At 62.3% G+C, this 55,039-nt stretch carries 56 protein-coding genes (2 of these 56 only partly in view); 30 read left to right on the top strand and 26 right to left on the bottom strand.

All coding sequences use genetic code 11. The annotated features are described in order from the left end of the window. The 3 genes in view from edd to ACXAG8_RS12140 are tightly spaced (at most 54 nt apart) and all read left to right on the top strand, a layout consistent with a single transcriptional unit that may run on beyond the window. A protein-coding gene (gene edd / locus ACXAG8_RS12130; RefSeq protein WP_475225027.1) for a phosphogluconate dehydratase crosses the window boundary here: on the top strand, positions 1 to 1,271 show its 3' portion. It extends 535 nt beyond the left edge of the window; only the last 1,271 of its 1,806 coding nucleotides appear in the window; its start codon lies beyond the left edge, outside the window; its stop codon occupies positions 1,269 to 1,271. A gap of 3 nt (positions 1,272 to 1,274) precedes the next feature. Beyond that, entirely contained in the window at positions 1,275 to 1,910 is a 636-nt protein-coding gene (gene eda / locus ACXAG8_RS12135) for a bifunctional 4-hydroxy-2-oxoglutarate aldolase/2-dehydro-3-deoxy-phosphogluconate aldolase (RefSeq protein WP_475225036.1), read from the top strand. A 54-nt stretch (positions 1,911 to 1,964) separates the two neighbouring features. Then, positions 1,965 to 3,161 carry a pyridoxal-phosphate-dependent aminotransferase family protein gene (locus ACXAG8_RS12140; protein ID WP_475225043.1) on the top strand — a complete coding sequence of 399 codons (1,197 nt, stop codon included), beginning with the start codon at positions 1,965 to 1,967 and terminating at the stop codon, positions 3,159 to 3,161. A gap of 99 nt (positions 3,162 to 3,260) precedes the next feature. Here the strand turns inward: ACXAG8_RS12140 and ACXAG8_RS12145 are convergent, their stop codons facing one another. Further along, complete coding sequence (locus ACXAG8_RS12145) at positions 3,261 to 4,367, bottom strand: pyridoxal phosphate-dependent aminotransferase (RefSeq protein ID WP_475225049.1); 1,107 nt, start codon at positions 4,365 to 4,367, stop codon at positions 3,261 to 3,263. A gap of 96 nt (positions 4,368 to 4,463) precedes the next feature. On the opposite strand from ACXAG8_RS12145, the gene ACXAG8_RS12150 reads away from it, so the two are divergent. Both ACXAG8_RS12150 and ACXAG8_RS12155 read left to right on the top strand, forming a co-directional pair. Further along, entirely contained in the window at positions 4,464 to 5,534 is a 1,071-nt protein-coding gene (locus ACXAG8_RS12150) for an SMP-30/gluconolactonase/LRE family protein (RefSeq protein WP_475225052.1), read from the top strand. Between the two features lie 65 nt (positions 5,535 to 5,599). After that, positions 5,600 to 6,382 (top strand): crotonase/enoyl-CoA hydratase family protein, encoded by a 783-nt coding sequence (locus tag ACXAG8_RS12155; RefSeq protein ID WP_475225055.1) that lies wholly within the window; start codon positions 5,600 to 5,602, stop codon positions 6,380 to 6,382. 27 nt (positions 6,383 to 6,409) lie between these two features. Here ACXAG8_RS12155 and ACXAG8_RS12160 read toward each other — a convergent pair whose 3' ends face one another. From ACXAG8_RS12160 to ACXAG8_RS12175, 4 genes are all read right to left on the bottom strand, one after another. Next, positions 6,410 to 7,804 carry an alpha/beta fold hydrolase gene (locus tag ACXAG8_RS12160; RefSeq protein ID WP_475225392.1) on the bottom strand — a complete coding sequence of 465 codons (1,395 nt, stop codon included), beginning with the start codon at positions 7,802 to 7,804 and terminating at the stop codon, positions 6,410 to 6,412. A gap of 87 nt (positions 7,805 to 7,891) precedes the next feature. Continuing rightward, positions 7,892 to 8,224, bottom strand: a complete 333-nt coding sequence (locus tag ACXAG8_RS12165) for a DnaJ family domain-containing protein (protein ID WP_475225059.1) — start codon at positions 8,222 to 8,224, stop codon at positions 7,892 to 7,894. A 40-nt stretch (positions 8,225 to 8,264) separates the two neighbouring features. Continuing rightward, the gene (locus ACXAG8_RS12170) at positions 8,265 to 9,431 is read right to left on the bottom strand and encodes a benzoate/H(+) symporter BenE family transporter (RefSeq protein ID WP_475225067.1); all 1,167 of its coding nucleotides are present in this window, start codon (positions 9,429 to 9,431) and stop codon (positions 8,265 to 8,267) included. Positions 9,432 to 9,572: 141 nt separating this feature from the next. Continuing rightward, positions 9,573 to 12,650, bottom strand: a complete 3,078-nt coding sequence (locus tag ACXAG8_RS12175) for a valine--tRNA ligase (RefSeq protein ID WP_475225074.1) — start codon at positions 12,648 to 12,650, stop codon at positions 9,573 to 9,575. 684 nt (positions 12,651 to 13,334) lie between these two features. Between ACXAG8_RS12175 and ACXAG8_RS12180 the strand changes: the two genes are divergently transcribed. After that, entirely contained in the window at positions 13,335 to 14,411 is a 1,077-nt protein-coding gene (locus tag ACXAG8_RS12180; protein ID WP_475225080.1) for a DUF2235 domain-containing protein, read from the top strand. Positions 14,412 to 14,688: 277 nt separating this feature from the next. Here the strand turns inward: ACXAG8_RS12180 and ACXAG8_RS12185 are convergent, their stop codons facing one another. Then, complete coding sequence (locus ACXAG8_RS12185) at positions 14,689 to 15,258, bottom strand: GcrA family cell cycle regulator (protein WP_475225083.1); 570 nt, start codon at positions 15,256 to 15,258, stop codon at positions 14,689 to 14,691. 127 nt (positions 15,259 to 15,385) lie between these two features. Between ACXAG8_RS12185 and ACXAG8_RS12190 the strand changes: the two genes are divergently transcribed. After that, positions 15,386 to 16,189 carry an ABC transporter permease gene (locus ACXAG8_RS12190; RefSeq protein WP_475225086.1) on the top strand — a complete coding sequence of 268 codons (804 nt, stop codon included), beginning with the start codon at positions 15,386 to 15,388 and terminating at the stop codon, positions 16,187 to 16,189. Here ACXAG8_RS12190 and ACXAG8_RS12195 read toward each other — a convergent pair. Next, positions 16,186 to 17,070 (bottom strand): DMT family transporter, encoded by an 885-nt coding sequence (locus ACXAG8_RS12195; protein WP_475225089.1) that lies wholly within the window; start codon positions 17,068 to 17,070, stop codon positions 16,186 to 16,188. The genes ACXAG8_RS12190 and ACXAG8_RS12195 overlap by 4 nt on opposite strands. A gap of 305 nt (positions 17,071 to 17,375) precedes the next feature. Here ACXAG8_RS12195 and ACXAG8_RS12200 point away from each other — a divergent pair, with 305 nt between their 5' ends. Both ACXAG8_RS12200 and argF read left to right on the top strand, forming a co-directional pair. After that, positions 17,376 to 18,563 (top strand): acetylornithine transaminase, encoded by a 1,188-nt coding sequence (locus ACXAG8_RS12200; RefSeq protein WP_475225097.1) that lies wholly within the window; start codon positions 17,376 to 17,378, stop codon positions 18,561 to 18,563. A gap of 75 nt (positions 18,564 to 18,638) precedes the next feature. Beyond that, entirely contained in the window at positions 18,639 to 19,565 is a 927-nt protein-coding gene (gene argF / locus ACXAG8_RS12205; protein WP_475225104.1) for an ornithine carbamoyltransferase, read from the top strand. Here the strand turns inward: argF and ACXAG8_RS12210 are convergent. Both ACXAG8_RS12210 and ACXAG8_RS12215 read right to left on the bottom strand, forming a co-directional pair. Next, on the bottom strand, positions 19,562 to 20,167 hold the full coding sequence (locus ACXAG8_RS12210; RefSeq protein WP_475225111.1) for a ferric reductase-like transmembrane domain-containing protein: 606 nt from the start codon (positions 20,165 to 20,167) through the stop codon (positions 19,562 to 19,564). The genes argF and ACXAG8_RS12210 overlap by 4 nt on opposite strands. Positions 20,168 to 20,186: 19 nt before the next feature. Then, the gene (locus tag ACXAG8_RS12215) at positions 20,187 to 20,675 is read right to left on the bottom strand and encodes a twin-arginine translocation pathway signal (protein WP_475225116.1); all 489 of its coding nucleotides are present in this window, start codon (positions 20,673 to 20,675) and stop codon (positions 20,187 to 20,189) included. A gap of 276 nt (positions 20,676 to 20,951) precedes the next feature. On the opposite strand from ACXAG8_RS12215, the gene ACXAG8_RS12220 reads away from it, so the two are divergent. Together ACXAG8_RS12220 and ACXAG8_RS12225 are read left to right on the top strand one after the other, a co-directional pair. Beyond that, positions 20,952 to 21,914, top strand: a complete 963-nt coding sequence (locus ACXAG8_RS12220) for a pirin family protein (protein ID WP_475225121.1) — start codon at positions 20,952 to 20,954, stop codon at positions 21,912 to 21,914. 79 nt (positions 21,915 to 21,993) lie between these two features. Beyond that, positions 21,994 to 22,968: a 2-dehydropantoate 2-reductase gene (locus ACXAG8_RS12225; RefSeq protein ID WP_475225129.1), complete on the top strand. Its 975-nt coding sequence runs from the start codon at positions 21,994 to 21,996 to the stop codon at positions 22,966 to 22,968. A gap of 15 nt (positions 22,969 to 22,983) precedes the next feature. On the opposite strand, the gene ACXAG8_RS12230 is transcribed toward ACXAG8_RS12225, so the two are convergent. From ACXAG8_RS12230 to hrpB, 3 genes are all read right to left on the bottom strand, one after another. Beyond that, entirely contained in the window at positions 22,984 to 24,462 is a 1,479-nt protein-coding gene (locus ACXAG8_RS12230) for an inorganic phosphate transporter (RefSeq protein WP_475225132.1), read from the bottom strand. Between the two features lie 88 nt (positions 24,463 to 24,550). Next, positions 24,551 to 25,009, bottom strand: a complete 459-nt coding sequence (locus ACXAG8_RS12235; RefSeq protein WP_475225135.1) for an NUDIX hydrolase — start codon at positions 25,007 to 25,009, stop codon at positions 24,551 to 24,553. Positions 25,010 to 25,198: 189 nt separating this feature from the next. Then, positions 25,199 to 27,637: an ATP-dependent helicase HrpB gene (gene hrpB, locus ACXAG8_RS12240; RefSeq protein ID WP_475225395.1), complete on the bottom strand. Its 2,439-nt coding sequence runs from the start codon at positions 27,635 to 27,637 to the stop codon at positions 25,199 to 25,201. 119 nt (positions 27,638 to 27,756) lie between these two features. Between hrpB and meaB the strand changes: the two genes are divergently transcribed. The 5 genes from meaB to ACXAG8_RS12265 all read left to right on the top strand — a co-directional run bounded on the left by meaB (position 27,757) and on the right by ACXAG8_RS12265 (position 31,875). Then, positions 27,757 to 28,734 carry a methylmalonyl Co-A mutase-associated GTPase MeaB gene (gene meaB, locus ACXAG8_RS12245; protein ID WP_475225138.1) on the top strand — a complete coding sequence of 326 codons (978 nt, stop codon included), beginning with the start codon at positions 27,757 to 27,759 and terminating at the stop codon, positions 28,732 to 28,734. A gap of 165 nt (positions 28,735 to 28,899) precedes the next feature. After that, positions 28,900 to 30,036, top strand: a complete 1,137-nt coding sequence (locus ACXAG8_RS12250) for a Hint domain-containing protein (protein WP_475225141.1) — start codon at positions 28,900 to 28,902, stop codon at positions 30,034 to 30,036. A gap of 199 nt (positions 30,037 to 30,235) precedes the next feature. Continuing rightward, positions 30,236 to 30,523: a 50S ribosomal protein L28 gene (gene rpmB / locus ACXAG8_RS12255; protein WP_008756960.1), complete on the top strand. Its 288-nt coding sequence runs from the start codon at positions 30,236 to 30,238 to the stop codon at positions 30,521 to 30,523. Between the two features lie 480 nt (positions 30,524 to 31,003). Next, positions 31,004 to 31,354, top strand: coding sequence for a hypothetical protein (locus ACXAG8_RS12260; protein ID WP_475225148.1), 351 nt, complete (start codon positions 31,004 to 31,006; stop codon positions 31,352 to 31,354). Between the two features lie 44 nt (positions 31,355 to 31,398). Then, on the top strand, positions 31,399 to 31,875 hold the full coding sequence (locus tag ACXAG8_RS12265) for a copper chaperone PCu(A)C (protein WP_475225153.1): 477 nt from the start codon (positions 31,399 to 31,401) through the stop codon (positions 31,873 to 31,875). 119 nt (positions 31,876 to 31,994) lie between these two features. Here the strand turns inward: ACXAG8_RS12265 and ACXAG8_RS12270 are convergent, their stop codons facing one another. Beyond that, entirely contained in the window at positions 31,995 to 32,603 is a 609-nt protein-coding gene (locus ACXAG8_RS12270; RefSeq protein ID WP_475225156.1) for an HdeD family acid-resistance protein, read from the bottom strand. 78 nt (positions 32,604 to 32,681) lie between these two features. Continuing rightward, positions 32,682 to 33,383 carry an NAD-dependent deacylase gene (locus tag ACXAG8_RS12275; RefSeq protein WP_475225159.1) on the bottom strand — a complete coding sequence of 234 codons (702 nt, stop codon included), beginning with the start codon at positions 33,381 to 33,383 and terminating at the stop codon, positions 32,682 to 32,684. A gap of 27 nt (positions 33,384 to 33,410) precedes the next feature. Between ACXAG8_RS12275 and ACXAG8_RS12280 the strand changes: the two genes are divergently transcribed. Further along, on the top strand, positions 33,411 to 33,854 hold the full coding sequence (locus ACXAG8_RS12280) for a low molecular weight protein-tyrosine-phosphatase (RefSeq protein WP_475225166.1): 444 nt from the start codon (positions 33,411 to 33,413) through the stop codon (positions 33,852 to 33,854). Here ACXAG8_RS12280 and ACXAG8_RS12285 read toward each other — a convergent pair. The 3 genes from ACXAG8_RS12285 to ACXAG8_RS12295 form a co-directional block, all read right to left on the bottom strand. Beyond that, complete coding sequence (locus ACXAG8_RS12285) at positions 33,851 to 34,816, bottom strand: LysR family transcriptional regulator (protein ID WP_475225398.1); 966 nt, start codon at positions 34,814 to 34,816, stop codon at positions 33,851 to 33,853. The genes ACXAG8_RS12280 and ACXAG8_RS12285 overlap by 4 nt on opposite strands. A gap of 66 nt (positions 34,817 to 34,882) precedes the next feature. After that, positions 34,883 to 35,197 (bottom strand): hypothetical protein, encoded by a 315-nt coding sequence (locus ACXAG8_RS12290; RefSeq protein ID WP_475225171.1) that lies wholly within the window; start codon positions 35,195 to 35,197, stop codon positions 34,883 to 34,885. A gap of 84 nt (positions 35,198 to 35,281) precedes the next feature. Beyond that, on the bottom strand, positions 35,282 to 35,560 hold the full coding sequence (locus ACXAG8_RS12295) for a hypothetical protein (protein ID WP_475225178.1): 279 nt from the start codon (positions 35,558 to 35,560) through the stop codon (positions 35,282 to 35,284). A gap of 50 nt (positions 35,561 to 35,610) precedes the next feature. Between ACXAG8_RS12295 and lepA the strand changes: the two genes are divergently transcribed. After that, on the top strand, positions 35,611 to 37,410 hold the full coding sequence (lepA, locus tag ACXAG8_RS12300) for a translation elongation factor 4 (RefSeq protein ID WP_475225181.1): 1,800 nt from the start codon (positions 35,611 to 35,613) through the stop codon (positions 37,408 to 37,410). 648 nt (positions 37,411 to 38,058) lie between these two features. Beyond that, entirely contained in the window at positions 38,059 to 38,562 is a 504-nt protein-coding gene (locus tag ACXAG8_RS12305) for a hypothetical protein (protein ID WP_475225186.1), read from the top strand. Positions 38,563 to 38,861: 299 nt separating this feature from the next. Here the strand turns inward: ACXAG8_RS12305 and ACXAG8_RS12310 are convergent, their stop codons facing one another. From ACXAG8_RS12310 to ACXAG8_RS12320, 3 genes are all read right to left on the bottom strand, one after another. Further along, on the bottom strand, positions 38,862 to 39,233 hold the full coding sequence (locus ACXAG8_RS12310; protein WP_475225189.1) for a hypothetical protein: 372 nt from the start codon (positions 39,231 to 39,233) through the stop codon (positions 38,862 to 38,864). Positions 39,234 to 39,666: 433 nt separating this feature from the next. Further along, a complete protein-coding gene (locus ACXAG8_RS12315; RefSeq protein WP_475225195.1) occupies positions 39,667 to 40,104 on the bottom strand; it encodes a hypothetical protein in 438 nt (145 codons plus the stop codon). 840 nt (positions 40,105 to 40,944) lie between these two features. Continuing rightward, positions 40,945 to 41,082, bottom strand: a complete 138-nt coding sequence (locus ACXAG8_RS12320) for an entericidin A/B family lipoprotein (protein WP_475225203.1) — start codon at positions 41,080 to 41,082, stop codon at positions 40,945 to 40,947. Between the two features lie 250 nt (positions 41,083 to 41,332). On the opposite strand from ACXAG8_RS12320, the gene ACXAG8_RS12325 reads away from it, so the two are divergent. The 6 genes from ACXAG8_RS12325 (at position 41,333) to ACXAG8_RS12350 (ending at position 45,192) form a co-directional block, all read left to right on the top strand. Continuing rightward, positions 41,333 to 41,965: an ATP-dependent Clp protease proteolytic subunit gene (locus ACXAG8_RS12325; protein ID WP_475225210.1), complete on the top strand. Its 633-nt coding sequence runs from the start codon at positions 41,333 to 41,335 to the stop codon at positions 41,963 to 41,965. Between the two features lie 133 nt (positions 41,966 to 42,098). Further along, positions 42,099 to 43,367 (top strand): ATP-dependent Clp protease ATP-binding subunit ClpX, encoded by a 1,269-nt coding sequence (gene clpX / locus ACXAG8_RS12330; RefSeq protein ID WP_475225213.1) that lies wholly within the window; start codon positions 42,099 to 42,101, stop codon positions 43,365 to 43,367. Between the two features lie 177 nt (positions 43,368 to 43,544). Further along, positions 43,545 to 43,907: a RidA family protein gene (locus ACXAG8_RS12335; protein ID WP_475225216.1), complete on the top strand. Its 363-nt coding sequence runs from the start codon at positions 43,545 to 43,547 to the stop codon at positions 43,905 to 43,907. An 80-nt stretch (positions 43,908 to 43,987) separates the two neighbouring features. Then, complete coding sequence (locus ACXAG8_RS12340) at positions 43,988 to 44,371, top strand: NADH:ubiquinone oxidoreductase subunit NDUFA12 (protein WP_475225219.1); 384 nt, start codon at positions 43,988 to 43,990, stop codon at positions 44,369 to 44,371. Between the two features lie 12 nt (positions 44,372 to 44,383). After that, positions 44,384 to 44,836 carry an outer membrane lipid asymmetry maintenance protein MlaD gene (gene mlaD, locus ACXAG8_RS12345; protein WP_475225222.1) on the top strand — a complete coding sequence of 151 codons (453 nt, stop codon included), beginning with the start codon at positions 44,384 to 44,386 and terminating at the stop codon, positions 44,834 to 44,836. After that, positions 44,833 to 45,192, top strand: a complete 360-nt coding sequence (locus tag ACXAG8_RS12350; RefSeq protein WP_475225226.1) for a DUF2155 domain-containing protein — start codon at positions 44,833 to 44,835, stop codon at positions 45,190 to 45,192. Before mlaD ends, ACXAG8_RS12350 begins: the two co-directional genes overlap by 4 nt. On the opposite strand, the gene aat is transcribed toward ACXAG8_RS12350, so the two are convergent. The 4 genes from aat to ACXAG8_RS12370 all read right to left on the bottom strand — a co-directional run bounded on the left by aat (position 45,156) and on the right by ACXAG8_RS12370 (position 48,382). Beyond that, complete coding sequence (gene aat, locus ACXAG8_RS12355) at positions 45,156 to 45,788, bottom strand: leucyl/phenylalanyl-tRNA--protein transferase (RefSeq protein WP_475225231.1); 633 nt, start codon at positions 45,786 to 45,788, stop codon at positions 45,156 to 45,158. The genes ACXAG8_RS12350 and aat overlap by 37 nt on opposite strands. 48 nt (positions 45,789 to 45,836) lie before the next feature. Further along, entirely contained in the window at positions 45,837 to 47,186 is a 1,350-nt protein-coding gene (gene accC, locus ACXAG8_RS12360) for an acetyl-CoA carboxylase biotin carboxylase subunit (protein WP_475225234.1), read from the bottom strand. A 9-nt stretch (positions 47,187 to 47,195) separates the two neighbouring features. Further along, complete coding sequence (accB, locus tag ACXAG8_RS12365; protein ID WP_475225239.1) at positions 47,196 to 47,693, bottom strand: acetyl-CoA carboxylase biotin carboxyl carrier protein; 498 nt, start codon at positions 47,691 to 47,693, stop codon at positions 47,196 to 47,198. 152 nt (positions 47,694 to 47,845) lie between these two features. After that, positions 47,846 to 48,382, bottom strand: coding sequence for a LuxR C-terminal-related transcriptional regulator (locus tag ACXAG8_RS12370; RefSeq protein WP_475225243.1), 537 nt, complete (start codon positions 48,380 to 48,382; stop codon positions 47,846 to 47,848). A gap of 253 nt (positions 48,383 to 48,635) precedes the next feature. On the opposite strand from ACXAG8_RS12370, the gene ACXAG8_RS12375 reads away from it, so the two are divergent. The 5 genes from ACXAG8_RS12375 (at position 48,636) to ACXAG8_RS12395 (ending at position 54,571) form a co-directional block, all read left to right on the top strand. Beyond that, complete coding sequence (locus ACXAG8_RS12375) at positions 48,636 to 49,931, top strand: helix-turn-helix domain-containing protein (RefSeq protein ID WP_475225246.1); 1,296 nt, start codon at positions 48,636 to 48,638, stop codon at positions 49,929 to 49,931. A gap of 77 nt (positions 49,932 to 50,008) precedes the next feature. Beyond that, entirely contained in the window at positions 50,009 to 50,389 is a 381-nt protein-coding gene (locus ACXAG8_RS12380; protein WP_475225249.1) for a response regulator transcription factor, read from the top strand. After that, positions 50,386 to 50,706, top strand: coding sequence for a hypothetical protein (locus tag ACXAG8_RS12385; protein WP_475225252.1), 321 nt, complete (start codon positions 50,386 to 50,388; stop codon positions 50,704 to 50,706). Before ACXAG8_RS12380 ends, ACXAG8_RS12385 begins: the two co-directional genes overlap by 4 nt. Then, complete coding sequence (locus tag ACXAG8_RS12390; protein ID WP_475225257.1) at positions 50,694 to 53,372, top strand: ATP-binding protein; 2,679 nt, start codon at positions 50,694 to 50,696, stop codon at positions 53,370 to 53,372. Before ACXAG8_RS12385 ends, ACXAG8_RS12390 begins: the two co-directional genes overlap by 13 nt. 80 nt (positions 53,373 to 53,452) lie before the next feature. Next, complete coding sequence (locus tag ACXAG8_RS12395) at positions 53,453 to 54,571, top strand: FliM/FliN family flagellar motor C-terminal domain-containing protein (RefSeq protein WP_475225264.1); 1,119 nt, start codon at positions 53,453 to 53,455, stop codon at positions 54,569 to 54,571. A 5-nt stretch (positions 54,572 to 54,576) separates the two neighbouring features. Here ACXAG8_RS12395 and ACXAG8_RS12400 read toward each other — a convergent pair whose 3' ends face one another. Together ACXAG8_RS12400 and ACXAG8_RS12405 are read right to left on the bottom strand one after the other, a co-directional pair. Next, positions 54,577 to 55,008, bottom strand: coding sequence for a protein tyrosine phosphatase family protein (locus ACXAG8_RS12400; protein ID WP_475225270.1), 432 nt, complete (start codon positions 55,006 to 55,008; stop codon positions 54,577 to 54,579). 9 nt (positions 55,009 to 55,017) lie between these two features. Then, positions 55,018 to 55,039, bottom strand: partial view of a DUF6691 family protein gene (locus tag ACXAG8_RS12405; protein ID WP_475225275.1) — the final stretch only. Its footprint extends 410 nt past the window's final position; only the last 22 of its 432 coding nucleotides appear in the window; its start codon lies beyond the right edge, outside the window; its stop codon occupies positions 55,018 to 55,020.

Below are 55,039 nucleotides of genomic sequence, written 5' to 3' on the forward strand. Positions count from 1 at the left end.
GTCCCATGACCAGCGGCCTGCCCAACGACGAAAAAGCCAAGGTCCGCCAGCAATTCGCCGCCGGAGAGGTGGGCCGCGACGCCCTGATGAAGGCCGAAATGGCCGCCTATCACGGCCCCGGCACCTGCACGTTCTATGGCACCGCCAATACCAACCAGATGCTGATGGAATTCATGGGCCTGCACCTGCCGGGGTCCAGCTTCGTCAACCCGAACACGCCCCTGCGGGATGCCCTGACCGAGGAAGGCGCCCGCCGCGCCCTGTCGCTCAGTGCGCTGGGCAACCATTACACGCCGGTCTGTCAGATCCTCGATGAACGTGCCTTCGTCAACGGGATTGTCGGCCTGATGGCCACCGGCGGATCGACAAACCTGCTGATCCACCTGATCGCGATGGCCCGCGCAGGCGGTATCGTGCTGGACTGGCAGGATTTTTCCGACATTTCGGGCGTCGTGCCTCTGGTCGCGCGGGTCTATCCAAACGGCCTGGCGGATGTGAACCATTTCCACGCCGCCGGGGGGCTGGGCTTTGCCATCGGCACCCTGCTGGACAACGGCCTGCTGCATCCCGACACGCTGACCGTCGCGGGGCAGGGGCTGCACAACTATACCAAGGAACCCAAGCTCAAAAACGGTGAACTGATCTGGGAGGACGGCGCAGGCCACAGCCTGAACGAAAAGATCGTCCGCCCCGCCAATGACCCGTTCCAACCTACCGGCGGCCTGTCGCGCCTGACCGGCAACCTGGGCACGGGCGTTATGAAGGTCTCAGCCGTCGCGCCCGAACACCAGGTGGTCGAAGCGCCGGTCCGTGTGTTCCACGACCAAGACGACGTCAAAGCCGCCTTCAAGGCCGGAGAGTTCACGGATGACGTCATCGTCGTTGTCCGCTTTCAGGGACCCAAGGCCAACGGCATGCCCGAATTGCACTCTTTGACGCCGATGCTTTCGATACTGCAGGGGCGGGGGCAAAAAGTGGCGCTGGTCACCGATGGCCGGATGTCGGGTGCGTCCGGCAAGGTCCCCGCCGCCATCCATGTCTGCCCCGAGGCGCTGGACGGCGGCCCGATCGCCTATTTGCAGGACGGTGACCTGTTGCGGGTCGATGCGGTGACGGGCGTTCTTGAAATCCTGACCCCAGGCGTATTGGACCGCAACCCGGCAACCGCCGATCTTTCATCCAACCAACATGGCGTCGGGCGTGACCTGTTCGGCGCCTTCCGCAACGCGGTCGGCTCGGCCGACGCCGGTGCAAGTATTTTCGGAGCCTGATACATGTCTGCAAAAACCCAACGTACCCGCGAAATCTGCGCCCTCGCACCCATCGTTCCGGTCCTGGTCGTTGATGACGCCGCACATGCGCGCCCGCTGGCCGAGGCGCTGGTCGCAGGCGGGCTGCCCGCGCTCGAGGTCACCTTGCGGACCCCGGCAGCGCTGGATGTCATTCGCGCGATGGCCGACGTTCCCGGCGGCGTTGTCGGCGCAGGCACTCTGGTTACCCCCGAAGATGTCCGCGCCGCCAAAGAGGCAGGCGCCCAGTTCGGCGTTTCCCCCGGCGCCACCGAAACCCTGATTGCCGCATGCGAGGCCGAAGGCCTGCCGCTTCTGCCCGGCGCGGCCTCGGCCAGCGAAGCGATGCGCCTGCTCGAACTTGGCTATGACATGCTCAAATTCTTCCCCGCCGAGGCCGCAGGCGGCGCTCCGGCGCTCAAGGCGATCGGGGCCCCTCTGGCGCAGATCACGTTCTGCCCGACGGGAGGTGTTTCCCCCGCCAATGCCAAGGATTACCTGTCCTTGCCCAACGTCGTCTGTGCCGGCGGCAGCTGGGTCGCGCCCAAGCCGATGGTCCAGGCTGGCGACTGGGCCGGGATCGAAACCCTGGCACGCGAGGCCGCCAAGCTCATGGATTGACCTCCTGTTTGCTGGCGCTAGTGTGGGCGTCAATTCAGACAGGTTGCCCCCTTCATGACAAACCGCATTTCGCTCGCGCACGGGCGCGAATACCTTGCCATTCCCGGCCCTTCGGTCATCCCCGACGCCGTGTTGCAAGCCATGCACCGCCCGTCGCCCAATATCTATGCGGGCGCATTGGTCGATATGATGCCCGCCCTGACCGATGACCTGCGCCGCGTGGCTGGAACCCGGCACAACCTGGCCATCTACATCGCCAATGGCCACGGCGCATGGGAAGCGGCGCTGTCCAATGTCATTGCGCCGGGTGAAACCGTCCTCGCCCCGGCTTCGGGCCGGTTTACCCACGGGTGGGCGGAAATGGCCCAGGGCATCGGCGCGCAGGTTGATCTGATCGATTTCGGAACCGCCGCGCCCTGGGACATGGACCGCATCGCCCAGGCCCTGCGCCAGGACACAGACCATCGCATCAAGGCGGTTCTCGCGGTTCATGTCGATACGTCCAGCTCGATCCGCAACAATATTCCCGCCTTGCGCGGCCTGCTTGACGACCTGGGCCATCCGGCCCTGTTGATGGCCGACTGCATCGCCTCGCTGGGCTGCGACCGCTTTGAAATGGACAATTGGGGCGTCGATGTCATGGTCGCGGCCTGCCAAAAAGGCCTGATGACCCCGGCCGGTATCTCGTTCGTTTTCTTCAACGAAAAGGCCCAGGCCAAACGCTCGGCAATGCCGCGGGTCTCCTCCTACTGGGACTGGACCCCGCGGGCCGAACCGGACTGGTTCTACCAGTTTTTCGGCGGCACTGCTCCGACGCACCACCTATATGGGCTGCGCGCGGCCCTGGACCTGATCAACCGCGAAGGGCTCGAACATGTCTGGGCCCGCCACGCACATCTGGCCCGCGCCGTCTGGGCCGCCTGCGAGGTTTGGGCCCAGAAGGGCGCGCTCCACCTGAACGTCGCCGACAAAACCCTGCGCAGCCACGCCGTCACGGCGCTTCGCCTGACGGAAGGGCGCGGAACAGCCTTGCGGGATTACACCGAAAGCCAACTTGGGCTGACATTGGGTATCGGCCTGGGTATGGCGGATGAAGATGGCTGTTTCCGCCTGGGGCATATGGGCCACCTCAACGCCCAGATGGTCATGGCCATGCTCGGGGGCGTGGAAACCGCAATGGCGGCGTTGGACATCCCCCGCGGGGCCGGGGCGCTCGAAGCCGCCGCCGCAACACTGGCAAGCCAGTCCTAGACGCATTGGCCAGGGTGATCCCCTTCATCTGGCTGAAAATATCCTCGGGGGTGAATTGGCCAACCGGCCAAGAGGGGGCAGACAGCCCCCTTTTTCCATTCAGCCCCGCGCCTTGGCAAGGGCATGGGGCAGGGCGGATGCGAATGCCTCCAGATCGGCCTCGGTCCCGCAACTGACGCGGATACAGCGGTCTTGCGGGGCCGCAAAAGGCATGCGCACAAAAATACCCTGATCCACCAGCGCCTCCAGAACGGCCTTGGCGAACGATCCGTCCCGCCCGCAATCAATGGCAACGAAATTGGTGGCCGATGGTAACGGCTCCAACCCGTTCGCGCGCGCAATCTGACCGATGCGCTCGCGGGCCCGGGATATCTGCCCGCGGACCGTTTCCAGCCAGTCGCTATCGTCAAGCGCCGCCAGCGCACCGGCCTGCGCCACCCGGTTGACACCAAAATGGTTGCGCACCTTGTTGAAACTCGTGATCAGGCCCGGCGCACCGATGCCAAAGCCTATCCGGGCGCCCGCCATGCCATAGACCTTGGAAAAGGTGCGCATCCGGATCACCCGCGGATCATCCGCATCCACCGGCGCCGCCGTGCCCGCGGGCGCGCATTCCACATAGGCCTCATCCAGAATCAGCACGCATCCGTCCGGCAGATCGGCCAAGGCGGCTGCGATATCGGCGCCGCGATGCCAGCTGCCCATCGGGTTGTCCGGGTTGGCCAGGTAAACCAGCTTGGCGCCCACCTCCGCCGCCTTGGCGAACAGGGCAGTCAGGTCCTCGTGGTCTTGCCGGTATGCAACCTTGTGCAACACGCCCCCAAATCCGGCGACATGGTAATTGAACGTGGGATATGCCCCGTCCGAGGTCACAACCGCATCCCCCGGCCCGACCAGCAGCCGCACCAGATAGCCCAGCAACCCGTCAATCCCTTCGCCGACCACGATGTTTTCGGGGCGCACATTGTGGTGGTCCGCCAAAGCGTGGCGCAGATCATGGTTTTCCGGGTCGCCATACATCCAGCTTGCGCCAGCCGCGCGGGCCATGGCCTCGACCGCGCGGGGCGAGGGGCCAAACACGCTTTCATTCGCGCCCAGCCGGGCCGCAAACGGCGCCCCGCGCTGGCGCTCCTGCGTTTCGGGGCCGACAAAGGGCACGGTTGCAGGCAGCGACAGGGCAAGCGGAGTGTAGCGTGGATCAGTCATGCGCGCAGATAAACGCAAGGTCACGGTCTCGGCAAGCTTGCAGCGCCCGCCATTGCGCCGCACTCTGCATCCGAGCAATGAAAGGAAACCTGCCCCATGCGCATCGCACTCGGTCTTGGCCTTGTCGGGCTGGCCTATCTGCTGTTCAGGCCGGTGCCGGTCGACCCCGTCGCCTATGACCCGCCCGAACCGCCCGGCTTTACCGGCGATTTCGCTGAAAACCGGGCCTTGGACAGCCTCGACCTGATCGCCTTGCCCGACGGCCAGATCGGGCCCGAGGATATTGCGGTTCTGCCCGATGGTTCCGTGCTGACCACCAGCCTGTCCGGATGGCTCTATCGCATAGACGGGGACGAACCGGTCGAAATCGACCGTTTGGGCGGGCGGCCACTGGGGTTGCACGCGGGCCCGGACGGGGCGCTTTATATCGCCGACAGCTTTCGCGGCCTCATGCGCTGGTCGGGTCCCGGAACCCTTGAAACACTGGTGTCAGAGGTCGAAGGTACCCCTTTGGTCTATGCCAACCAACTGGATGTCGGCCAGGACGGAACCGTCTATTTCTCCAATTCCTCGGACCGTTTCGACCCCGAAACAATGGGCGGCACCAAGCCGACCTCGGTTCTGACGATCTGGGAACAATCCGACACCGGCTATGTCGCCCGGCGCACACCGGACGGAATGACCGAGAAAATCGCCGAAGGGTTCGTCTATACAAACGGCGTGGCGCTGTCGCCGGACGAAGATTTCCTGCTGATTGCCGAAACCGGCCGCGCGCGCGTGCACAGGCTGTGGTTGACGGGGCCGCGCGCGGGGCAAACCGAAATCCTGCTGGACAACCTGCCCGGATATCCCGACAACCTCGAGGCGCAGGGCGATGGAACCTATTGGATGGCCTTCGCCAGCCCGCGCGTGCCGTCCGAGGCGCTGATGCCCTATCCGTTCCTGCGAAAGCTGATCTGGCGGTTGGGCCCCATGGTGCGGCCAGCCCCCATTCATCGTGGCATGCTGGTGCAATTTGACGGCGAGGGAACGATCCTGCGAACCCTGCAAGACCCCGATGGGCGGCTGGGCATAACCACTGGCGGCAAACGGGTGGGGGATCAGTTCTATGTCACGACACTGGATTCCGGCTGGTTTGGCCGCATGCCCCTGTCCCGAATGCCCTGACGTCGTTGTGGCCTTGACCGCCCTTTTCCGGGCATAACGGAGCAAATCGATAAGCGGAGGGTCGCATGGCGCGCGTGTCAGTCGAATACAAGGATCACATTGCCCACGTCACGTTGACGCGCGGCGACAAGATGAACGCGCTGGACGACGCCATGGTCAAGGCGATCCTGTCCGCAGGGCAAGAGGTTGCGGCCTCGGATGCGCGGGCCGTCGTCCTGTCGGGCGAAGGCAAGAGCTTTTGCGCCGGGCTGGACATGGCCAGCTTTGCCGGCATGGCCCAGACCGACCCGACTGAATGGCTGATGACCCGCAGCCACGAAGACGCCAACGAGATGCAAGAGCTTGCCCTGATCTGGCGCCGCGTCCCGGTTCCGGTCATCTGCGCCATTCAGGGCGCGGCCTATGGCGGGGGTCTTCAGATCGCGCTGGGCGCGGATATCCGCATCGCGCATCCCGAGGCCAAACTGGCGGTGATGGAGATGAAATGGGGCATCATCCCGGATATGGGCGGCATGGTTCTGCTGCCTGAACTTGTGCGCTCGGATGTTCTGCGCCTGCTGACCTACACGGCCCGTCCCATTGGCGCGGCGCAGGCCGCGGATTGGGGGCTGGTCACCAGGCTGTCCGATGATCCCCTGACCGAGGCGCTTGCGCTGGCCGAGGATATCGCCGGGAAAAGCCCGTCGGCCATCCGGGCCGCCAAACGCCTGATCGACGTGGCGCAAACCCGCGCCCGGGCCGAGGTCCTGATGGCTGAATCTTCGGAACAGGTGGACCTGATCGGCAAACCCGACCAGACAGAGGTCGTGATGGCGCAGATGCAGGGGCGCAAACCCGTGTTCAAATAGCCACCGCGATGCCGCTTTGTATGGTGTTCAGGCCTCAAGCTCAGCAAGAAAGTCCGACAATTCGGACAGGAAGAGTTTAAGCGCCGGGGAACCGTCGACAAAGATGTGGTTATTGCCTGGCAGGGTAACAAACCGGGCATTGGGGATCATTGCCGCCATGCGCCGCCCCTCGGCAATGGGAACGCGGCGGTCGCCCTCGGCATGTAAGACCAGCGTCGGAACCCGGACCTGGCTGGCAAGGTCGGATACGTCGATATCGGCATTCATCGCATTCACCCTTGCGGCCACATCCGGCGACGTGGACACGCGTTGCAACTCGTCAAAACTGTCTTTTTGTGCCTCGGTCGCGTCGGGCATCATGCTTTCCGTGAACAGGTGCCGATAGGCCGGATTGGGTGACCCCCAGCCTTCGCGGATCAAAACGTTCGTAGCCTCCGACAGGGCCGCCTGATCGGGCGCATTCCGCCTGAGCGCGCCACGCAGATAGCCTGCCACCAGGACAAGCCCGGTGACGCGATCAGGATGTTCGGCCGCATAGCGCACGGAAAAGGCGCACCCTTGCGAGATACCGAACAGGCAAAAACGCCCAAGGCCAGCGGCCTGGACCACGCTTTCGATATCGGAAATCATCGCATCGGCAGAAATTGCCTCTGGGTCGCGTTCGGACAACCCGTTTCCGCGCTGATCGAACCGGACCAGCGTGCAGCGTCGTGCGACCTGTTCAAGAAAGGGCCCGCGAAACGGGCTGCTCCATTCATAGTCCAGATGATTGAGCCAGTTGGGCGCCTTGAGAACGGTCGCGCCGGACCCCACCCGCGCCCAGGCCAGCTGGGTCCCGTCCTGTCCAAGACAGAACGACACTTTTTGGACGTGGGAAGGGGCGTAATCATCCCGACCCGATCGGGTGGCGTCCGGTGTCCATTGCCAGGCGCGCACCGGGCGGGTGATATTCTTGATCTTTTGCAATCCCAGATCGGCAAAACACTCGGTCACCCTGTCCTGTGTCATCTGATGCGTGATGTCCGAGATGCACAGACCGCCGGGCTGGGCGATCGCCTCAAGCCGGGCAGCGACGTTCACCCCGTCGCCGAAAATGTCGCCGTCTTCGAACAGGATATCCGCGACATTGATCCCGATCCTGTATTGGATCTGATTGCTGTCCGGCACGTCGCGTTCCTGCTGGTCCATGTTCAGCTGGATGTCGATTGCGCAGCGCACCGCATCCTGTGCAGTGTCGAACCGGACCAGAATACCGTCGCCGGTGGTCTTGACGATCTGCCCGCCCGCTTGCGCGATGCGCGGGTCGAGCAATGTTTTGCGGTACGTCTTGTGTCGGCTCAGAACGCCGGTTTCGTCCTGCTCCATCAGTCGGGAATACCCGGCCATGTCAGCGGCCAGTATGGCTGATAACCTGCGCTCCAGTCATTTTCCTTGTGCGGCGTAAACGACTGGTTTTCAGCGATGATACACGCAAATGGACAGGATTGGCGTCAAAAAGGCCGGGCGAGGTTACTTCAGGAATGCCCGTCGCGCGTCGCGGGCCATGTTATAGCGCATTTCCAGGTCGGCGATCTCTGCCATCGCAGTTTTGCGCGCCTGTGGGTCGGTTAGACAGGCATAGGCTTTGCGCGCTGCATCCAGTTGCTTTTTGATCGTGAATTCTTCGGGCAGCACTCCGGCCTGCGCCATGATCCGGTGCCCGGCGGCAATGGCCGGGTCGCACTGCGCCTCGGACGAACGGTCGGGAAGGGGGCGGCCTTCGCCTTCAAGGCCCTGCATCTGGCCTTGGGCCTGTGCCTTTTTGATCTGGCGCTCTACCAGTTTTCCCAATGGGCCGAACATGGGCGTAGCATATCGCAGGTGGCGACGCAGGGCAAAGCGGTCATCGCACCCGGTTCTTCGACACCAGATAGGCAATCCCGCCTGCCAACAACCCCCAGACTGCGGCACCAAGCCCAAAGACGGTTATGCCGGATGCCGTGATGGCAAATGTCAGGATCGCGGCCTCACGTTCGGCCGGGATTTCCAGCGCGGCGAATGTGGCATTGGCCAGTACCCCGATCAGGGCAACACCGGTCAGGGTTCCCATCAAAAGCGGGTCGGCATGGGCGGCAAAGCCGGTGATGGCCACCGCAAAGATGCCAAAGACGCAATAGAACACGCCGGCCATGACCGCCGACCAATACCGTTTTTTGGGGTCTGGGTGGCTGTCGGGGTTGGAACACATCGCGGCGGTGATGGCGGCCAGGCACGTTGCGGGGGCACCCAGCGGCGCGGACAGCATGCTGGCCACACCGACCGATGCAAACTGTTTTCCCGGCGCGGGCGTGTAGCCGAAGCTGCGCATCACCGCGATGCCGGGGATGTTCTGTGTTGCCATCGTCACGACAAACAGCGGCAGGCCGATCCCCACGGCCGAGGCGAGGGAAAATGTGGGCATGGTCCATATCGGCGCCGCCAGATAGTGTTCGGGCCGCACCGATGCGCCCTCGGCGCTGAACACGACGACCAGCGCGGCGGCAAGGACGGCCGCGGGGACCGCAAGCAGGCGTTGGATGCGACCGGCGATGAACCATGTGAGGATGACAGGCAAGGCTTGCCAGGGGATCTCGGCGGCGGCCTTGAAGGGCAGGATGCACAGCGGCAGCAGAACGCCCCCCAGCATGGCTTGCGCCAATGTCGTCGGGATAGCTGCCGCAAGGCGGCCCAATGGTCGCCACAGCCCGGCCAGAACCGTCAGCGCCCCGGCGCACAGGAACGCCCCGACTGCACCCGAGAAACCGTCGGCCGGGGTGAGCGACACCGCAAGCAGCGCAGCGCCGGGTGTGGACCAAGCCACGCTGATCGGCTGCCGATAGAAAAGGCTGAGGGCAATCGCGGCCAGGCCCAGCGCGACGGCTGCGCTCATCAGCCCCGATGCGGCCTGGGCTGGCGAGGCCCCCATCGCGTTCAACCCTTGCAACACGATTGGAAACGAGCTGAAAAAGCCCACAACCGCCACCACTAGCCCGGTAGACACGGTTTGTATCGGAGGAAGGTTCTGCGCCATCTTGCCCTCGGGGTTGTTACCGGACGGTGCTAGCAACCGTTTGTCCCGGTGAACAGGGGCAAAGGGTGCCTGCGCAACAGAAAAACCCCGCCGGATCAGCGGCGGGGTTCGGGATTTGAGTATTTTGAAAAGGTGAAGCGATCAGGCGATTTCGGCCAGGCGGGCGAGCGCCTCGTTCAGCTTGGCCTCTTCTTCTTCGCGGGCGGCAAGGTTGGCTTTGGCCTCTGCAACCACCTCTTCCGGGGCCGAGGCCACGAATTTGGGGTTGTTCAGACGGCCGCGCAACCCGCCGAGTTCCTTGGCCAGCTTGCCCTGGGCTTTTTCCAGCCGTTCCTTTTCGGCGCCGATGTCGATGATATCTGCCAGCGGCAGGCCGAAGCTTGCGCCGGGGGCTGCAATCGAGATGGTGCCTTTTGGCAGCTCATCGGCCTTGGTCAGGCTGTCGATCCGGGCCAGGCGCTTGATCAGCGCTTCGTTACGGTCCCAGGCGGCCTGGCCGTGGGCGTCGATCTCGGTCACCAGCATTGGCACGTAGAGGCCGGCAGGAACGCGCATCTGTGCGCGGGCCGAACGGGTGTTTTCGATCACCGAGATCACCCAGTTCATCTCACGATCCGCGTCGGCATCGACCAGTTCGGCGCCATAGGTGGGCCAGTCGGCGTGGACAACCATCTTGGGCCGCGTTCCTGTCAGCGCCCAAAGCTCTTCGGTGATGAAGGGCATGATCGGGTGCAGCAGGACCATGCACTGATCCAGAACCCAGCGCATGGTGGCGCGGGTCTCAGACCGTGCCTCGGCATCGTCGCCCTGCAGCAGGGGTTTCGACAGTTCCACATACCAGTCGCAGACCTTGCCCCAGACAAAGGCATAAAGCCCATTGGCCGCGTCGTTGAAACGATAGCTTTCCAGCGCCGCGTCGACCTCTTCGCGCACGCGGGCGGTTTCACCGATGATCCAGCGGTTCACGGCAGCCTTGGGCTTCAGGTCGGCCACGTCCAGTTGCGGCACGGCGTCGGTAAAGACCTCGTTCATCTCGGCAAAACGGACGGCGTTCCACAGTTTGGTGCCGAAGTTGCGATAACCTGTGATGCGTTCGCGCGACAGTTTCAGCACACCGCCAATCGCCGCCATTGAGGCGTTGGTAAAGCGCAGCGCGTCGGCACCGAATTCGTCCACGATCTCCAGCGGGTCGATGACGTTGCCGGTGGTCTTGGACATCTTCTTGCCCTTCTCGTCGCGGACAAGCTGGTGCAGGTAGACGGTGTGGAACGGGATCTGATCGACCACAGCCAGTTGCATCATCATCATCCGGGCAACCCAGAAGAACAGGATGTCGAAACCGGTGATCAGAACGTCCGTGGGGAAGTAGCGCTCCAGTTCCTCGGTCTGTTCGGGCCAGCCCAGCGTGCCGATCGGCCAGAGGCCGGAGGAGAACCAGGTGTCGAGGACGTCGGGGTCCCGCCATAAAGCGACGGGAAGCATGTATCCAGCTTCGTCGCCAATGTCGTGAGCATGGCCGGCATCTTGGGCTTCGCCAACCCATTTAGCATCGGGTCCGGCGTTTGAGTAATAATACTCCATCGCCTTGGACTTAGCTTCTTCGATAGTTGGTGCACAGAAATGTACTGGGTTGAGGTAGTCGTACTCCCAACCATGTACATCTTCGTCGGAAACATTGACTACGCGAGGCCCATACCAAACCGGAATCTGATGCCCCCACCACAGCTGGCGCGAGATACACCAGGGCTCGATATTTTCCAGCCAGTGGTAATAGGTCTTCTCGCCAGACTCGGGGATGATCTTGACCGTGCCATCCTTGACCGCGTCCAGCGCGGGGCCAACGACCTTTTCGGCGTCCACGAACCACTGGTCGGTGAACATCGGCTCGATGACGACTTTCGAGCGGTCGCCAAAGGGCTGCATGATCGGCTTGCTCTCGACCAGCGGGACCAGAGCCGCCGGGTCGTCATCCTCGCCCAGCTTGGTGCCCAGACGCGGATCATCCGCGCGGGTCATCACGGCCAGACCGTCGGCGGTGATCTCTTCCACCACCTTCGCCCGCGCCTCGAACCTATCAAGCCCGCGCAGGTGGTCGGGGATCAGGTTGATCGCGTCGATCTCGTTCTCGGTGAACGCACGCCCACGCGCGAATTCCTGCGCCTTGCCCGCCTCTTCGGCATAGGGCGCGCCATCGGCCCGCATCGCGCCTTTGGTATCCATCAGGCGGTACATCGGAATGCCGCCGCGCTTGGCGACCATGTTGTCGTTGAAGTCATGCGCCCCGGTGATTTTCACCGCGCCCGAGCCGAAATCAGGGTCGGGATACTCATCGGTGATGATCGGGATCTGGCGGCGATGCTCTTTCGGTCCAACCGGGATCTCGCACAGCTTGCCTATGATTGGCGCATAGCGTTCATCCGACGGATGGACCGCAACCGCGCCATCACCCAGCATGGTTTCGGGGCGTGTGGTGGCGATCGAGATATAATCCCGCTCTTCGCGCAGGATCACATTGCCATCTTCATCTTTTTCCAAATACTCATATGTCTCACCGCCCGCCAAAGGGTACTTGAAGTGCCACATATGCCCGGCGACCTCGATATTCTCGACCTCAAGATCCGAAATCGCGGTCTCGAAATGCGGGTCCCAATTGACCAGGCGCTTGCCGCGATAGATCAGGCCCTTTTCGTACATCTCGACGAAAACCTTGATCACGGCGTCATGGAAGTTGGCCGAGTTCTCGTGGCCCGTACGCGGATCACCCGCCGCACCGGCCATGGTAAACGCGTTGCGCGACCAGTCGCAGGATGACCCCAGCCGTTTCAGCTGCTCGATGATTGTGCCGCCGTATTCGCCTTTCCATTCCCAGACTTTCTCAAGGAATTTCTCGCGGCCCAGCTCGCGCCGACCCGGCTGCCCGGTGGCGGCAAGCATCTTTTCGACCTGCATCTGCGTGGCGATACCTGCATGGTCCTGTCCCGGTTGCCACAGCGTGTCAAACCCGCGCATGCGGTGCCAGCGGATCAGGATGTCCTGCAGCGTGTTGTTGAACGCGTGCCCCACATGCAGCGCGCCCGTCACGTTGGGCGGCGGGATCATGATGGTAAAGCTTTCGTCGCGCGAGCGGTTCGCGCCTGCCTTGAAGGCTCCGGCCTGTTCCCAGGCCTCGTAGATGCGGGCCTCGGCCTCGGCCGCGTTGAATGTCTTTTCCATCGCCATGGGATGCGTCCTGCGTCAACAAATTCGGGTCAGCGCCTGCAATAGCGAATGCATGCGGGAAGGGGAAGGGTCAGTCGTGCGCGCGACAACCAACCCGCACCGCTGAACAGGGCGTTTGGCGCAGTGGCACAGGCACCGGTCGGGAAAATGCGGCAAAGCCTCGCTGGGTAAGTGGGGTCTGGCACCGGCGGGAAAGCCCTGTGCCCGGGGGTGCCAAGAAGCCGGGGATCATGATGGGTCGGCCGGGGCAGGATGGGCGGCACGCAACGAAATTGTGATTGGCCCGCAGGCCGGTGCAATCACGGCGGATCAAACTGCAGGCATTTACAATTTCGAAGGCCTTGCAACCTAAGCTGGCCAAAGGACAGGTGTATCACGGCGCGGCGCGCGGCAACGGACAAGCCAATTGCGCGCATGTGGGTCATGATGCGAACGGGCAACTGCTCACGGCTTCGTTTACGGGCCATGCCTTGCCCCGCGCGCCCCTGATACCCATGATTGAGTTTACTTTGGTGCCGGTTCCGTCAACGGCCAACCCGATCGGGATGAAAGGCCGCGGCAAGACCGGCACCGTGGACGCGCCGGTGGCCGTGGCGAACGCGGCCCAGGTGGCGCGCCGAAACCACGGGGTGCGACGGGCGGCTGTGCCTTTCACGCCCCAGACGAAACAGAAAGTGCGGACACATGGTTCTGTCGCGGCTAAGTCGAAAGGTCCTGGGGTGGCTCGGACGGCCCTTGCGGTCCGAGCATTCGGCTGAAACGCGGCACCGCGAGCCGATCAGCCATGTGATCATCCTGGACGGAACCATGTCCACGCTCGAACCGGGATTCGAAACCCATGCCGGGCAGACGCTGCGCCTGTGTTGCGAAATGGGCAGCAAGGTTTCGGTCTTCTACGAATCCGGGGTGCAGTGGGAAAGCTGGAAATCCTCGCTGGACGTGATGATGGGGCGCGGCATCAATCGCCAGATACGGCGGGCCTATGGCTATCTCGCATCGCGCTACAAACCCGGCGACAGGATCTTTTTCATCGGCTATTCGCGCGGCGCTTACGGGGTGCGCAGCCTTGCGGGCGTAATCGACATGATCGGGCTGCTGAAGGCTGAACATGCCACCGAACGCAATATCAAACAGGCTTACCGGCACTATGAGTGCAATCCCAAGGGGAAGGCCGCCGAACAGTTCCGCAGCAATTTCTGCCACCCGCATGTCGCGATCGAGATGGTCGGGGTCTGGGATACAGTCAAGGCACTGGGCCTGCGTTTGCCCATGCTGTGGCGCTGGGCCGAGGATCGGCACGCCTTTCACAACCACCAGCTTGGCCCATCGACCCGCCACGGCTATCACGCGCTGGCACTGGATGAGACACGAGAGGTCTATCAGCCGGTCCTGTGGAACTGCACCGAGGATTTCAAAGGGCATGTGGAGCAGGTGTGGTTTCGCGGCACCCATGGTGACGTGGGCGGTCAGCTGAACGGCTATGAACAGGCGCGCCCGCTCAGCAACATCTCTTTGATCTGGATGCTGGACAAGGCCGAGCTGCATGGCCTGCCCCTGCCGGACGGCTGGCGCGCCCGCTTTCCGACGGACCCCGGCGCCCCATCGGTCGGCACCTGGCGCGGCTGGGGCAAGATATTCCTGCTGCGCAAGCACCGCACAGTGGGCCGCGACCGGTCAGAGCGCCTGCATGTCTCGGTCTCGCCCGATGATCTGCCGGGATGGGTGCCGATGCCCAGCCTGCCGTCGCATCCCGCCCAATAGCCCGGCGGCGCATCGGCCGGGTCCGCATGTCGCGCCCGGTGGCGGGTCGCCGGATAATGGCGATGCCACATGCGGCAGGCCACGCCCCCAGGGTCGGTGATCCGTGCAATGATTCGCGCAATCGCCACATTGCCAAAATCAGCCCGATTGACGCGGACCAATGCGGCAATGCCTTTGCGGCGTGCCGAACCAGAAAGAGCAGCACCAATCCAGAAAGATCAGCGCCAAATCACTGCGCGGTCCGGTTGGAACCGCCGCGGTGGCGTCCGGGCGCGCCTTAGCGCCGTCTGTCGCGGCGCGAGCTCATGGGTTGGAACGCCACGCCCACATGCGCCTCGCAATAGGGTTTTCCCGCCTCGACCGGCAGGCCACAGAACCAGAAATCCTCGGTCGCGGGGTCCCCGACAGGCCATTTACAGGTCTTTTCGGTCAGTTCCATCAGCGTCAGCTTCTTGGCTTTCTTCTCAACTTCGTTGACCTTGGCCAGTGCCTCGGGGCTGATTTCATTGGCCGATGGCTGCGGCGGCAGGGGTTGCCCCGCCGGGATGATCTGGCGGCGGGCCGGCGTGGCCGGCTTGGCCTCGGGCGCCGGAGCCGCGGCAGGGCGCGCAGGCTCGGTCTTGGGTGCGGGTTTCGGCTTGGCTTCGGCCTTGGGGGCGGGTTTTTCCTTGGGCTCGGATTTCGCCGGGCTGGCCCCGGTGGCGCGGTTGGACAGGCCAAGGCGATGCACCTTGCCGATCACCGCGTTGCGGGTCACACCGCCCAGTTCCTTGGCGATCTGGCTGGCCGACTGGCCTTCGCCCCACATTTTCTTGAGCAGTTCTACGCGCTCGTCAGTCCAGGACATAGGAAGCCTTTCAAAAGCGGGAAAGCGGCCCCGTTACCGGGCCGCCTTCGAAATTCGTCTCAGTCCCCTATTCTAAACACTGCGGCCCGAGTTACAAGCTGTCTTCGAATCAGTTTGAGGGCAGAGCATGCAGAATTCCGTCGATCAGGGCGCGCGCAGTTTCGGCGCGATCAACTGGCTTGGCCTTGCAACGCTGGCGCGGCGGGAAACCCTGCGTTTTCTGGCCGTTTGGACACAGACCCTGCTGGCCCCGCTGGTCACGGCAGGCCTGTTCCTTTTGATCTTCACGATTGCGATCGGTCCCGGTCGGCCCGATGTCATGGGCGTGCCGTTCGTGACCTTCCTTGCGCCGGGCATCATGATGATGACGGTGATCCAGAACGCCTTTGCCAACACCTCGTCCTCGATGGTGATCGCCAAGGTGCAAGGCAATATCGTCGATACGCTGATGCCGCCCTTGTCGCCCCTGGAAATCCTTCTGGGCTATCTGGCCGGTGGTATCGCACGCGGCGTGCTGATTGCGCTCGTCGTGGCCGCGGCCTTTGCCGTGTTTCTGGGCCTGATACCGCAACATCCGGTCATCGTGTTGGTCTACGTGGTCCTGGGGGCGGCGTTCATGGGGGCGCTGGGGCTGTTTGCCGGTATCTTTGCCAACAAGTTCGACCAGATGGCTGCGATCACAAACTTTATCGTGACGCCGCTGGCCTTCCTGTCGGGCACGTTCTACTCGGTCGACGCCCTGCCTCCGGTGTTGAACAGCGCCAGCCACCTGAACCCGGTTTTTTATCTGATCGACGGATTGCGCTTTGGTATGATCGGCGTTTCCGACAGTTCACCGGCGGTGGGGCTGCTGGTCTGCGGCGGGGCGACATTGCTGATCTGCGCCGTGACCTGGCAAATGCTGCGCACGGGCTACCGGCTCAAGGCCTAGCGATTGCGCGCCCGCGCCTCGCGCCAGACCAGGATCAGCGCACCGGTCAGGATGATCGACGACCCGAACAAGCTGACAGAATCCGGGATTACTCTGAAAACCGCGAAATCGTAAAGCGCGGCGAAGATCAACGTTGCATAGCTGATCGGCGCAACGAAAGACGCATCCGCCCGCGCCATGCCATTTACGAAACAGGCCTGCGCGCAGGCCATCAAAGTGCCAATTCCGACCAAAGCCGCCCATTGCGATGCGGTGGGCGGTTCCCAGACGGCAAGAACGGCGACCGTTGCAATCGTCAGGCCCATGGCGTTGTTCACCAAAAGGATCTGGATAGGCGCCTCTCGCCCCGACAGCTTTTTGATAAAAATCAGCTCCATCCCGATCGACGCGGCCGCCGCAAGCGCCAGCAACGCGGCAGGCTGAAAGCTCCCCGGGGTTGGCCGCAACAGGATCAGCGCACCCAGCAACGCCACGGCCGCCGCGAACCAGCGCCACGGTCCAACACCCTCTTTCAACAGCGGAATCGCCAGAACCATCGCAAAGACCGGGTTCAGAAAGGAAATCGCCGTGGCATCGGCGATCGGGATATAGGCGACCGAGGCGAACATCAGCGTTATGCCGGTCCAGCCGAAACTGGTGCGCCCCAGGTGCAGCCCCCAATGCGGCCGCCCCAGACGCGGGCGCAGAACGCTGACTGCGCCCAGAATCGCGACAAACGCGAACAGGAACCGGCCGTGGCTGATCTGGATGGGATGCAGCGCCGGACCCAGGGTATCGGTGCCCAGCGCCTTGGCCAGCAGGGTCGTACCTGCGATAAAGGCGCTGGCGGCGAAAATAAGCAGCGCCGCCAGCGGCGGGTTGTGGTCTTTGGCGATAAACATGGGCCAGCGGTGCGCCAGCGCGGCGGGAATGGCAAGCGGTAATTGCCCGGCCCCGGCACAGATTTTGCAGGAGTTTCCTGATGGCATAATTTCGGGGTTTTCAGGCGCCCGGCGCGGCGCTATACGGGCGGCATGATCAAGACCGCTGATATCCTGCGCCTCCGACGCCGACGCCTGACCGCGTAACCGGCCCGTTTGATCTATTTGCGCTGTCCAAATCCGCGCAACCCTCACCAAATCTGTTGACGAACCCGGCCCCGGTGTATCACTCACTTGGGCTCAAATGATCCAAAAAGGATGATCCGATGATCCCGTCCGTTCTGCCGACCTATAACCGCGCGCCCTTGACATTCGTAAAGGGCGAAGGCGCCTGGCTGACCGAGGCGGATGGCCGACGTTTCCTGGATCTCGGCGCGGGCATCGCGGTGAACGCTCTGGGCCACGCGCATCCGGCGCTTGTGGCGGCGCTGACCGAACAGGCACATCAATTGTGGCATGTGTCCAACCTTTACAACATCCCGCAGCAACAGGAGCTGGCCGACAAGCTGGTCGAACATACCTTTGCCGACACGGTGTTTTTCACCAACTCGGGCACCGAATCCTGCGAGCTCGCCGTGAAAATGGCCCGCAAGTATTTCTATGACAAAGACCAACCAGAAAAGGTCGAGATCATCACCTTCGACGGCTCGTTCCACGGCCGCTCCTCTGCCGGTATCGCCGCTGCGGGGTCCGAGAAAATGACCACGGGCTTCGGCCCGCTGCTGCCCGGCTTTGTCCACGTCACATTCGGCGACCTCGACGGCGTCACCAATGCAATCACCGAAAACACCGCCGCCATCCTGATCGAACCGGTTCAGGGCGAAGGCGGCATCCGCCCCGTGCCTGACGCCGACCTCAAGGCCCTGCGCCAGATCTGCGACGACAACGGCCTGCTCCTGATCCTGGACGAGGTGCAATGCGGCGTGGGCCGGACCGGCAAGCTCTTCGCCCATGAATGGGCAGGCATCACGCCCGACATCATGATGGTCGCCAAAGGCATCGGCGGTGGCTTTCCGCTGGGCGCGGTGCTGGCCACAGAACAGGCCGCAAGCGGCATGACCGCAGGCACCCATGGCTCCACCTATGGCGGCAACCCGCTGGGCTGCGCAGTGGGCTGTGCGGTGCTTGATCAGGTCGCCACACCGGCCTTCCTCGAAGGCGTCAACCGCAAGGCGGGCCTGCTGCGCCAGAAGCTTGAAGGCCTGGTCGCCAACCACCCCGACGTGTTCCAAGAGGTGCGCGGATCCGGCCTGATGCTGGGCCTGAAATGCAAGGCAACCAATATCGACGTGGTGAACGCGGGCTATGACAACCAGGTCATCACCGTGCCCGCCGCCGATAACGTCATCCGCCTGCTGCCGCCGCTGACACTGACCGAAGACGACGTGGCGCAGGCGATGATCCGCCTCGACAAGGCCGCGCTTCAGGTCGCAAGCCAACTCACCACCGCCTGACCTTCATCTTTTCCCAAATACTCCGGGGGTCCGGGGGCAGAGCCCCCGGCCTCCAACAGCCAAAAGCGAAACGATATGAACCACTTCCTCGACATCCACAAAACCGACGCAACGGCCTTGCGGGGCATGATCGACCAGGCTGGCGCCATGAAACAGGCGCGCCTGGGCCGCCCCAAGGCCGCGCCCGATGACGATCAGCCGCTGGCTGGCCGCATGGTTGCCCTGATCTTCGAAAAACCCTCGACCCGGACGCGGGTGTCCTTTGACGTCGGCGTCCGCCAGATGGGCGGGCAGACCATGGTCCTGTCCGGCAAGGACATGCAACTGGGCCATGGCGAAACCATTGCCGACACCGCACGCGTGCTGTCGCGCTATGTCGACATGATCATGATCCGCACCTTTGATGAAACCATCCTGACGGAAATGGCCGAATATTCGGACGTGCCCGTGATCAACGGCCTGACCGACCGCACCCATCCCTGCCAGATCATGGCCGATGTGCTGACCTTCGAAGAACATCGCGGGCCGATCAAAGGCAAAAAGGTCGTCTGGACCGGCGATGGCAACAATGTCTGCGCCTCGTTCCTGCATGCGGCGGGCCAGTTCGGTTTCGACCTGACCTTCACCGGCCCGTCCCAGTTCGACCCCGAGGAAGAGTTCATGGGCTTCGCCCGTCAGAAAGGATCCTCGGTCGTGGTCGAACGCGACCCCTACAAGGCCGTCAAGGATGCCGATCTGGTGGTGGCCGACACCTGGGTCTCGATGCACGATTCCCAATCGGCGAAAGAGCGTCGCCACAACCTGCTGCGGCCCTATCAGGTCAATACCGACCTTATGGCCCATGCCAAACCCGACGCGCTGTTCATGCACTGCCTGCCCGCGCACCGCGAAGAAGAAGCCACGTCCGAGGTGATGGATGGCCCCAACTCGGTCATCTTCGACGAGGCTGAAAACCGCCTGCACGCGCAAAAAGCCGTCATGCGCTGGTGCCTGGGCCTCTAGGCCCGGCCCCGCACCTGCCAGACACGCAAACGGACGAGCGCCGCGGCGCTCGCCACTACCACCAGAACGCATAGGGCGGTCTTGGTCATGACTTCCATCGTGCCCTCGATCAGCATTGCATGCACAACGCTGCACATAATGGTCACTGCGGCAAGGGAGGCGTGGCCCAGGCGCCAGACCCGAAACCGCAAGGCCAGCCGCCGCCGGGCAAGACCCAGGAATACGGCGGCAAACGCGGCCCACATCGCCACGACGCCCCAGGCCGAAAACGGCGTGGGAGAGGCGAACAAAAGCGCATCAATGACATCCGGCGGGCTGGTAAGCCACAGCCCGGCGACATGAAGGGCAACGGCCAGGGAAAAGGCGATGCCGACACGGCGATGCCAGCGTCGGCAGGCGACCGGGGTCAGCCCCAGCAATATCCGACCGGCCAGCAGCGGCTGGACCAATAACAGAACCATTCCGGCGATCCCTGCAAACCCGGCCGCAATATAGATCGGCTGCCGCCAGGCCAAAAGCGGGCTCAGCGCGGCGGCGACCGCCGGGGTGACGATTGCGGCGGCCAGGGCACCCCAGATCAGGATCGGCCGGGTCGGAAACATCCTGGGCGGCACGGCTCGGTCAGGCCGGTTGCAACACGAAATGCGCGCTCAGGGTCTTGTCCTGCGCGCTTTTCATGACCGGGCGCAGGAACACCGTCTGGAACGCGTCGCTGTCATAGGCCAGATGCCCATGCGGCTGCCCAAAGGCAGGCACGATCTGCGGCATCTCCAGCCGAAATTCGCCATTGGCATCGGTCAGCGTGGCTCCGTGGCTGTGGGGGTCGCGCTCGTGCCCTTCGGTGGTATGCGCCCAGATCTGGATGCGCTGTCCGGGCAGGGGCGCGCCATCGCCCGCGCGCCGCACGGTGCCGGTCATCCAGAACCCGCCATTGCCGATCCGCTCAACGATCGGCGCATTCGGCAAATAATTGTTCGCCCCGCCGCGCATCGACCTTGTCGGCGGCAGACCCGCTGCGCGGGCCGCACTGAACAGGCCGGATTTCCCGGTGATCAATGCAGACCCACCGGCAAGAACCACAGATCGGCGGGTGAAAAGAGTGCCAGACATCGAAACGCTCCTGCAAATCAAGCGGCGACCAGCCCGCGCGGGGCGGCCTGCCAAACCATAGCACGATCCCCCCAATTTCCGAGCGGGCGCAGCCCACGGGCGCGGCAATCCGCCATCACGGCTGCGTGATTGCACGGCTTGCTTGGGCCAGGTGGTCTTTCGACAACACGCATAATGTGCAAAAACGCAGGACATTCTCCGCGAAATCTGGCCCTATGTTGTAAAAACAAACAACCGGCCACACCGCCGCCACATGCTCGGAACGGGAGACAAGGAATGAGTTGGAACCCCACCCACACTCCTGACTGCATATCGGAAAATGCGGCTTTGGAAACGCTGATCATCCCACGCGCCCGCGACCTGGGCGGGTTCGAGGTGCGCAGGGCGCTGCCGTCGGTCAAACGGCAGCTTGTTGGGCCATTCATTTTTTTCGATCAGATGGGGCCAGCAGAGTTCATTACCGACGGCGGCATTGACGTTCGCCCGCATCCGCATATCGGTCTTGGCACCGTGACCTATCTTTACCAGGGAGAGTTCGAACATCGCGACAGTATCGGCACCCATCAGATGATCTATCCCGGCGAGGTCAACTGGATGGTCGCGGGCCGTGGCGTCACCCATTCCGAGCGCACCAGCGCCGCCACCCGCGCCACCCGCCACAGCCTGTTCGGCATCCAGACCTGGATCGCTCTTCCCGAAACGCACGAGGATATGGCCCCCGATTTCGAACATCACAAGCAGGCCGCGCTGCCTCATATCCAGGATGCAGGCGTCAGTGCCCGGTTGATCCTTGGGACCGCCTACGGAGAAAAATCGCCGGTGACGATGCCGTCGGACACGTTCTATCTGGATGTGCGGCTTGCGGCAGGCGCAAGCATGCCGTTGCCGGACGACCACGAAGACCGGGGCGTCTATGTCACGCAAGGCGCGATCACCATCGCGGGCGACAGTTTCGAAGCTGGCCGGATGATGGTGTTCCGCCCCGGCGACAAATTGTCGGTCACGGCCGGGCCTCAGGGGGCGCGCCTGATGTTGCTGGGCGGGGCGACACTGAACGAAGACCGGTATATCTGGTGGAACTTCGTTTCCTCCTCGAAGGAAAAGATCGAAAACGCGACCCGCGAATGGAAAACCGCCGATTGGGCGAACGGCGCGTTTCACCTGCCGCCGGGTGATGATCAGGAATTCATTCCGATCTCGCCCGAGTTGGAGCGCACACGCCCAAGGCTGGCGCGGTAAACGCTGCGTCGGAACCCCGCGCCATGGCTTGCCCACCCGGCCATTCCCGGTGATCCTGTCAGGAAAGCGGAGGATCGCCATGAAGATCGTAATCGCCGGCGCCGGAAGTATCGGATGTTATTGCGGCGCGCTGCTGGCCGCTGCGGGGCATGCGGTTACATTGCTGGGCCGGGCCCGTATCCTTGACCCGATCCGCCAAAAGGGGCTGACGGTCACGGATTTTTCCGGCCTGCATCGCCATGTCGATGCCCAAGACCTGTCCCTGTCCGAGGACCCGGCCTGTTTGGCCGGGGCGGATGCGGTCATCGTCACGGTCAAAACCGGCGCAACCAAAGGCATGGCCGCGCTGATCGCGCAATACGCGCCCCGGTCGGCGCCAGTTCTGTCCTGGCAGAACGGAATGGAAAGCGCCCGCACGCTTGCCGCGTTGCTGCCCGGTTTCGATGTTCGCGCTGGCATGGTCCCGTTCAACGTTGTCCCGACCGGCCCGGCAGATTTTCACCGCGCCACCTCGGGCGAGATCGTGATCGCCAGCGGGCCGGGCACGCTGGGGCAGGCGCTTGGGTCGCCGGATCTGCCGGTGGTCGAAAGCGATGAAATCGAGGCGGTGCAATGGGGCAAGCTGGTGGTGAACCTGAACAACGCGCTGAACGCGCTGTCGGGGTTGACCTTGCGCGATCAACTGCTGGATCGTCACTGGCGCCGCCTGATGGCCGATCAGATGGCCGAGGCGCTGGGCGTGTTAAAGGCGGCGGGCCACCCGGTCGCCTCGATGACCCCGCTGCCTGCCTGGGCTACGCCGCACATCCTGCGCCTGCCCACGCCGCTTTTCTCGCGGATCGCGGCGCGCATGCTGACGATCGACCCGAACGCGCGCACCTCGATGGCCTATGACCTGATGGCCGGACGGGTCACCGAAGTGGACAGCCTGCAGGGGGAAATCATCCGGCAAGGCCGAAAGGCGGCTGTTCCGACGCCGTTATGTGAAAAGATACAGGGCCTGATCCAGGCCGCACCGGAAACGCCGCTGACGCCGGATCAGATTGCGCGGTGACGCAATCCGCACGCGTTACGAAAAGGCTGTCAGGACAAAGAAGATAATCGCCGACAACGCCGCGGCAGCCGGAACCGTGACCACCCAGGCGGCGACGATCGTCAGGAAATGCGACCTGCGGACCAGTTTGCGGCGGCGATGCTCTTCGGGGGCAAAGCCCAATTCCGGGGGGCGGTTGCGTGACGTCCGTTTCCACCGGCGCTCCTGATCCCATTCGCGGAAAAAGCCGACGCCAAAGACCGCGCCAACCGCGATATGTGTCGAGCTTACCGGAAGGCCCAGCCAACTGGCCATGATCACGGTCGTAGCCGCAGAAAGGGCGATACAGAACCCGCGGATCGGGTTCAGCCTTGTGATCTTCTTGCCGACCATCCTGATCAGCCTGGGCCCGAACAGGAACAGGCCAAAGGATATCCCAAACGCCCCGATGATCATCACCCATTGCGGGATGGCTACTTCGGTCGCCATGCCGTGATGTTGCGTCGCGTAGACAATCCCGGCCAGCGGACCGACCGCGTTTGCCACGTCATTTGCACCATGGGCAAAGCTGAGAAAGGTCGCCGCAACGGCCAGCGGCATCCGAAACAGCGATTTGACGGACCGCGTGCGGTTCTCCATCCCTGCGGATTTCCACCTGACCCAAGGCACGGTTGCGGCCCATACTACAAGACCCACACCGGCGCCAATGACCAGCGCCATGTCCGGCCGGACTGCCAGAACATGGCTCAGGCCCTTGACCGCCATGTAGGTCGCAAATGCGCCGGCCATCAAGGCCACCAGAACCGGAACCCATCGCCGCGCGGCCGCAATCTTGTCGTCGCGTGACTGGATCTTTGCGCGGATCAGGGCCAGGAAACAGGCCGCGATTACGCCCCCCAGGATCGGGGCGATGACCCAGCTTGCGGCGATGACCCCCATCGTTTCCCAGTTGACCGCATGCAGGCCGGCCGCAGCTATGGCGGCGCCCATGACACCGCCGACGATCGAATGGGTCGTCGAGACCGGCGCGCCGATCCATGTCGACAGGTTGACCCACATGGCCGCCGATATCAGCGATGCCATCATCGCCCAGATAAAGGTCGTCGCGTCAGCAACCGAGCTGGGGTCGATGATCTTTCGGGAAATCGTCGACACCACGTCGCCCCCGGCCAGCAACGCGCCTGCGCTTTCTGCGAGCGCAGCGATCGTGATTGCACCCGCCATGGTCAGGGCGTTCGCGCCAACAGCAGGGCCCATGTTGTTGGACACGTCATTGGCCCCGATATTGATCGCCATATAGGCGCCGAATATCGCGCCGGCGACGACGATCAGCCCCCCGTCCGCATGTCCGAACAGGACCGCGGCGGTCAGCCCGGCCAAGGCAACAAAGACCAATGCGATACCCGGCGCCAACAACGGGCGCGCAACATGGGTGTTGGCATGCTCGACGCTGGTGATGCGGTGCAGGTCTCCGTCCAGGGCCTGCCAGCGGGGTTTCGATCGGGGCTTGGTCATTTGTCCGGTGGATTGTTGTATGACTTTCTCCGCTAGAGGCTTCCGGCCTGCGGAACAAGGCTGATTTCGCGGAAAACCGAAAGGAAAGCTAGAGATTCAGCAGCAGGTCGCGCAATTCGGGCTCTTGAACCCGATCGGCTGCGACTTGCGGCGAGACCCAGGATCGCTCGCGCTCATGGGCTTCGGGGAACGTATCCGAGGTTTTTGTCACCCGCACGCGGTAGACGCTTGTCAGAACCGGTTGCAGCGACCCGTTATCCAGCTTTTTGTCATAGGAATAGTACCCGATCGGGTCTTCGCTGGCATCGGCGTCCTGAACACCGGCTTCTTCCCACGCTTCCTGCAGGGCGGTTTCCGACCCGCTCAACCCGTCGATTGGCCAGCCCTTGGGGATGATCCAGCGCCCGGTATCGCGGCTGGTGATCAGCAAGATTTCGGTCGCTGGGCCGCGTGACCTTGTGCACAGGGCTGCGAACTGCACCCGGCGCGGGCGCAGGATAAGAGGCCGGGCGACCTCTTCCCAGATATTTCGCAACCATTTTGTCATTTCCGGCCTGTAGGTTTTTCCCATTTTTTCAGGTTTTTATGCCCGCGTGACATAACAACGACGGCGCAAAGCTTCAATTGATGTACCTAAAAGAGATGAAAATTGAGCGAATTTGGCCGCAATTTTCTGCCGTTTTGCGGGTTTTTGGGCAAATTGCAGCAAAACCCAACCAAGGTCACACCGCCCGGATCAGGTCATCTTGCGTTTGGTGCGCAAGGTCGGATCGGCCTGTGTCGGGTCTTCGGGCCAGGGGTGTTTGGGGTATTGCGCCCGCATGTCCTTGCGCACATCCGCATAGGAGCCGGTCCAGAACCCCGGCAGGTCACGGGTGATCTGTATGGGGCGGCGCGCAGGCGACAGCAGGGTGATTTTCAACGGCTCGCCACCAACCACCGGATGGCGCGTCACCCCGAACATCTCTTGCAGGCGCACCGCGATTTCGGGCACCGCGCCGCCATAATCAATGGGCACCTTGCGGCCCAGCGGGGTTTCAAAGGCGCCGGGCGCGCGGCGGTCGACCTCTTGCGTCTGGGTCCAGTTCAGGCTGGCCCGCAAGGCGGGCAGCAGGTCGAATCTTTTCCAGTCCTCGGCGCTGCGAATGCCGGACAGCATGGGCAACAGCCAGTCCTCGATTGTCTCCATCAGCCCCTGGGCCGAGAAATCGGGCAAATCCGCCCCCGCGGCGCGAACCAGTTCCACCCGCGCGGCCAGCCGTGCCGCCGCGCCGTCCAGCCGCAGGCCCAGATCACGCACCCCGTCCAGCATCGCCATGGCGACCGCATCATCGGGCACGTCCTTCCAGATGTGATCGGCCAGGGTGATCGCGCCAAGCCGTTCCTGCCGCCGCGCAACCACGCGGCGTTCGCGTTTGGACCATTCGCAGGTCGCAGCCCAAGCGATCTGGTCCGAAAACAGGTCTCGAATTTCCGCCTCGGATATCTGTATCGCCATCCGGACGCGGGCCTCTCGGGGGTTTCCGTCCGTATCCGTGACCACCAGATAAGGCGCGGCGGCCAGCGTGTCGTCGGCGCCCAGCACTGCGCCCTTGCCGCCTGACAATACATATCGCGGCACGTCGCCCTTGCGGCGCTGCCCGATGCGGTCGGGATAGGCCAGCGCCGCCTGGGCTGCCGGGCCAAGGATTGCGGGCCGGGATTGCGTCCGCAACCGCTTGGCCTCGGCCCTGATCCGGTCCAGCGCGCCGGGATTGACCTGCCAGACCCGGTTGCGCTGAAAAGCGCGCAGATCGCGCAGCGCCTCCAGCCGCAGGGAAATATCCACCGGCGCGCCCCTCAGCGGGTCGCGCTCGGCCATCAAGGCCGCAAGCGTCGCCGCATCGGGCCCGGCCTGCACCAGCATATGCCCCAGGCGCGGATGCAGGGGCAGGGCGGCAAGGGCGCGGCCATGATCGGTGATCCGCCCCTTGCCGTCCAATGCGCCCAGCATCCTCAGCAGGGTGCGCGCCTCGGTCATCGTGCCCTCGGGCGGCGGTGTCAAAAAGGCCAGGTCCCCCGGTTCCGCCCCCCACAGGGCAAGCTCCAGCGCCAGCCCGGTCAGGTCCGCCGCCTCGATCTCGGCTGGCGGATAGGCCGCCAACGCCCCGTTTTCGCCGCTGGACCACAGGCAATAGCACGCGCCCTCGGCGACGCGCCCCGCGCGCCCCGCGCGCTGGGTGGCCTCGGCCCGCGTCACCCGTTCGGTCACCAGCCGGGACATGCCGGATCCGGGATCGAACCGCGCCCGCCGTGCCTGGCCCATATCGACCACGACGCGGATATCGGGGATCGTCAGCGAGGTTTCGGCAATCGACGTCGCCAGCACCACTTTCCGGCCCGTTTCCACCGGCGCAATCGCGTCACGCTGGGCGGCAAACGGCATGGCCCCGTAAAGCGGGCGCAGGGCACAATGGCCCGGCAGCCGTCCGCTCAGCGCCGCCTGTGCCCTGCGTATCTCGCCCTCGCCGGGAAGAAAGACCAGTATCCCTCCGCTGGTTTCCCGCTCGGCCCGCACCACAAGATCGACCAGCGCGTCCAGCCGCCGGGCCTGTGCGGGCAAGGGCCGCTCCAGCCAGCGGGTTTCGACGGGGAAACTGCGCCCCTGCGATGTGACAAGCGGCGCGTCCATCAGCCGCCCGACCGGTTCGGCGTCCAGGGTTGCCGACATTGCCAGCAGGATCAGGTCGTCCCGCAGCGCCCCGGCGACTTCGAGACACAGCGCCAGCCCGAGATCGGCATTCAGGGACCGTTCGTGGAATTCGTCAAAGATCACCGCCCCGATGCCGGGCAGGTCGGGTTCCGATTGCAGCATCCGGGTCAGGATGCCCTCGGTAACAACCTCGATCCGCGTGGCTTTCGACACTTTCGCCGCACCCCGCACACGGTAACCAACCGTGTGGCCCACCTTTTCACCCAGCGTTTCCGCCATGCGTTCGGCGGCGGCACGGGCCGCCAACCGCCGCGGTTCCAGCATGACGATCCGGCCCGGGCACAACCCGGCCTGCAACATCTCAAGCGGCACGCGGGTGGTTTTGCCAGCGCCGGGCGGCGCCTGCAAAACGGCCCTGCCATGGGCGCGCAGGGCGTCCAGCAAACCGGGAATGGCGTCATCTATGGGCAGGCGCAATGTCATCGCGCCCTTATCCGCCAACTGCCGGCAGAGGTCCAGTTCCCGTGAAATTTGCGGCGCTGACCTCTGGACAAATCCCCCACAGGGGCGGCAAGTAGTCGTGCCGCAGGATTGAGGGTGCCATGCAGACAGAAGGCCTTGGTGACAGGATATTGACCGGAGACAGGCGCGCATTGGCCCGCGCAATCACGCTTGTCGAAAGCGGGCGCGCCGATCACAGGGCGCAGGCCACCGAATTGCTGTCTCAGCTGGCCAGGTCGGGGCGGCAATCCCTGCGCATCGGCCTGTCCGGGACGCCGGGCGTGGGCAAGTCCACCTTTATCGAAAGTTTTGGCATAATGCTGACGGGCCAGGGGCTGCGTGTCGCCGTTCTGGCCGTCGATCCAAGCTCGGCCCGGTCGGGCGGTTCGATCCTGGGGGACAAAACCCGGATGGAGCGCCTGAGCCGGGACAAGAACGCCTTTATCCGGCCCTCTCCCAGTCAAAGCCACCTTGGCGGCGTTGCCCGCCGTACGCGCGAGGCAATAGCGCTGTGCGAGGCGGCCGGGTTCGACGTGGTGCTGATCGAAACCGTCGGCGTGGGGCAATCGGAAACGGTGGTATCCGAGTTGTCCGATCTGTTCTTGCTGCTGTTAGCCCCCGCCGGAGGTGACGAGCTGCAGGGCGTCAAGCGCGGTATCATGGAAATGGCGGACATGATCCTGATCAACAAGGCCGATGGCGACCTCAAGGCGACGGCCACGCGGACCTGTGCCGATTATGCGGGGGCCCTGCGCCTGTTGCGCAAACGGCCGCAGGACCCGCCCGGTTATCCTCGGGCAATGACCGTTTCGGCGGTGGAAGAGCAGGGGCTGGACCAGGCCTGGGACGAGATGCAGGCGCTGACGACCTGGCGCCGTGACAACGGCCATTGGACCGCCAACCGTGCGTCACAGGCCCGGTACTGGTTCGATCAAGAGGTTCGCCATGCGCTGTTGGCGCGCCTGGAAACACCGGCGGCGCGCAGCGAAATGGACAGGCTGAGCGCCGAGGTCGGCACCGGGGCTATCAGCCCGTCAGAGGCGGCAGGCCGCATGCTGGCGGCATTGTCCGAAAGGTAACAGGTCACGGCCTGAACGGTTCGCACATCTGGCGGGACACTCTGTCTTGGTGTAGTTTCCCCGCAATGCGCGGGTGCGCGCCGCGGATCGCATGGGTTTGCCAAGTGGCGGGACCGGTCTGCAAATGCGCCGCCCGTTGGACCGAACCGACAGGAACCGTTTCTCATGCCCGATATCACCGGGACCAGCGGCGACGATGACATCGAAGTCACCGATGACAACGGGACACTGAACGGCGTCCCGCAGGGAACGCCGATCAACCAGGTGCGTGGGCTTGAAGGTGATGATGACATTGCCATCACCAACAGCACCATTTCGGGTTCTGTGCGGGCCAATGCGGGCAATGACGAAGTCAATGTGCAAAACAGCACCGTGGGCGGGGTGCTTCATGCCGGATCCGGGTCCGATACGGTTACGGTCAGCGGATCATCTGTCGGACGCATCAGGCTTGGGGGCGGCAATGACACCCTGAACTTCAGCAGCACCGACGTTTCCGGTGACATTCGCGGCAATGGCGGAACCGACAGCCTGAACCTGCCTGTGGGCACGGTGGTCAATGACGATACCTTCGGGACATTTACGGTTGCCAGCGGGGTCGGATATTCCTTGTCCGGCGGCTCGTTCACCCTGCCATCCGGCAAGACGGTCACCTATCTGAGCTTTGAGAACGGCACCGGATTTCCCTGTTTTACCCGCGACACGCTGATCCAGGCCGAACAGGGCGCGATCCCTGTGCAGGCGCTTGCCGTGGGTGACCGGGTGCCGACGGTCGGCAACGGGGTGCAGCCCATCCGCTGGATCGGGCGGCGAACATTCCGGGCGGCGGACCTGCAATCGAACCCCAAACGGTTTCCCGTTCGCATAATGGCCGGCGCGCTGGGCGCGGGTCTGCCCGCGCGCGACCTGCTGGTGTCGCGCCAGCACCGGATGCTGGTGCAATCCAGAATCGCCCTGCGCATGTTCGGCCAGTCCGAGGTTCTTATTCCGGCGATCAAGCTGACCGCATTGCCCGGCGTCTATGTGGATGAAGACGTGGCAACGGTCGAATATTTTCATCTGCTGTTCGACCGGCACGAGATCATCCATGCCGAGAACGCCCCGACCGAAAGCCTGTTTACCGGACCCCAGGCGCTTTGGTCGCTTGGTCCCGAGGCCCGCAGGGAAATCCTGGATATCTTTCCCGACCTCGCGCATTCGCCCCAAGGGGCCGATCCGGCGCGCTATATCCCCAAAGGCCGACAACAGGCCAAGCTGATTGCCAGGCATTTACGCAATGACAAACCGCTGCTACAGGCGTTTTGAACCTACCGCCGATGCGCCGAATGAAAAGCCGCGGCAGGGCATGTTCAAAAGGCGGAAAGATTTCGCATCCCCTGTCTTGACCCTTCCGGCGATTCCCACTACACGCATCCAACCAGTTTTCGGGCGCGACTTCGGGTTGCGCCCCTTGTGATTTGGCCGAGGGTCTTGTGCCTGGCCTCCAGAAACAAAGGAAGAAACCATGTCGCGCCGTTGCGAACTGACCGGAAAAGGCCCGATGACTGGCAACAATGTCAGCCACGCCAAAAACAGAACTCGTCGTCGTTTTCTGCCCAACCTGAACGACGTCACCCTGCAGTCGGAAACCCTGGGCCGTGGCGTCAAGCTGCGCATCTCGGCGGCTGCCCTGCGCTCGGTTGACCACCGCGGTGGTCTGGACGCGTTCCTGGCCAAGGCCAAGGACGACGAACTGTCGGCCAACGCGCTGAAAGTGAAAAAAGAAATCGCCAAGGCACAAGCTTCGGCGTAACGGATTTCAAATTCTGAATTCCCGACCCCTGGATCCCTGGATCCGGGGGTTTTTCTTTTGCGCCCCAACAAACCGGATGCGCAACGCACTGCCTGACGACCGGACATTGTTGTTCAATTGGCGATAAAATCCAGGCTTGCGTGAAATTGTTCACATACAAGGGGCGAAAAGCGCAATATGGATATGCATATTATGGTGTGGAGGCTTTAAAATGCCTGCGAAAGTAACAAGTTTTATTTCGGTAATCTCGGCAATTTTTGTCGAAGCGGTCGACCGGTGCACCCGGATTCAGCATCGGGTCAATCGCCTGCATACAAGCCTGCGGTCACAACCTGGCAGCGGCGCGCGGTCCAACCGCATGTAAGCATTCTCCCCAGTGGCCACCGGCAGCGAACCTCGCACGCTCCGGTGGCCAAACTGTCTCAGGCTGGCCTTTGCGCTTGATCCTCGGATCAGCGGCCCCCTATACCTCGGGGCAGGATGAAAACTGTCTTTCGTCATATCCTGCCTTACGTGCTGTCGCTGCTTGTTTGCCTGACCGGTCAGGGTGTTGCGGCGTCGCGCGGTATGGACGCGGCCGTTGGGCAGATGGTCCTGTGCACCGGCACCGGTCCTGTCATGGTCTACGTGGATGACACGGGGCAACCGACACATCCCCCCCATTATTGCCCGGATCATGCGCTCAGCCTGCTGGGGGCGATTCACGTCGATGCGGTCGCAGCGCCTGCGCCGCCGCGCCGGTCATTGCCTGCGCCCGTGCGGCAGGGCACGAACCTGATCGCCGATCCCGTCCCGCTTATGCCCGCGCGCAGCCCGCCTGTATCCGTCTGATTTTCCCAGTTCCTATCAATCAGACCCAATACAGGAGAAGGCAAATGACCTTCAAATCCACCATTCTTGCAACACTTGCCGCCCTTTCCCTGACCACTGCCGCCCTGGCCGACAGCGCGATCGTGGTCGAAGACGCCTATGCGCGGTCCTCGGGCAAATCCGCCAAGGCCGGTGCGGCCTTCATGGTCATCCAGAACCAGGGGGACGAGGCCGACCGCCTGATCGGGGCCAAATCGGACGCCGCCGCTCGGGTCGAGCTGCACACGCACCTGGTCGATGGCAACGGCGTCGCCAAAATGGTCGAGGTCGAGGACGGCTTTACCATCCCCGCAGGCGAGGCGCATATGCTGAAACGTGGCGGCGACCACGTCATGTTCATGGGCCTGACCGCACCGTTTGAACAGGGCGGGACCGTTCCCGTCATCCTGGTGTTCGAAAATGCGGGCGAGGTGAGCGTGGATATCCCGGTGGACCTTGAGCGCAAGGATGACCACGGCCATTCGGCCAAACATTCGCACTAATCAAGCCCGCCGGGCCCTGGGGCGATCCAGGGGCCGGTTCGCTTTTCAAGCTCAGGCCGGGCTTTCCCGGCCTGACGTTTTTGGTCCGGGCGCGACAGGTGGCAAGGCCCGCATTTGCTCTAGCGGTTGATAACCCGCATCTCGACCCGGTCACTTGCGCGTTTGAACCGCATCGCAAGAAAGACCATGACCGCCGCCAGCGCCAGCGCCGCAAAGGCAATGGCCCAGCCTAGCGCGACAAGCCCGCTTCCGGGCCAGAAGATCAGCACCAGACCAATGACCAGCGCCACGATGCCCGAGTTTCGGACCATGGGCCGCTCTGGGTCCTGTGCGTGCATCTGTTGCAGGGCCATCAGGGACCCGATACCGATGATCATGATCCAGGCGCCCAGCAGGAAAAAGGCGATCCGGGCCGCGCCTTCGGGCCAGATCAGCAGGACCAGGCCGATCAGTATGGCGCCTGCGCCCGCGCCGCCAACCAGCCCGCGCCGGCCAAGCCCCAAAAGCGTCAGCGCGCCGTCGAAAACCAGCAACGCGCCCACAAGGCGCAGCAAAAGGGAAATGCTGCCGCTTGGCCAGAACAACGCGGCAATGCCCACAGCCGCCGCCAGCACACCGCGCAGAAGGAATGTCCACCACAAACCGGCCAGGTTGGCGCTTAAGGTATCACGGGCCTCGATATGGGGGTCATCGACGATTTCGCCGCTTTTGGGTGTCTGTTCCGTCATGTCTGCCTTCCGACCGTCAGCTGATGCGCCCTTTGCAAAGGGGGGCAACCGCCAGTCTCTGCGCCAAATCACGGACGGTCAAGTTGTCCGCCGCGCCAGCAGCCCCTCGACCCAGCGCGGGACGGTTTCGGTCGCCATCCCGGGCAGGGTCTCGTCAAAGCTGGAAACCCCCGCCGACGGTTCAAGGTTCATCTCGATCGTGCGGGCGCCCGCTGCACCCGCTTCGTGGACAAAGGCGGCTGCGGGGTAAACCTGACCCGATGTCCCGATCGCGGCAAAGATCGTGGCGCTTGCCAGGTGGTCGTAGATCTCGGGCATGTGATAGGGCATCTCGCCGAACCACACCACGTCGGGGCGCGCAGACGGGCTGTGACAGTCGGGGCAGGGCTCTGCCACCTTCATTTCCAGCGGGGCGTCCCACCGGTATCCGCAGGCCGCGCACAGCGCCTTGTCCAGGCGGCCATGCATGTGCAGCACATCGCGCGCGCCACCGGCCTCGTGCAGGCCATCAACATTCTGGGTGACGATCGTGACCTCTGCGGGCCGGTTCCGTTGCAGGCGCGCCAGGGCCTGATGGGCCGCATTTGGCCGGGCCGCCGCCGCCTGAACCCGCCGGGCATTGTAAAACCCCTGAACCAGGGCCGGATCGCGGGCAAACGCCTCGGGCGTTGCAACATCCTCGATCCGGTATTGGGCCCATAAACCGCCTTGGTCGCGGAACGTGCCCAACCCGCTTTCCGCAGAAATTCCGGCCCCGGTCAGGATGACGATCTTTTCCATTGGGTCTCCGCAGGATAAACATGGCGCATGTCACATCGTATCCTGTTTGTCTGCCTGGGCAATATCTGCCGATCTCCTGCCGCCCAAGGCGCCCTGAGGGCCCGCCTGCCGCATCTTGTGACCGACAGCGCCGGGACCTCGGGCTGGCACATAGGCGAGCCGCCCTATGGCCCCATGCAACAGGCCGCCAAGGACCGCGGGCTGGATCTGGGCGATCTGCGCGCGCGCCAGTTCGTCGCCGCCGATTTCGACAGTTTCGACCTTATCCTTGCGATGGACGCCGACAACATGTCAGCCATCGAAGCCCTGCGCCCGCCCGGCAATGCCACGCCGGTTCGCCTGCTGACCGATTTCGCCCCGCAATCCGGCATGGATCATGTTCCCGACCCCTATTACACGCGCGACTTTCACGGAACGCTTGACCTGATCGACACGGCCATGGACGGGCTGAGCGCGCATCTTGAGGCCTAGCCGCCAATGACCTTCAACCGCCCGCCCAGCCAGGGTTGACGCGCAATCGCCGGGTCCACGATCTGGCTTTGCATCAGGCGGCGCAGCATACCCGCCACTTCGCGGGGCACGTCATCGGACCAGTCCGACCGGGTAAACAGCGATATTGTTCGGGAAAACGCGCCGAACGGGGCGGGATGGGCATCCAGCTGGTCGTGGAAACGCGCCGCCCGCATATATCCCAGAGGGGTCGTTATCGCCCAGCCAAGCCCCCGAGCAACCATTGCCATCAATGCCAGATGAGACCCGATTTCAAACCGTTCCTCAAAGCTCAGCTGGTGGCGGGCCAGGTGGCTTTCGATCTGGCGGCTGATCAACTGATCGCGGGCATAGCGCAGAAAGGGCAGGTCCCGAAGAACCGCGCCCGTATCCTGGGCCCCGGATGCGGCGCCCTTGGGCAGAACCAGGATGAACGGGTCCTGAACCAGCGGGTATTCGACCACGCCTTCCAGCACTTCGCCGCTATGGGCCGAAACCGCCAGGTGCAGGCTCTGCGATTCCAGCGCCTCAAAGATTTCGAGACTGGGCAAGGTAATCAGCTTGAATTTCGACCGGGTCAGGCTGTCGGCCAGCAGGGTCGCCAACCTTGGGGTCAGGTCATTGTCGAAATCGTCGATCAATCCGATGGACAGCGTCGTCAGGTGCCCCAGATCCATGACCGACAATTCGCCCTGGGCCATCTGCAACTCGGCCAGAATGGTCTCGGTACGGGCCAGAAAGCTGCGCCCGGCCTGCGTCAGGCGCATGGGACGGCGCCCGTGATCGACAAGATCGGTGCCCAATGCCTTTTCAAGGTTGCGCAATTGCTGGGAAACCGAAGGCTGGCTTAGCCCGGTGATTTCGGCGGCCTGCGCCACCGATCCCGTTCGCGCCAAGGCCTCGAACACCTCGAGCCCCCGCAGGGTCAGCCCTTTCAACACCATCACACATACCTTTCGCTGCGCCATTTCTGGGGCGCAGCGGGCATCAGGTCAAGGATTGCGTCGGGCTTAGCTGCAGATCGCCTGCGCCATCTGGCCAAAGTTCTGATACCGATCCCACAGCGCATCATCGCGCGCGGTCTGCGACATCTTCAACTCTTGCGCCTGATGGGGGTTGGTGAACCATTTTGCCACGGTTTTCTGATCGCTGCGGGTCAGCGCCTGATCGGCCACCCGCTGGATGCAATTGCACCGATCCCGCGTCGCCGCCGACCGGTCCGATGCCAGACACGCCCGCTTGATCTGAGCCGCGTCGACCGCCGGAGCCACCGCCGTCAGCGATGCCGCGCAAAATGCGATTAAGAGGAACTGTTTCATGCTCATGCCTCGTTTTCTTGCCTGCCCGGACGGGTCTGACGCCCCTCTCGGTCTGCGGCGGAGTATGAATCAAAGTGGAATCAGGATCAATCACACGTTGCGAAAAAGTGATTGCACGGGGTTGGAAACGCAGCGTTCGTTGCTTTCGCCAACGCTGCGCATCGGTCCGGGCAAAGCCGAAAGCCGCGGTTTTGCCAATTCGCCCATAGCGTCGAAAGACACCGGGGCAACAGCGGCCGGGCCGGACAATTTGCCCATAACGGGCATATGCGCCGGGTCTTTGTTGCCGCCGCAGAACGCCTCGGGCTTGTCAAAGCCCGCTTTCGGCGCCTTTCGAATACAGGTGTTGCGCAGAATTGCCCGATGCAAGGCTCTGTGCCGCTTGACCAACCCACGATTCCTCTACATATCCCAAATCCATGACAGACCTCGCTCATATCCGCAATTTCTCCATCGTCGCGCATATCGACCATGGCAAATCCACCCTTGCTGACCGGCTCATCCAAGAGACCGGAACGGTCAAGGATCGCGACATGAAGGAACAGCTGCTCGACAGCATGGATATCGAGCGTGAGCGTGGCATCACCATCAAGGCCAACACGGTCCGCATCGACTATACCGCCGATGATGGCGAGAAATACGTGCTGAACCTGATCGACACCCCCGGCCACGTGGATTTTGCCTATGAGGTCAGCCGGTCGATGCGCGCGGTCGAAGGCTCGCTGCTGGTCGTGGACAGCACCCAAGGGGTCGAGGCGCAGACGCTGGCCAACGTGTACCAAGCCATCGACGCCGACCACGAAATCGTGCCGGTGCTGAACAAGATCGACCTGCCCGCGTCCGACTGTGACCGCGTGGCCGAACAGATCGAAGATGTGATCGGCATCGACGCGACCGACGCCATTCAGGTCTCGGCCAAGACGGGGCAGGGCATCCACGAGACGCTTGAGGCCATCGTCACCCATCTGCCCGCACCGCAGGGCAATCTCGATGCGCCGCTCAAGGCGATGCTGGTGGATTCGTGGTACGACGCCTATCTCGGCGTCATCGTTCTGGTCCGCATCATGGACGGCACGCTGAAAAAGGGAATGCGGGTCAAGTTCATGTCGAACAACACCCTGCACCATGTCGACCGCGTTGGCGTCTTCCGCCCCGAGATGGAGATGGTCGACAGCCTTGGCCCCGGTGAGATCGGCTTTCTCACCGCGTCCATCAAACAGGTCCGCGACACCCGCGTCGGCGACACGATCACCAATGACCGCAACGGGACCGAGGACGCGCTGGACGGGTTCAAACCCGCGCAGCCGGTGGTGTTCTGTGGTCTCTTCCCCGTGGACAGCGCCGAATTCGAAGACCTGCGCGATGCGATCGACAAGCTGGCCCTGAACGACGCGTCGTTCAGCTTTGAGATGGAAACCTCGGCCGCACTGGGCTTTGGCTTCCGCTGCGGCTTCCTTGGCCTTTTGCACCTTGAGGTCATCCGCGACCGGATCGAACGCGAATATGATATCGAGCTTATCACCACTGCGCCCTCGGTGATCTATCACGTCTACATGAAAGACGGTGAGATGATCGAGTTGCACAACCCCGCCGACATGCCCGACCCGTCCAAGGTCGACCATATCGAGGAACCGCGCATCAAGGCGACCATTTTGGTGCCGGACGAATACCTGGGCGACGTGCTGAAACTGTGCCAGGACCGCCGCGGCATCCAGATGGACCTGACCTATGCGGGCAGCCGTGCGATGGTTGTCTACGACCTGCCGCTGAACGAGGTTGTGTTCGATTTCTATGATCGCCTGAAATCGGTGACCAAGGGTTACGCCAGCTTTGACTATCAGATGACCGGTTATACCGAGGATAATCTGGTCAAGATGTCGGTGCTGGTGAATGATGAACCGGTCGACGCGCTGTCGACCATGGTTCACCGCGACCGGGCCGAGATGCGGGGCCGGGCGATGTGCGAAAAGCTCAAGGACCTGATCCCGCGCCACATGTTCAAAATCCCGATCCAGGCCGCCATCGGAGGCAAGGTCATCGCCCGCGAAACGCTCTCGGCCCTGCGCAAGGACGTGACCGCCAAATGCTACGGAGGCGACGCCACGCGGAAACGCAAACTGCTGGACAAGCAGAAGGCGGGTAAGAAGAAGATGCGCCAGTTCGGGAAGGTGGATATCCCGCAGGAGGCGTTTATTAGCGCCTTGAAAATGGACAGCTGAAGGCTTTCCATTTTTACGGCGAGTGCGCGAAAGCGTTTGGCATAGCCAAACGCGTGCGGCACCCGGTTGCAGTTATGGTGCTGGTGGATTGCGAAAAGCTGGTCATCTTAATTGCACGTGACCAAACCACTTGGCACGCGGCCAACCCGGTGGCCGATCCCAATTTTTGCCAAGTACCTGCTCCCTTTAGGATTGAGTGGAAATCTCCGGCTTGCTGTGCTGAAAACTTGTGCAACCTTTGCAAATGCGTTTAGTAATTTTGTGGGTTTGAGCGTCCTCCTCCTTGAAGATAGAAAGCCACGGTCAATTCCTGTGGCAAAACCCGCAAAATAAAACCAAAGTTTTACCACTTTTGCGTGCAAGCCTGATTCGCAATACCGGAAGGGTAGATGCGGCGATGCCTGCTACGCAAATCTCCCAATATTGGGCCTGGTGTCCAAGGGGCGGGGAAATCGAATTGGCGCAGGTTTAAACGCGGGCTGCCTGGGCAGAAATTACCCTGTCCGCCTGAGGATATGGCGCAATTGGGCCATGGCGACCGGCCAATTGATAGGCGTCTGAATTACAGGCTCCTTTTATTAACATAGAAAGGAATTAACCATGTGGTCAAAAACTATTGGAGGTGCCGCGCTGATTTTGTCCTTGGGAATGGCTGAGCCCGTTCTGGCAAATTTCGGACCAGCGGACCCGGTCATTATTCAGGTTAGAAACGAAGGTTTCACCGTGACCAAAATGCGCAAGCATTGGAATGGGCGGGTGTCGATCTATTCGTACAATGACACCTATATGCGCAAAACGGTAATTAACGGAAAAACCGGTAAAGTTTTAAGCGATCAGTTGATGCCACGCAAAGGGGACGCAAGCGATGGCACAAGTGTTGCCAGCACAAGCGGATCAGAGGCCGGATCGGGCACAACCGGCGGCACCGGTACGGGCAATGGCGGATCAAGCAGCGGTGGTTCCAGCGGCGGCGGCTCCGGCAGCGGCGGTTCCAGTGGCGGTTCGAGTAGCGGTGGTTCTGGCAGCGGCGGCTCGGGTGGCATCGGCGCCTCAGCCGAAGCAAGCGCTGGCGGTGGCGGAATAAGCGCAGGCGTGGGTGCCAGCGTTGGTGGCCTGGGCATTGGCGCGAGCGTGGGCATCGGTAAGAACTGACAGCGTACAGCGTGGCCCGAGCCTTTGGGCCGCGCATTTGCGTCGGGGGCACCAGTGCTGGCCCCGACGTTGCTTACCCTTCAATAAGTCAAAATGAGACTTTCAGCTTCAACCCAATTTGTTAACCTTCGTTAACATATTGTTTTAATAGGTTGAGGTCTTTTCATGCGAAAACTCATTTTGGTCACTTTGGTTGCGATCTTTGGGGCAACCACCGCATTTGCCCATGGCGGAGGATGTCGCAAAAGCTCTCCTCCGGGACAGTGCTGCCATGCGGGTTCTCAGCCTTACCACTGCCATTAGGTTGGCGTGGGGCGGTTCTCGGCCACCACGGCCTCAAACCCCTCCGGATCCGCCTGTTTCAACTTGCGCAACGCGTCCTCGGCATGATCCCGCAGGGCCTGTTTGCAGTCGGCCTTGACCGCCTCGACCCCGTCGACCAGCGTGTCGATCTCGGACAGCTCCACCCCGGTGGCCTGGGACAACGCCTGAAGCGCCTCAAGCACCTTGCCCAGTTGCGTGCCATAGCTTGCGACGTCGCGCTGAACGCGGGTCTCGATTGCCGGGATGCCTTTGATGGTGCCCGCCAGAACCGGGTCGATATCCTGCTGCACATCCCCGCTCAGCGGAAACCGAAACTCGGGGGACCAGACGGAAAAGGGGCCAAACATTGTCAAATCTCCAATAGATAAAATATGCCTCAGCTTCTGCTGCGCCGCAGCATCGTGTCAAGGCCGCCGGGCCTGAGCCGTTTGTGCCCTGCGCCAAGATGAACGCTTGATGAAGTTTCCCTTAGGTAAGTTGTAATTGCCCCGCGCTCTGCCGATCTGTTCTCCACGGCCATGGCGGCAAGGGGGGAAGCCAAAGGCCAGGGGCATTGCAGTTCGCAGGCGGCCAAGTTGGTCTGTGCCGCAGGCGACCGGTCAGCGCATCAAGCGATGCCCGACACGAAAACGGCAGGTTTTTTTGCCGTATTCCGTAGCCTGCGGATCGGGGCGACCTACAGCACCGTCCCCGACTGTCAGGCGAACCGAAGCGTTTCCGGCCCGCCCGGATGTAGGGGGTACATGTGGCCGCGGTGAAACTCCGCGGCAAGGTAAGTGGTTACCCCGGCCGGGTCGGAGCGCTTCTCAGGAACATGCGTCTCCACAGGGGGGCGACGGGCCGGGCGGCAATCTCGCCGCCCGCGACAGGGTCCAGGCCCCCGCGCTTGAGGATGCGGCGCTCCTCGGCACGGGTCATCTGGATCTCGCGGACCTTCAGCGCTGCATCGCGCGCGGTGACGTATGAACCGTCCGGCCCCGGTTCCATCCCCGGAATACCGCGCCCTTTCGACCACCACCCGCGCAGCCTGCTGAGCGGGTGTTTTGGTCCGACCCAGTCGTCATCCTGCAGGGCCCAGATGCGCTCGACCTCGGTCATCGAGACCAGGGCGGCAAGCGGTTTGCCATAGCGGGTCAGCACGATCACCTGACGGGGATCTTGGGACAGGGTTGCCAGCTCTCCCAATCGGGCGCGGGCTTGGGAAATGGTCAGGCGCATGGGCGAATCTCCGGGTGTACGATTCGAAAGATCGGGGGTCTGAGTGTTGTACAACTCGGACAATTTCCGCCTAACGCGGCGCGCGCGGCCTTTGCAGGCGCAGAAAGCGGGGGAAATCGGGATGGGTTTTCATGTCTGGACTTATCCCCCAACAACCCTGCTGGAATGTGCGGAATTCAGAGTTGTCCACAAGGCTTTCCCGGCAGATACCAACAGATTTGTCCCCCGGTAATTTTCATGCTGCGGTGCTATTTTCTTGTCCGGGAACCGCGTCAATGTAACAGTTTCATTACCGCACAGGTTCACACGGGCCTAAGCGGGACGCAATGGCCCAAGCCAGGCTGCGGAAGAGATCAGGTCTTAGGATTTGTTTTGTTTCGCAAGGGTTTGGAGGTTGATGTCGGGTGTCTCAGGGTCTTGTACCCTGCGCGACCGAGGTCAGTTTTTTCGGTCAAAGCGTGTTGCGGTGGACCTCAGGGTTCATGGCAACGGCTGCGGCCCTTGTGGCCGGGGCAACTGGGTCGAGGCGCCCTCGGGCGTGTCGAACCGGCAAGGCGTCAGGAGTGTCCGCAAGGATGCATGCAAAGACCGCGTCTGCGCACCTGACGCCTTTTCCTTTTGCCGGCTTCCGGGTTCATACAGGCTACCACTTTCCACCCTCTCCAAAAGGGAACGGGGTTCTTTTGTGTGAACAAAAGAACCCCGCAAGAGCGTCAATTGATGCTCGGATGATGCAGTGCCGCGTCTATGCACCTGTAGGCACAGGATACACGGCGTCGGGGGCTGGGGCAACTATATATTGGATATACGCCGACATCCCCCGCAATATGCTGTAGAACCTTAGAGGTTTTCCTGCACGTCGGTGGCCGCGTCCTGGATGGCGTCGCCGGCATGCTCGATGTCTTTCCCGGCACCCTTGGCGGTTTCGCAGGCGGTCAGCGCAAACAAGCTCAGACCAATCAGAATTGTGCGGATCATCAGGTATCTCCCATGCTACTCGATCTTTCCTGTCGGTAGCACCTTTCCGGAATCGGGGCCAGTGTTTTGCAACCGCAGCCGGGCGGTGTTGCAGCGCCGTGCCGAGCGACCCGAACGCAAGTCCCGATTTCCAGGCTCCGGCGGGCGAACTCGGGCGTCCCCCCTTGCGGCCCTTCTGCGCCGACACTAAGACTCATGTAACATTTCTTCGGGTAATATCCCGATCCATCGCAAAGCAGGCAGGTTCCACATGTTCGATCCAGTTGACACCTACATGAATACGCTCGTCCCGATGGTGGTCGAACAGACCAGCCGCGGCGAACGTGCCTACGATATCTTCTCGCGCCTTCTGAAAGAGCGGATCATCTTCATCAACGGCCCGATTCATGACGGTATGAGTCACCTTGTCGTCGCGCAATTGCTGCACCTTGAGGCGGAGAATCCGAACAAGGAAATCTCGATCTACATCAATTCCCCCGGCGGGGTCGTGACCAGCGGTTTGTCGATCTATGACACAATGCAGTACATCAAGCCGAAATGTTCGACCCTGGTGATCGGTCAGGCGGCGTCGATGGGGTCGGTTCTGCTGGCCGGTGGCGAAAAGGGAATGCGGTTTTCGCTGCCCAACAGCCGGATCATGGTGCACCAGCCCAGCGGTGGCTATCAGGGTCAGGCCAGCGACATCATGATTCACGCGGCCGAGACGCAAAAGCTGAAAGATCGCCTGTATGATATCTATGTGCGTCATACCGGGCAGACCAAAAAGGCCGTTGAAAAGGCGCTGGATCGTGACAATTTCATGAGCCCGGAAGAGGCCAAGGAATGGGGTCATATCGACGAGATCGTTGAAAACCGTGCAAAAATGGACGCGGATGAGGCCTGAGGCCCACGCCCCGCGCGATAGGTGCGGGGCACATTTTGAGATTGTAGCTGCTCCGGCGCTGGCCTAAGCTGCATCAACAGACGGCAAACGCGGCCCGAAACAGGCCGCAGGGATGGAGCCCGAAAGGTAGATCATGGCGACGAATTCAGGCGGCGACAGCAAGAATACGCTCTACTGCAGTTTCTGCGGCAAAAGCCAGCACGAGGTCCGTAAGCTGATTGCCGGCCCAACCGTGTTCATCTGCGACGAATGCGTCGAACTGTGCATGGATATCATCCGCGAAGAAACCAAGGCCAGCGGCCTGAAATCCTCGGATGGGGTGCCGACGCCCAAAGATATCTGCGAGGTTCTGGATGACTATGTTATTGGTCAGGCCACTGCCAAACGGGTTCTGTCGGTTGCGGTTCATAACCACTACAAACGTCTGAACCACGCCCAGAAAGCGGGCAGCGATATCGAATTGGCGAAATCCAACATCCTGCTGATTGGCCCGACCGGATGCGGCAAGACCCTGCTGGCCCAGACGCTGGCGCGCATTCTGGATGTGCCGTTTACGATGGCAGACGCGACCACGCTGACCGAGGCCGGTTATGTTGGCGAAGACGTCGAGAACATCATTCTCAAGCTTTTGCAGGCCAGCGAATACAATGTCGAACGCGCCCAGCGCGGCATCGTCTATATCGACGAGGTCGACAAGATCACCCGCAAGTCGGAAAACCCCTCGATCACCCGCGATGTATCGGGCGAAGGGGTGCAGCAGGCATTGCTGAAACTGATGGAAGGCACTGTTGCCAGTGTGCCGCCGCAAGGTGGCCGCAAGCACCCGCAGCAAGAATTCCTGCAGGTCGATACCACCAATATCCTGTTCATCTGCGGCGGTGCCTTCGCCGGTCTGGACCGGATCATCGCGCAACGCGGCAAGGGGTCTGCCATGGGCTTTGGCGCCGATGTGCGGGACAATGATGACCGCGGTGTCGGAGAGATTTTCAAGGATCTGGAACCCGAAGATCTGTTGAAATTCGGCCTGATCCCCGAATTCGTGGGACGTTTGCCCGTTCTGGCAACCCTGGAAGACCTGGATGAGGATGCGCTTGTTACGATCCTGACCAAACCCAAGAACGCTCTGGTCAAACAGTATCAGCGCCTGTTCGAACTGGAAGATGCGGAACTCGCCTTTACTGACGATGCTCTGAAAGCGATTGCCAACAAGGCGATCGAGCGCAAAACCGGCGCGCGTGGCCTGCGTTCGATCCTCGAGGACATCCTGCTGGACACCATGTTCGAACTGCCGGGCATGAAGAATGTAACCGAGGTCGTGGTGAACGAAGAGGCCGTTTCTTCTGACAAACAGCCCCTGATCATCTACGCTGACGCCGCACCAGAATCCGCGTCAGCAGGTTAACGCGTCGCAAATGGGGGCGCTGCCCCCGCCGCCCTGCGGGCGACTCCCCCGGGATATTTGTGGCCAGATGAAGCTGCGGATCCTCCATTCATCTGGCTATAAATATCCCGGAGCGCGAGGCAGAGCCTCGCATGGTTGGTCAGAAACCGGGCCGGTCAATTGGACATGGAAAATACGATGACAATCAGGCGTATCCCTTCCGGCGGAGAGTTTGAGGCAAAGGTCGGGTATTGCAGGGCCGTGGTTGCGGGCAACTGGGTTCATGTTGCGGGGACGGTGGGTCAGGGCGACGATGTCGTTGCCCAGTGCCGCTCGGCCCTTTCGATCATCGAAAAAGCGCTTGCCGAGGCCGGGGCGGGTTTTGAGCATGTCGTTCGCGTGACGTATATGTTGCAGGATCGCGCCGAGTTTGAGCCATGCTGGCCGGTATTGGCAGAGACTTTTGGCGCCGCCCCACCTGCGGCGACGATGATTGAATGTGGCCTGATCGACCCCAAATACCGGATCGAGATTGAAGTCACCGCATATCTGCCGGAGTGACGCAGAAGCGCCTTGTGGCACTGGACCTTGGCGCACCTTTGGTCCATACCGTTGCAGGAGCGAAATGCCGGAGGCAACCGATGGGAATCCTGAACACTCTTTTGCGCGCCGTGACGTGGTGGAACGGGGCAACCCTGAACACGCAGATCTTTACTGCGCGCAAGGGCGTCAAGGTGGGCGAAGACGACGCGGGCAATGTTTTCTACCGAACAGCCGATGACAGCCGCCGGTGGGTGATTTTCAATGGCGAGGCCGAGGCCAGCCGGGTCGACCCTGACTGGCATGGTTGGTTGCACCGGACATGGGACGAGCCGCCGACGGACAAGCCTTTGATGCACAAGCCGTGGGAACAACCGCACCAGGAGAACCTGACCGGTACCGCGCTTGCCTATGCGCCCGCTGGATCGTTGCGCCGGGTGGACCCGGTCGAACGGTCTGATTACGAAGCGTGGAGCCCGGAATAAGCGAGGCTAAGGATGTCCACCCACAATATGACCGAAGTCCTTGTCGGCGGGGTTGTTCTGGCCTGTGCCGTCGCATTTGGCGTCTATGCCAGCCAGTCAGCCGGGCTGACACGGGACGCAGGCGGGTATGAACTCGCCGCTTCTTTCCGCTCGCTGGAGGGGGTGGGTATAGGGACCGATGTGCGCCTTGCCGGGGTCAAGATCGGGACCGTAACCGACGTGGATCTTAACCCGGACACCTATCGCGCTGATACGACCTTTTCCGTCAAGGACGGAGTTCTGATCCCCGATGATTCAGCAATCATCATTTCCTCCGAAGGGTTGCTGGGGGGCAACTTTGTTGAAGTCATGCCCGGCGGGTCCCCTTTCTATTTCGAGGCCGGGGACGAGATTGAGGATACGCAAGGTGCGGTCAGCCTGATTTCGCTGCTGGTGAAATTCGTGGCCGGGGACGGCGGCGAATGATGCGCCTTGCCCTGATGGCGCTTGCGCTGACGGCGACGGCGGCCACGGCGCAACAGAAGGTACAGTCGGGTCCGGGGGCCATGTTGCGGGGGCTGGACAAGGTCAGCGGCCAGACCGTGGATATCGAGCTTCAATCGGGGCAGACAAAGACCGTGTTCGGGTTGGATGTCGCGCTGGGTGATTGTCGTTTTCCGGTCGACAACCCAACCGGTGATGCATTCGCCTATCTGACCATCTGGGAACAGGGCAAGTCAGAGCAGTTGTTTGACGGATGGATGATTGCGACCTCGCCAGCGTTGCATGCGCTGGACCATGCCCGCTACGACGTCTGGGTGATCCGCTGTATCACGCCCTGAGGCGACTGTACCAATATGGCTGAAAAATCCGCTGCGGTATTCACGGCCTCCTGCAATTCCTGACGATAGGCGCTTCGCGAAATCTCGATTGCGCCCAGCGACGCGAGATGTGCGGTCAGGAACTGGGTGTCAAACAGCCTAAACCCTGTCTGGCGCAAGCGGTCGACCAGATAGGCCAGCGCGATCTTAGACGTATCGGGCCGCCGCGAAAACATGCTTTCGCCGAAAAAGGCCGCGCCGATTGCGACGCCAAAAACACCGCCGATCAGTTCCTCGCCGTCGTAAACCTCAAGCGAATGGGCGTGACCCAAGTGATAGAGCTGTTGGTACAGGTCGCGCAATTCGGCGTTGATCCACGTGTCCGGTCGGTCTGCGCACCCATCGACAACGCCCAGGAACTGTTGGTCGATTGCTATCTGAAACCCGCAATTCCTGATCCGCCGCGCCAGGCTGCGCGAGATATGGAACCCGTCCAGGGGAAAAACGCCCCGGAGTTTCGGGTCGACCCAGAACAGCTCGTCGGACTCGCGGTTTTCGGCCATCGGGAAAATGCCGATGGAATAGCCATGCATCAACAGTTCGGGTGACAGGCTCATGCGGCAGGTTTGCTGGCCGAAGGGGGGACCCGCTTCGGCCACGCGGTCTTATTGCGCCATGTTCTCCGCAAGCCAGTGCTCCAGCCAGTGGATGTTATAGTCGCCGCTGTGAATGTCCGGTTCCTGAAGCAGGGCGTGAAACAGGGGCACGGTCGTGTCGACGCCATCAACGATCAGTTCACCCAGCGCACGGTTCAGGCGCGCCAGCGCTTCGTTTCGGTCGCGCCCCTGAACGATCAGCTTGCCGATAAGGGAATCGTAGTAGGGCGGGATGGAATACCCGTCATACAGGGCCGAATCCATCCGGACACCAAGCCCCCCAGGCGCATGAAACGCGCTGATCTTGCCAGGGCAGGGGGAAAAGTTCGGCAGCTTTTCCGCGTTGATCCGAACTTCGATGGCGTGGCCGTTGATCTCCAGATCGTCCTGGCCGAACGACATGTCCTCGCCTGCGGCAACAAGGATTTGTTCGCGCACCAGATCGACGCCAAAGATGCCTTCGGTCACCGGGTGTTCCACTTGCAGGCGGGTGTTCATCTCGATGAAGTAGAACTCGCCATTCTCGTACAGGAATTCGATGGTACCCGCGCCGATATAGTTGATCTTGGCAACCGCGTCGGCGCAGATTTTGCCGATCTCGGCACGTTCTTCGGGGGTGATGCAGGGGCCGGGGGCCTCTTCGAACACTTTCTGGTGGCGGCGCTGCAGCGAACAGTCGCGTTCGCCCAAGTGAACCGCCTTGCCCTTGCCGTCGCCAAAGACCTGAATCTCGATATGGCGGGGCGTGGTCAGGTATTTCTCGATATAGACCTCGTCATTGCCAAAGGCGGCCTTGCCCTCGGCCCGCGCGGTCATAAAGGCGCTTTCCATGTCATCTGCGGTCTGCGCGACTTTCATGCCGCGCCCGCCACCGCCGGCGGTCGCCTTGATGATGACGGGATATCCGAATTCCTCGCCGATGCGCTTGGCATCAGCCAAAGTGGGAACACCGCCGTCCGATCCCGGAACACATGGCACGCCAAGCGCCTTCATGGTGTCCTTGGCGGTGATCTTGTCGCCCATCACGCGGATATGTTCGGCGGTGGGGCCGATGAAGGTGATGCCGTGGTCTTCAACGATCTGCACGAATTCGGCATTTTCGGACAGGAAACCATAGCCGGGATGGATCGCCTGCGCGCCGGTGATCTCGCAGGCCGAGATGATCGCGGGCACGGACAAATAGCTGCTTGGGCTGGGCGGAGGGCCGATGCACACCGATTCGTCGGCCATGCGCACATGCATCGCATCGCTGTCGGCGGTCGAATGGACGGCGACCGTCGCAATCCCCATCTCTCGCGCGGCGCGGATGACGCGCAGGGCGATCTCGCCTCGGTTGGCAATCAGGATCTTGTCGAACATGGGCCCGCCTTACTCAACGATGACCAGAGGGGTGCCAAATTCCACGGCGTCGCCATCGCCCACGAGGATGCGCTTGATGGTGCCCGATTTGGGGGCGTGGATATGGTTCATGGTTTTCATCGCTTCGACAATCAGCAACGTGTCGCCTTCCGACACGGATGCGCCGACGCTGATAAAGGCCGGTGCGCCGGGTTCGGGTTGCATGTAGACGGTTCCAACCATCGGCGAGGTCACGGCGCCGGGGTGGCTGGCCGGGTCATCGCTTGCCGCCGGGGCTTCGGCTGCTGCGGCGGCCGGGGCGGGCGCTGCGGCAAGGGCTGCCGCGGCCGGGGCCGCCACCTGAACCGGAGCAGCGGCAACCTGAACAGCACGGCTGACGCGCACATTCAGGCTGTCTTCTTCGCCGTACTCGCGTTTGACCTGCAATTCGGTCAGGTCGTTTTCACGCAGCAACTCGGCCAGTGCCTTGATAAACGCCACGTCCGATTCGTGTTTGGTATCTGTCATGAGTGTCCTCGAAGGTTCCCCTAGGGCCCGTCTGTCTGGCGCGGGCTTTGGTCTGATTACGCAGCGTTATAAGCCATGCGGTCGGCCATGAAAAGCGCAGTCTCGGCCGTTGAAATAGGGGTTTGGACGCAAAACGCAACCGGTCGGGCCGATTACAGGGGCATCCCGGATAATTTGGCCACGAGTTCGGGCAGTTTGCGTGCGCCGAACTTTTCCAGCAGCCGGGCGCGATAGGCTTCGATCGTCCGATAGCTCAGCCCCAGCTCGCCGCCGATTTCCTTGGCCGACAACCCACGGCAGGACAGGATCGCAACCTCGCGCTCCCTTTGGGTCAACTCAACCAGCGGCCGTTCCTCGGAAATATCCGAAAAGCTCCAGATGCCGTGGCGAAACGGATCGTCCGGGGTCAGCGACCTGCCGCGCGCGCGGCACCAGAACAAATCGCCATTGCGACGCCGCATGACTCGTTCGTCGGTGTAATAGCCCGTGTCCCGCATGACTTGCAGACTGCGTTGGCCAATCCGTTCCCAGTCGGCCACCGAGGGATAGAGATGCAACAGCGGCATGTTGCGATAGTCTTCTTCGGTGCCGCCGAACGTGCGCGAAAACTGCAGGTTGCAACGCCGGATCACTCGGTTTTCGAGTTCGACAAGCCCGATTGGGGCATATTCGAAGGCCGGATCGCTCATATACCTATCGTGACGGGTATTGCGGCAAATTAGAAGGGGCTGGCCCCAGAAACATGGATTTCAGTCGTGGGCAGGTGCGCCTGCGGGGGCTGTCAATTCTGCAACGACAGGGGGTGTTGTGGCCGAAAGGTTGTTAATCTTGTAAACTGTATTTGAAAATAGTCCCGCAAGGCGCAACAATCCAAGCGTTAATCTGAAAACCGGGCCGTTCGAATGTGGGCGCGCGGGATCGATCTGGGCAGGGGGAAACCGGGTGCGCGACACGCTGACTGGCAGCAGAATTCGCGAAAGGCGGCAGATTTCCGGGCTGCGGCAGGCCGAACTGGCCCGCCTGGTCGGGATATCGGCGTCTTATCTGAACCTGATTGAACACAACAGGCGCCGGATCGGAGGCAAGCTGCTGGTCGATATCGCCGCTGCCCTGGCGGTCGAGCCATCGGTTTTGACCCAGGGGATCGAGGCGACGCTGATCTCGGCCCTGCGCGAGGCTGCCGCAGATGCTGTCGGGCAAAAGGCCGAGGTGGACGGTCTGGATGAATTTGCAGGGCGCTTTCCGGGTTGGGCGGGCGTTCTTGCGCAAATGCACAGCCGGGTGGTGTCGCTGGAACGCACCGTGGAAACACTGGCCGACCGCCTGACGCATGACCCGCAGATCGCGGCGTCCATGCACGAAGTTCTGTCGACCGCGGCCGCCATTCGGTCCACAGCGGCGATTCTGGCCGAGCCGGGGGAAATCGGCGCTGAGTGGCGCGACCGGTTTCACAAGAACCTGCACCAGGACGCAGAGCGTTTGGCCGAAAGTTCCAAGGCTCTGGTCGCATATCTGGATGACAGCGAAAGCGCCGATGACAAAAGCGGCATTCCGCTGGAAGAGGTCGAGGCGTTTTTTGCCGGTCAGGGCCATCATTTCCCGGAAATCGAACAGGGACAGGATGCCGGGCAGATTTCGTTGGACGACCTGGATTCGGGTGCGGCCAAGACGGTGGCGCGGGAAATGCTTGCCGTGTATGCGGCGGACGCGGCCGCCATGCCGCTGGATCAAATGCGGGACGCTCTGGCCGGGCAAGACGTTGATCCGCTAAAGCTGGCGGCTCGGTTTTCGGTCGATCTGCCGACGGTGTTGCGCCGTTTGGCTTTCCTTCCCAAGGACCTGCTGCCACAACCCGCAGGTCTGGCGATCTGCGATGCGTCCGGCAGTGTCCTTTTCTATAAGCCCGTGCCGGGGTTTGCGCTGCCGCGCCATGGCGAAGCCTGTCCGTTATGGCCGCTTTTCACCGCCCTCAACCGGCCGCTTGTTCCGCTTCGCAAACGGATTACACAGCTTGGCCGGACGATTGCCGAATTTGAGTGTTATGCCATTGCCTGGCCGCAGGCAGTGGCGGGCTTTGACGCGGACCCGGTATACCGGTCGGTCATGCTGGTGCTGCCGACGGATTCCGCCTTGCCCGAGCGTTCCAATGCCTCAGAGGTCGGAACAAGTTGCCGTATCTGCCCCAGGAACCAATGCGAAACGCGGCGCGAGCCGTCGATTCTGAGCGAAGGTTTTTGACAGTTTCGTTTCAGTCCGATTAATCTGTTTCCTGTGGGTGGCCAGGTATATTACCGGCCATGGGGAGGAATATGTAGATGAGCCGCAAGGTTCTGCTGATTGAGGACGAGCCCAATATCACCGAGGCGATCCGGTTCCTGTTGACCCGAGAGGGTTGGCAGGTCGAAACACATGCCGAAGGCACAGACGCGGTACAGGTGATCCTGGCCGCCGAACCTGATCTGGTGATCCTGGATGTGATGTTGCCCGGCAAAAGCGGCATGGATGTCCTGAGGGACCTGCGCGAGCATGAAAACATGGCCCGTCTGCCGGTTCTCATGCTGACGGCGCGGGGCCAGTCGCGCGACCGCGAAATGGCGGAAAATGCCGGTGTCAGCCGCTTTATGACCAAACCATTCTCGAATTCCGAGGTTCTGACTGCTGTGCGTGACCTTCATGCGCAGGCGTCGCAGTCATGACAACCGATCCGGGCGGTGAACCTCGGCCTTCGGGTGCGCGGCAATCGCTGTTCCTGGAACGTCAAAGCTATCGCCGGCGCAGGCTGGCCGATGCGGCGCGGCTGCTGCCTTTTCTGGGTGCTGCGCTGATCGCATTGCCCCTGCTTTGGCCCGACGGGAGTTCTGACGAAGCGCCCGTGCCGCTGTCTTCGGCAATCTATTACATCTTTATCTGCTGGGTCGGCCTGATCCTGTGCAGCCTTTTGTTCGGCCTGGCCGCACGGCGTATGAGCAGGCGCGAAGATACCGGGCCGGAGACCCAGAAATGGCAACGCTGAATGTCTTGATTCTGGTGTGCCTCGGCTATGTCGTGCTGCTGTTCGGTGTGGCCTTTGCCGCAGACCGGCTGGCCGCTGCGGGGCGGGGCAGGTGGTTGCGTTCGCCGTTGATCTACACGCTGTCCCTGTCGATCTATTGCACCGCCTGGACGTTCTACGGCGCGGTGGGAAACGCCGCACGGTCTGGCCTGGAATTCGTGACGATCTATCTTGGGCCGACGCTTGTGATGATAAGCTGGTGGTGGGGCCTGCGCAAACTGGTGCGGGTCGGTCGTAGCCAGCGCGTGACATCCATCGCTGACCTTGTCTCATCGCGCTATGGCAAGTCAAACACGCTGGCGATCTGCGTCACCATCCTGGCCGTTCTGGGTGGGACGCCATATATCGCGCTTCAGCTTCAGTCGATTACCCTGTCGTTTTCGATCTTCGCCGAAGCGGACCCGTCGGGCCTGTACCGCGAGGGGTCCAGCGTGTTCTGGGTCGCCGCCGGGTTGGCGGTGTTCGCGATCCTGTTCGGAACCCGAAACCTGGATGTGAACGAACGTCACCACGGTGTCGTCACGGCCATCGCGGTGGAATCCGTGGTCAAACTGTTTGCCCTGCTCGCCGTGGGCATCTTTGTGGTCTGGGGGGTCGCCGGGGGAATCGGCCCGATAATGGACCGCATCGACGCCTCGGAAATCGGGCAGTGGCAGGTGGACGGAGGGCGCTGGACCGCGATCACGTTCTTGTCCGCCGCCGCCTTTGTCTGCCTGCCGCGCATGTTTCAAGTCATGGTCGTCGAAAATGACGACGAGGGGCATCTGCGAACGGCTGCATGGGCCTTTCCCCTGTACCTTTTGCTGATGAGCTTGTTCGTCATTCCAATCGCGGTGGTTGGGTTGGACCTGATGCCAGCCGGGTCAAACCCCGACCTGTTCGTTCTGACCGTCCCCCTGTCGCAGGGCAATGACTGGCTGGCCATGCTGTCCTTTATCGGTGGGTTCTCATCCGCCACGTCGATGGTGATTGTCACCGCAATGGCCCTGTCGACCATGGTGTCGAACCATCTTGTCATGCCCATCTGGCTGAGCATGCAGGAAAGCAAAAGCTCGGTCTCGGGGGATGTGCGAACCATCGTCCTGATGGCGCGCCGGATCTCGATTGCCGCGATCATGTGCCTGGGGTTCTTTTACTATCGCTTGTCCGGGGGCGGTGCGGCGCTGGCCTCAATCGGATTGGTGGCCTTTGCCGGGATATCGCAGATCTTGCCGGCGCTGGTTGGCGGCCTGTTCTGGCGCGGCGCGACGCGCGCCGGCGCGCTGGCAGGGCTGAGCGTGGGGTTCGGGTTGTGGATCTATACCTTGTTGCTGCCCGGAATGGGCGGCTGGGTGATGCCCGAGACTGTTCTGCAAAACGGCCCCTTCGGGATCGGGTGGCTGCGCCCTCAGGCCATGTTCGGGCTTGAGGGGATCGACCCGATGACCCACACGGTTCTGTGGTCTCTGGCGCTTAATACCATTGCCTTTTGCGTAACCTCGCTGCTGAGCTTTCCAAGCCCGCTGGAACGTCTGCAAGGCGCGCAGTTCGTCAATGTTTTCGACCATTCGGTCGCGCCGCGCGGATGGAGCGGGTCGGTGGCCCAAAGCGAAGACCTGATGATCATGACGCAGCGCATCCTGGGCGCCGTGCCCGCGCAGGAGTTTTTTCAGCTCGAGGCCGAACAACAGGGCGGCAGGGGGCGGCTGCCCGAACCAACACCGGGATTTCTTGAGAGGCTCGAACGTGAGCTTAGCGGGTCGGTGGGAGCGGCGACCGCCCATGCGATGATCGGGCAGATTGTCGGCGGGTCGTCGGTTTCGGTCGAAGACCTGCTGGCCGTTGCGGACGAATCCGCGCAGTTGCTGGAATATTCGGGCCAGCTCGAAGCGAAATCTGCCGAGTTGAGCCGTACCGCCCGGCAATTGCGTGAAGCCAATGCGAAACTGACGCAAATTTCCATGCAGAAGGATGCATTTCTTGGCCAGGTTAGCCATGAATTGCGCACGCCCATGACCTCGATCCGGGCATTTTCCGAGATCATGCGCGACACCGAAGAACTTAGCCCCGAGGAAAAGACGCGCTATGCGGCGATCATTCATGACGAGGCGCTGCGCCTGACGCGCCTGCTGGACGATCTTCTGGACCTGAGCGTTCTGGAAAGCGGCCAGGTCAGCCTGAACATGGGAGAGGCAACGTTGCATTCGGTGCTGGACAGGGCAGTTTCCACCGCGCTGGCCGGGGCCGAGCGCCCATTGACAATCAAACGCACAAAACCGTCCGAACGGATATCATTGCACACTGATCTTGACCGGCTTGGGCAGGTTTTCATCAACGTGATCTCGAACGCGCAGAAATATTGTGATGCCGCTGATCCGGTGCTGACGATCACGGTCCATGATGTTGGCGGTCAGGCGGTGGTCGATTTTGTCGACAATGGCAGCGGTATCCCCCCCGAGGCCCAATCCATGGTATTCGAGAAATTCGCGCGGGTCGGGATCGACAAGGCAGGCGGCGCCGGGTTGGGCCTTGCGATCTGTGACGAGATCATGCAGCGGCTGGGCGGCGAAATCAGCTATTTGCCGGGGCAGGACGGGGCGGCGTTCCGGGTCAGTTTGCCGCTGGCTTACCGGCAGGCTGCGCAATAACCGAAGGACCATAAAGATATTGGTAAGGGTCGGCGGGTTAAACCTGATCTGAGTTCTGTCAAATCCGGTGGTTGGCTACGATGACCAGACATGTGAACGCGGCCCTGGCACGCAAGCTTGCCGCTGGGCAGCGCGATACCGTCGAACGGCCGCGCACCCTGTTGCGGGCGCTGCGGTTGACCTTGGCCAAGGCCGCAAGCGAGCGGTTGAACCTGCCGCTGTCGGTTATCGGCATCCGGCAAGGCGCGCGCAGGCAGGATGATCTTACGGCCGGGATCGCAGGGAGCTGGCTGCTTTTGACATTTGTCGCCGACGGCGGACAGGTGGCGGCGGCCTGCCTTGATCCGGTCTGCGTTACGGCCATCGTGCAGATGCAAACGCTGGGTGAGGTCCTGCCGGGCGCACCCGCGGCGCGCCCCTTTACGGATACGGATGCGGCAATGGTCGCCCCGCTGATGGAGGACGTGCTGTCACGCGCCCCCGAACAGGTCGTTGATCCGCAAGGCGCGGTCGATCTGGACCCTTTCGAGTACGCGGGCCGCGCGGCGGATTTGCATGAATTGTCACTGGCGCTGTGCGACGACGGGTACCAGGCGTTTGACCTGACGGTGGAACTGACCGGCGGCACCCAGCAGGGCCAGATAACCCTGCTGCTGCCGCTGAAACCGGACGTCCAGGACGAAGATGCCCCGGACCCAGCGGATGGCGGGCGCAATCTGGAACAGGCCAGCGGTGTGATGCGGGCCGAGCTGAACGCGGTCATTTGCAGGGTGGTTGTTCCGCTTTCCGAGTTCTCGCACCTAAAGGCGGGGGACATGATGCCCCTGGCGGGGGCGAGGCTGGACAGAACCGAAACGCTGACGGTCGACAAGACACGGGTTGCCATCGGGCGCTTGGGCCAATGCGGCGGGATGCGGGCCGTGCGTATCAACGAACAGATGCACGCGGCGGTTCTGTTGGCAGCGGGCGAGAACGAATTTACCGCAGCCGGACCCACGGCGCCTGTACCGGACGACGAGGTGCCCGTCAGCCCCCCGGCAAATGCCACGCCGCAGACGACCGACATCTTACAATCGCTGGACGGGCAGATAATGGCTGATGATGACTTGCCGCACGGCAGTTCAGAACGTATCGCCCAAGAAATCTCGCAATTGGCCGGGTTGGGCACGGCTCCGGGTGAACCCGACGCCCACGGGTGACACGTTTAGCTGCCCGAGCGGCGTATCTGGTCCAATGTCGGTCTGAGGTTGTCCAGGGCATACCCGGCCTTGCCCGTCGCGTCGAGGATTTCGTCAGTGGTCATCGCGTTGCATTGCCCCAAGGCCCAGATGACGGAACAGCGCGTGCCCGACGCGCAATACGCCAGAACCGGCCCGCTGCAACTTTCGGCCAGGTCTTTTTGCAGGGCAACATTGTCGGGGGTCATCGTCTGGTGCGTCAGCTCCAGCACTTCGTATTCCAACCCCGCAGCCCGAACGGCCTCGCCAATGGCATCAGATTGCAGATCCGCGGGAACCTCGGAATTCGGGCGGTTGCAGATCACTTTGACAAATCCGGCCGCAGCAATGGCCGGGACGTCCTCGACACTGATTTGGGGCGAGACGGCGTAGCGGGGGGTTATCGGGCGAATCTCCATATCAATTGCTTAGGTCGCGTTTGCGATCCTG

It is taken from the genome of Ruegeria sp. ABD4_443, from assembly GCF_056160865.1.

Bases quoted from the DNA above. Each gene is read 5' to 3' on its own strand.
- argF (WP_475225104.1), top strand. From the start codon at position 18,639: ATGAACCACTTCCTCGACATCCACAAAACCGACGCAACGGCCTTGCGG.
- ACXAG8_RS12220 (WP_475225121.1), top strand. From the start codon at position 20,952: ATGAGTTGGAACCCCACCCACACTCCTGACTGCATATCGGAAAATGCG.
- ACXAG8_RS12280 (WP_475225166.1), top strand. From the start codon at position 33,411: ATGTCACATCGTATCCTGTTTGTCTGCCTGGGCAATATCTGCCGATCT.
- meaB (WP_475225138.1), top strand. From the start codon at position 27,757: ATGCAGACAGAAGGCCTTGGTGACAGGATATTGACCGGAGACAGGCGC.
- ACXAG8_RS12260 (WP_475225148.1), top strand. From the start codon at position 31,004: ATGAAAACTGTCTTTCGTCATATCCTGCCTTACGTGCTGTCGCTGCTT.
- ACXAG8_RS12195 (WP_475225089.1), bottom strand. From the start codon at position 17,070: ATGTTTATCGCCAAAGACCACAACCCGCCGCTGGCGGCGCTGCTTATT.
- ACXAG8_RS12170 (WP_475225067.1), bottom strand. From the start codon at position 9,431: ATGGCGCAGAACCTTCCTCCGATACAAACCGTGTCTACCGGGCTAGTG.
- ACXAG8_RS12370 (WP_475225243.1), bottom strand. From the start codon at position 48,382: ATGAGCGATCCGGCCTTCGAATATGCCCCAATCGGGCTTGTCGAACTC.
- clpX (WP_475225213.1), top strand. From the start codon at position 42,099: ATGGCGACGAATTCAGGCGGCGACAGCAAGAATACGCTCTACTGCAGT.
- rpmB (WP_008756960.1), top strand. From the start codon at position 30,236: ATGTCGCGCCGTTGCGAACTGACCGGAAAAGGCCCGATGACTGGCAAC.
- accB (WP_475225239.1), bottom strand. From the start codon at position 47,693: ATGACAGATACCAAACACGAATCGGACGTGGCGTTTATCAAGGCACTG.
- ACXAG8_RS12145 (WP_475225049.1), bottom strand. From the start codon at position 4,367: ATGACTGATCCACGCTACACTCCGCTTGCCCTGTCGCTGCCTGCAACC.
- ACXAG8_RS12325 (WP_475225210.1), top strand. From the start codon at position 41,333: ATGTTCGATCCAGTTGACACCTACATGAATACGCTCGTCCCGATGGTG.
- ACXAG8_RS12380 (WP_475225249.1), top strand. From the start codon at position 50,009: ATGAGCCGCAAGGTTCTGCTGATTGAGGACGAGCCCAATATCACCGAG.
- ACXAG8_RS12340 (WP_475225219.1), top strand. From the start codon at position 43,988: ATGGGAATCCTGAACACTCTTTTGCGCGCCGTGACGTGGTGGAACGGG.
- ACXAG8_RS12310 (WP_475225189.1), bottom strand. From the start codon at position 39,233: ATGTTTGGCCCCTTTTCCGTCTGGTCCCCCGAGTTTCGGTTTCCGCTG.
- ACXAG8_RS12190 (WP_475225086.1), top strand. From the start codon at position 15,386: ATGCAGAATTCCGTCGATCAGGGCGCGCGCAGTTTCGGCGCGATCAAC.
- ACXAG8_RS12250 (WP_475225141.1), top strand. From the start codon at position 28,900: ATGCCCGATATCACCGGGACCAGCGGCGACGATGACATCGAAGTCACC.
- ACXAG8_RS12275 (WP_475225159.1), bottom strand. From the start codon at position 33,383: ATGGAAAAGATCGTCATCCTGACCGGGGCCGGAATTTCTGCGGAAAGC.
- eda (WP_475225036.1), top strand. From the start codon at position 1,275: ATGTCTGCAAAAACCCAACGTACCCGCGAAATCTGCGCCCTCGCACCC.
- ACXAG8_RS12185 (WP_475225083.1), bottom strand. From the start codon at position 15,258: ATGTCCTGGACTGACGAGCGCGTAGAACTGCTCAAGAAAATGTGGGGC.
- ACXAG8_RS12180 (WP_475225080.1), top strand. From the start codon at position 13,335: ATGGTTCTGTCGCGGCTAAGTCGAAAGGTCCTGGGGTGGCTCGGACGG.
- ACXAG8_RS12150 (WP_475225052.1), top strand. From the start codon at position 4,464: ATGCGCATCGCACTCGGTCTTGGCCTTGTCGGGCTGGCCTATCTGCTG.
- aat (WP_475225231.1), bottom strand. From the start codon at position 45,788: ATGAGCCTGTCACCCGAACTGTTGATGCATGGCTATTCCATCGGCATT.
- ACXAG8_RS12225 (WP_475225129.1), top strand. From the start codon at position 21,994: ATGAAGATCGTAATCGCCGGCGCCGGAAGTATCGGATGTTATTGCGGC.
- ACXAG8_RS12290 (WP_475225171.1), bottom strand. From the start codon at position 35,197: ATGAGCATGAAACAGTTCCTCTTAATCGCATTTTGCGCGGCATCGCTG.
- ACXAG8_RS12285 (WP_475225398.1), bottom strand. From the start codon at position 34,816: ATGGTGTTGAAAGGGCTGACCCTGCGGGGGCTCGAGGTGTTCGAGGCC.
- ACXAG8_RS12140 (WP_475225043.1), top strand. From the start codon at position 1,965: ATGACAAACCGCATTTCGCTCGCGCACGGGCGCGAATACCTTGCCATT.
- ACXAG8_RS12305 (WP_475225186.1), top strand. From the start codon at position 38,059: ATGGCTGAGCCCGTTCTGGCAAATTTCGGACCAGCGGACCCGGTCATT.
- ACXAG8_RS12385 (WP_475225252.1), top strand. From the start codon at position 50,386: ATGACAACCGATCCGGGCGGTGAACCTCGGCCTTCGGGTGCGCGGCAA.
- accC (WP_475225234.1), bottom strand. From the start codon at position 47,186: ATGTTCGACAAGATCCTGATTGCCAACCGAGGCGAGATCGCCCTGCGC.
- ACXAG8_RS12200 (WP_475225097.1), top strand. From the start codon at position 17,376: ATGATCCCGTCCGTTCTGCCGACCTATAACCGCGCGCCCTTGACATTC.
- ACXAG8_RS12210 (WP_475225111.1), bottom strand. From the start codon at position 20,167: ATGTTTCCGACCCGGCCGATCCTGATCTGGGGTGCCCTGGCCGCCGCA.
- ACXAG8_RS12235 (WP_475225135.1), bottom strand. From the start codon at position 25,009: ATGACAAAATGGTTGCGAAATATCTGGGAAGAGGTCGCCCGGCCTCTT.
- ACXAG8_RS12350 (WP_475225226.1), top strand. From the start codon at position 44,833: ATGATGCGCCTTGCCCTGATGGCGCTTGCGCTGACGGCGACGGCGGCC.
- ACXAG8_RS12270 (WP_475225156.1), bottom strand. From the start codon at position 32,603: ATGACGGAACAGACACCCAAAAGCGGCGAAATCGTCGATGACCCCCAT.
- ACXAG8_RS12215 (WP_475225116.1), bottom strand. From the start codon at position 20,675: ATGTCTGGCACTCTTTTCACCCGCCGATCTGTGGTTCTTGCCGGTGGG.
- hrpB (WP_475225395.1), bottom strand. From the start codon at position 27,637: ATGACATTGCGCCTGCCCATAGATGACGCCATTCCCGGTTTGCTGGAC.
- ACXAG8_RS12315 (WP_475225195.1), bottom strand. From the start codon at position 40,104: ATGCGCCTGACCATTTCCCAAGCCCGCGCCCGATTGGGAGAGCTGGCA.
- ACXAG8_RS12335 (WP_475225216.1), top strand. From the start codon at position 43,545: ATGACAATCAGGCGTATCCCTTCCGGCGGAGAGTTTGAGGCAAAGGTC.
- ACXAG8_RS12165 (WP_475225059.1), bottom strand. From the start codon at position 8,224: ATGTTCGGCCCATTGGGAAAACTGGTAGAGCGCCAGATCAAAAAGGCA.
- ACXAG8_RS12230 (WP_475225132.1), bottom strand. From the start codon at position 24,462: ATGACCAAGCCCCGATCGAAACCCCGCTGGCAGGCCCTGGACGGAGAC.
- lepA (WP_475225181.1), top strand. From the start codon at position 35,611: ATGACAGACCTCGCTCATATCCGCAATTTCTCCATCGTCGCGCATATC.
- ACXAG8_RS12265 (WP_475225153.1), top strand. From the start codon at position 31,399: ATGACCTTCAAATCCACCATTCTTGCAACACTTGCCGCCCTTTCCCTG.
- mlaD (WP_475225222.1), top strand. From the start codon at position 44,384: ATGTCCACCCACAATATGACCGAAGTCCTTGTCGGCGGGGTTGTTCTG.
- ACXAG8_RS12175 (WP_475225074.1), bottom strand. From the start codon at position 12,650: ATGGCGATGGAAAAGACATTCAACGCGGCCGAGGCCGAGGCCCGCATC.
- ACXAG8_RS12390 (WP_475225257.1), top strand. From the start codon at position 50,694: ATGGCAACGCTGAATGTCTTGATTCTGGTGTGCCTCGGCTATGTCGTG.
- ACXAG8_RS12395 (WP_475225264.1), top strand. From the start codon at position 53,453: ATGACCAGACATGTGAACGCGGCCCTGGCACGCAAGCTTGCCGCTGGG.
- ACXAG8_RS12400 (WP_475225270.1), bottom strand. From the start codon at position 55,008: ATGGAGATTCGCCCGATAACCCCCCGCTACGCCGTCTCGCCCCAAATC.
- ACXAG8_RS12155 (WP_475225055.1), top strand. From the start codon at position 5,600: ATGGCGCGCGTGTCAGTCGAATACAAGGATCACATTGCCCACGTCACG.
- ACXAG8_RS12320 (WP_475225203.1), bottom strand. From the start codon at position 41,082: ATGATCCGCACAATTCTGATTGGTCTGAGCTTGTTTGCGCTGACCGCC.